Origin of the sequence: Bacillus sp. M13(2017) (assembly GCF_002218325.1) — a bacterium.
In the GTDB taxonomy this organism is placed as follows: domain Bacteria; phylum Bacillota; class Bacilli; order Bacillales; family Bacillaceae_G; genus Bacillus_A; species Bacillus_A thuringiensis_K.
In genome coordinates this window covers 1-48,405 of record NZ_KZ268523.1, presented here as the reverse complement: position 1 = coordinate 48,405, position 48,405 = coordinate 1, and the positions used below count along the sequence as shown (strand labels likewise).

Sequence of the window (48,405 nt, the reverse complement as noted above, 5' to 3'; positions counted from 1 at the left end):
CCGCCAGCGTTCATCCTGAGCCAGGATCAAACTCTCCAATAAAGTTAGTTTGTCTAGCATCTAAAATAAAAATTGACGTTTCACGTTGTTTGTTTCGTTCAGTTTTCAAAGAACTACTTCGTCGCTCGGAAGCGACTTTATCAATATAACATTTCGTTATATTTTCGTCAACAACTTTTTTCAATAAGTTGTTTTTCGTTTGTTTTGTTTGTTACCTTTCGTGGCAACGAATATAAATATACCAGTTTGATTATTAAAATGCAATAGTTTTTCTAATAAAATTTTTAACTTAGTAAAAAAGTATAAAAACAGCACATTTCTTCTATATAAATATAATTTCTCGCACTATCAAGATTTACTATACCCACGCAACTCATGCTCAAATAAAAAAAGCTTTGGAGAAATCTCCAAAGCTTAGTCTTGTTTATGGCGCATAGCAGGGAATAATAATACATCACGAATAGATGGTGCATTTGTTAATAACATAACTAGACGATCAATACCAATTCCTAATCCACCCGTAGGAGGCATACCGTACTCAAGAGCTTCAATATAATCATCATCCATCATATGAGCTTCGTCATTACCTTGTTCGCGCTCTTTTAATTGCGCTTCAAAACGTTCTTTTTGATCGATTGGATCATTTAATTCAGTGAATGCATTTGCATGTTCACGTGCAACGATAAATAATTCGAAACGATCTGTGAATCGTGGATCTTCATCATTCTTTTTCGCAAGCGGCGAGATTTCTACCGGATGACCGTAAATAAATGTTGGTTGGATTAATTTATCTTCTACTTTTTGTTCGAAGAATTCATTTATAATATGACCAACTTCCATTGTATCTTTAATTTCTACATTATGTTCTTTTGCAAGTTCACGCGCTTCTTCTACACTCATCGGATTCCAGAAATCAGCTCCAGAGTATTGCTTAATCGCATCTACCATATGAAGACGTGTCCATTCTGGTTCTAGATTAATTTCATAATCACCATACTGGATTGTTGTTGTACCCAGTACCTTTTTCGCGATATGAGCAACCATATCTTCTGTTAACTTCATAATATCTTTATAATCAGCGTATGCTTCATATAATTCAATCATCGTAAACTCAGGGTTATGACGAGTTGATACACCCTCATTACGGAATACACGGCCGATCTCATATACTTTTTCTAAACCACCCACAATAAGACGCTTTAAATGTAGCTCAATTGCGATACGCATATATAATTCCATATCTAACGCATTATGGTGTGTAGTGAAAGGACGCGCAGAAGCTCCACCTGCAATTGCATGCATCATAGGTGTTTCCACTTCAAGATAACCGTTGTCATCTAGGTATCTTCTCATCTCACGAATGATTTTACTACGAGTAACGAACGTTTCACGACTTTCCATACTTGTAATCAAGTCTAAGTAACGTTGACGGTAGCGTTGTTCAACATCTTTTAATCCATGGTATTTATCTGGTAATGGACGAAGAGATTTCGTTAATAGCGTAAAGCCTGTTGCTTTTACTGAAAGTTCTCCAACGTTTGTTTTGAACACTTTACCTTCAATACCTACTAAATCACCTAAATCTGCTGTTTTAAATAATTCGTACTCGTCATCTCCAACAGCATCTTTACGAACATAAATTTGAACTTGTCCATGTAAATCTTGAACGTGTGCAAATCCAGCTTTCCCTTTTCCGCGTTTTGTCATAATACGACCAGCGATAGAAACAGCGATTTCCTTCTCCTCTAATTCTTCCTTAGAGAACTCTCCATATAGACTCACTAAGTCAGTTGTTGAATTTGTGCGTTCAAATCTTTTACCGAACGGGTCAATTCCTTGTTCACGTAAATTATGTAGCTTTTCACGACGAACAATCAATTGGTCGTTTAATTCTTCGTGGTTCATGTTATCCATGATATTGATATCACTCCAGCTCTATTTAATTTTACAATATATACAGTATAGCATTTTCTACTCAACTAGAAAAACTGCCAGCAACTAACTGGCAGCTCTTCTTTCTTTCACGTAATTATAGGAAGTGTATAGAAGAATGTCAATCTCCTATGTCCATTATTAACCAACGTAAATTGTTTGTTGTTTCGCTTCCACTTCTTCTACAAATGTACCTAACACATTCGCAAGGTCTTCCCGTGTGTTACAAGCATTAATACCATTACGTACACTCGCATTACCACGAACACCTTTTAAATACCAAGCTGCATGTTTTCTCATCTCTCTTACAGCGACACTTTCATTCTTTAAGTCGATAAGACGATCTAGATGCAACATACATACATCAATTTTCTCGCGCACTGTTGGTTCCGGCATTAATTCACCCGTCTCCAAATACTTTACCGTACGATAAATCATCCACGGATCTCCAAGAGCAGCACGACCAATCATAACACCATCTACACCAATTTCATCAAGCATACGCTTTGCATCTTGCGGCGTTGCGACATCACCATTTCCGATAACCGGGATATTTACAGATTGTTTTACTTGTTTAATAATATCCCAATCCGCTTTTCCTTCATACATTTGCACTCGTGTACGTCCGTGAACCGCCACAGCTTGGCCACCAGCACGCTCAACAGCCCTAGCATTTTCTATTGCGAAAATATGTTCTTCATCCCAACCGATACGCATTTTAACTGTAACCGGCTTTTCAACAGCATCTACAACCGCTGCTACCATTTCATATATTTTATTCGGGTCTAAAAGCCACCTTGCCCCCGCATCACATTTAACGATTTTCGGCACTGGACAACCCATATTAATATCAATTATGTCTGCTGTCGTATATTTATCTACATATTTCGCAGCATCTACAAGAGTTTCTTTCTCTCCACCAAAAATTTGTAAACTTAATGGCTTTTCTCTCTCGTCGATATATAACATATCTAATGTTCTTTTATTATTAAGCAATATTGCCTTATCACTTACCATTTCAGCACAAACTAAGCCGGCACCAAATTCTTTTACTGTTAAACGGAATGCAGAGTTACACACTCCCGCCATCGGTGCTAGTACAACCGGATTTTTCATCTCGATATTTGCAATCTTTAACAATCAATCTACTCCTTCCTGTACAATCACTTTGGCATTAATTCCTCTATTGAAACATTTAATGCCTTGGCAACTTCTACTACAAAATCTTGAGAAGGCGATCTATTCCCTCTCTCAACCTCACCTAAAACAGATACAGATACCCCTAGTTCTTTAGCAAAACCTTCTTGTGTATAGCCTTTTAGCTTTCGAAAAGCACGAATGCGTCTTCCCCATTTTTCTGCTTCCATACCGTTACTCCCTCTCGCCTTTTCATTTCTTCTACTTGTGAACGTGAAATGTTTTGTTTTATGTCTTGATTAATCTCTAACAACGGAACGATAACAAAAGCTCTTTCAAACATCCGCGGATGCGGAACAATAAGATTCTCTGCTTCAATATTCTCTTGATTATAAAGTAAAATGTCAAGGTCGATAGTCCTCGGCCCCCACCTAATTTCCCTTTTTCTTCCTAGGTCATTTTCTACTTTTTGTGTTACTTTCAATAATTCTTGTGGTGATAAATTGGTAGAAATTTTTATAACTAAATTTAAAAAGCAACTTTGGTCAGTATAGCCAACTGGCTCAGTTTCATATACAGATGAAATATCATCAACCTGAATATAAGGATTTTTATTTAAAAACTGAATCGCTTCAGTTAGATACGTATAACGCTCTCCAATATTTGACCCTAATGCAATGTAAGCTATATTGTTCATGGACGTCCTCTCGTAATTTCTACTGCTACAGCACGATAATGACCCGGTATCGGTGGATCCGGCTTAATTACCTTAATTGTACAGCGCGAAATACTTTCATATTGTTTTAATATATCTGCAGCAATATTTTCAGCGATACTCTCCACAAGCTTATACTTTCTATCCTCAACAACTTTTCTACATAATTCGAAAAGCTCTCCATAATTGACCGAATGCTCTAAGTCATCATTTTCCCCTGCACACTTTAAATCCAACTCCACCGTTAAGTCAACTTTAAATCTCTGACCTAATTTATTCTCCTCTGGGAACACACCATGATAACCATAAAACTCCATATCATGGATATAAATTTTATCCAATTACCTTACCCCCTTACCAATCATCGCATCCATCATTTTAGCCATACGCGCCATTTCTTTCACATCATGGACACGAACAAACTCACAGCCCTTTTCAATACCAAGACAAACAGTAGCTCCCGTTCCCTCAAGGCGTTCCTCTACTGGCAAATCTAATACGTGCCCAATAAAGGACTTTCTCGAAGTACCTAAGAGAACCGGATAACCTAGCACATTTAACTGTTCTAAATTACGCATCGCCTCTAAGTTCTGCTCAGGTGTTTTAGCAAAACCGATACCTGGATCTAAAATAATATTCTCATCTCGCACACCAGCATTTTTAACAATTTTAATACTGTCATACAAATCAGCAATCATATCCGCCATTAAATTACGATAATTCATATTATCGCGGTTATGCATTAAAATGATGGGTACATCATAATGAGCTGCGACTTCAGCAATTTTTGGCTCCGCCTTCGCTCCCCAAATATCATTAATAATATGAGCACCAGCCTCAATTGCTTGCTTTGCAACTTCAGCTTTATATGTATCGATAGATATAGGCAATTTTACTTCTTTTGAAACTGCTTGAATCATCGGGACAACTCGCTTTATTTCTTCTTCTACTGATACTTTAGCAAAACCTGGGCGAGTAGATTCGCCACCAATATCAATAATATGAGCACCTTCACCTTGCATTTCTTTTGCGTGACGTACCGCAGCATCTACCTCGTTGTAACTCCCACCATCAGAAAACGAATCTGGTGTTACATTTAAAATTCCCATGATTAATGTTTTTTCATTTAAATTCAATGTATATTCGCCGCAGCGTAAATCATAATCCCACTTCAAACTACGCATCTCCTCTTCGTAATTCATTTCTGCTCCATAATTTCTCTCTTTGCATTCCATAAAGGTACATTAAACTTTTTGTAACCACTCCTACTTTACCCGGGAAATCCTGCGCTTCTATACGATAAAGCGGAACAATTTCTTGAATGGAGTTTGTTACGAAGACTTCATCCGCTGAAAGTAGCTCATCTTTTGTAAAGAAACCTTCCTTTACTTCTATATTTAATTGTTCAGCACTCTTTATAATAAACGCACGAGTGATACCATTTAAAATCCCTGTCTCTAACGAAGGCGTATATAAAACATCACCTTTCACAAAAAATAGATTCGAAACAATACCCTCTGCAACATAACCTGCTTCAGTAAGGAAAATACCTTCCTTACTCACAACATTTCCAATTTCACGCTTCCCTAAAATATTATTTAAATAGTGATGAGACTTCAGGCGAAATGTTCCTTCCGGTGTATTTCGCACTTGTTTTAGAATAACACCTTCTTTTTCCGCTACATCCCCCGGCGCTGTTAAAGGTTTTATAAAAACAATAACCGAAGGCTCTTCATACATTTCCGTTTGTAATCCTATTTCATCTATACCCGCTGATACATTAAAACGTACATATGCATGCTCCAATTCATTCTTAGCGAGTAAATTTTTTAAAATAAGCATCACATCATTTTTTGTCATTGTCCATTTAATTTGCAATGTATCCAGCGCTTCTATTAAACGATCATAATGATCATCCAATAAGAAAGGATGACCATTATAAATACGAAACGTTTCAAAAACTCCAAGACCATATAAATAACCATGATCATAAGGAGAAATTTTCGCTTCACTTGCTTCTACATACTGACCATTTACGTAAATTAACATAATGTTGCACTTGGCCTGTATTTACAAATGAAATTCTGTAACAACTCTTTCCCATGAGAAGTCATAATAGATTCCGGATGGAATTGCACACCCTCTATCGGCAATGTCTTATGACGAAGTGCCATAATTTCTCCTTCCTCTGTCCAAGATGTTATCTCTAAGCAATCGGGTAACGTTTCTTTCTTAACAATAAGGGAATGATAGCGCGTCGCAGTAAACGGATTAGGAATATCCGAAAAAATCGTCTTTCCATCATGATGCATAAGCGACGTTTTCCCATGCATTAATCGTTCTGCACGGACAACCTCTCCACCAAACACTTGTGCAATGGATTGATGCCCAAGACAAACTCCAAAAATCGGAATCTTTCCAGCAAAGTATTTAATAACTTCCATACTAATCCCCGCTTCATTAGGACTACATGGACCTGGAGAAATCATTAGAAAATCTGGTTTCATATTCTCAATATCTGAAATGGTCACTTCATCGTTACGTTTAACAACGAGCTCTTGTCCAAGTTCTCCAAGAAACTGCACTAAATTAAATGTAAAAGAATCATAATTATCAATCATTAATATCATTTCTCTCACCTAACCGTTTCTTCGCTACGTTCTTTTGCACGCCATAAAGCAATCGCCTTTTTTAACGACTCTTTATATTCATTTTCTGGATTTGAATCAATTACAATTCCCGCCCCTGCTTGTACATGAGCTTTTCCATCTTTAGCAAGAAGTGTTCTAATTACAATATTCAATTCTGTATCTCCAGAATAACCAATCCAACCGATTGAACCTGTATAAATCCCTCTTCGAACAGGTTCTAATTCCTCAATAATTTCCATCGTACGTATTTTCGGGGCACCAGTAATTGTTCCCCCAGGGAATACAGCCTTCACTAAATCAAAAGCATCTTTATCTTCTTCCACCTCACCACGCACATTAGAAACAATATGCATAACATGTGAGTATTTCTCAATTACCATAAATTCATCTACTTCTACAGTGCCATATTTACAAACACGTCCTAAATCATTTCTTTCTAAATCCACAAGCATTACATGCTCTGCTCTTTCTTTTTCGTTCTCAATTAATTCTCTTGCTAATTCTTCATCCTCTTGCTCATCCGCGCCTCTAGATCTCGTTCCAGCAATTGGTCTTGTACTTACTTCAGTTCCTTGTTTCTTAATTAACAACTCTGGCGATCCACTAACAATTTGAAAATCCCCAAGCTCCAGGTAACCCATATATGGAGATGGATTAATTTCACGAAGACTTGTATAAATTTCTAGTGGGTGTGTCTGTAACGTTCTTTCTTGTCTCGTCGACAAGTTTACTTGGAACACATCACCCGCCCCAATATATTCTTGAATACATTCAACTGCCTTCATAAAGCTGGCTTCAGTAAAAGCAACCGCTTCACTTTTCTTTTCAGGACTTTCAAAGGGCACTGTCACTTCAGGCGCTTCCGTCATCCAAAGACCCTTCCACTCATTTAGCCGTTCTTTTGCCTCTTCATATTTATCTACATAATGCGTAATAATCCATAACACTTGTTCTTTTTGATCATAGACAAATACGTCATCAAATAATAAAAAGAAGATGTCAGGTATATTAATATCATCTTCCGCAAGAGAAGGCAGCTTTTCAATATAACGGATACAGTCATAACTGAAATAGCCAATTGCACCACCTTGAAAAGGCGGATACTCTGGGTTATAGTCCGTCTTCCATTGTTCCATATATTCTTGCATTAAATCTAACGGATTCCCTCGTTTTATTGTTTCCTTACCACTTTCACTTATATGTAACGTTTCATCCTTCCCTTGGATTACCGCTACTGGGTTCAGCCCTACAATGTTATAACGACCGCCACGGCCACTTTCTAACAAAATATGTTGCGATTTACCCTGAGAAAGAAATTTATATTGCTTAAAGAAATCTAACTGATATGGAATAGAAAGCGCTAAAGATTTTCTTCGTTGCATATCAACACCCCGTCTTCTTTTATCCCACCCTCTTAGATAAACCAGCTCAAACTACATAAGTTATTTATATAGAGATTGATTATACTCGAAGGCTAGTGAAAATAATTTAATTATACTACCTCTTATTTTACATGAAGTTTTCTAGTCATTCACTCTTTTCCTATTTCCAATCCCAAAAGAAAAAGCACCCTTTTTCAAGGATGCTTTTTCAATCGCATTTAATTATGATTCAAATTGATAAAGTGGTGTACTTAAATAACGTTCACCATTACTCGGGATAATAACAAGTACCTTTTTCCCTTTACCTAACTTTTTCGCAACTTCTGTTGCTGCATAAATAACCGCGCCTGAAGAGATACCAACTAAAATACCTTCCTCTTTAGCCACTCTTCTCGCATATTCAAATGCTTGCTCTGTTTTCACTTGAATAATTTCATCATATACTTCTACATCCAACGTCTCCGGAACAAATCCCGCCCCAATTCCTTGGATTTTATGTGGACCTGGTTTCCCACCAGATAATACTGGTGAATCTGCAGGTTCTACCGCATAAATTTTAATATCCTTATACGCTTCCTTCAGTACTTCACCAGCACCAGTGATCGTTCCACCTGTACCAATACCTGCAATAAATGCATCTAATTGGTCGCCCATTTGTTCAATAATTTCTGGACCCGTTGTTAAACGGTGAATTTCTGGATTCGATTGGTTTTTGAACTGTTGTGGTATAAAGTAGCCATGCTCTTTTGCTAATTCAGTCGCTTTACGAATTGCTCCACCCATTCCTTCAGGCCCTGGAGTCAATACTAATTCCGCACCGTAAGCACGTAATAAATTACGACGCTCAATACTCATTGTTTCTGGCATTACTAAGATTGCATTATATCCTTTAGCAGCCGCTACCATCGCTAAACCAATTCCTGTGTTACCACTTGTCGGCTCAATGATTGTATCGCCTTCTTTTAATAATCCCTTTTTTTCAGCATCTTCAATCATAGCTAATGCAATACGATCTTTAACGCTACTCCCCGGATTCATAAATTCTAATTTTAAGTATATATCTGCGCTGTCTGATTCTACGATGCGGTTCAACTTAACGATCGGCGTTTTCCCGATTAATTCTGAAACTGATTGTGCCACTCGCATTCCTGTCACTCCTAACACCGAGTATTTTTATTGGTTTTATTTATATTTAGATTTTGTCAGAAAATTCCCTGTTTGTCAATTCATTTGGAGGATTGCTCCTCTTAATTCCCTTATTACAAATTCTCGATTAAATTTGTAATATCTTCTTTAGAGAACTTGTATCGTTCATTACAGAAATGACAGTGAACTTCCGTCTCTTCCTCTTCTTCACGAACTTGCTCTAACTCTGTTTTACCTAAACTAATTAATACACTCTCAATACGCTCGCGTGAGCATGTGCAATTAAATTGAACATCCATTGTTTCTAATACTTTTACTTTATCTTCTCCAAGAACTGCATATAGTAGCTCTTCCGGAGAAAGGCCTTGTTCAATCAACGTTGATACAGGCGGAATCTTTTGTAAACGGTCTTCAATAAATGAAATCGTTTCATCTTGCGCACCCGGCATAATTTGAAGGATAAATCCACCTGCCGCTAATATGCTATCATCTCCATTTACAAGAACACCAACACCTACAGAAGAAGGCGTTTGTTCAGAAACTGCAAAATAATACGTAAAGTCTTCTCCTAATTCTCCTGAAACGATTGGAGATTGACCAATAAACGGCTCACGCATTCCAATATCTTTAATTACAGTTACAAACCCCTCTGTACCTACCGCTTGATATACACGTAACTTCCCTTGTTCTGTTCCTTCAAAATCAACATGCGGATTCGTTACATAACCACGTACATCTCCATTTGCATGAGCATCTACTAAGATAGGGCCAATTGGACCGTTACCTTCTACCTTAATTGTTAACTTTTGCTCACCTTTTAACATTGCACCCATCATTGTACCCGCAGTTAAAGAACGCCCTAGTGCCGCTGAAGCTGTTCTCCATGTATCATGACGTCTTTGCGCCTCACTTACTGTATTTGTTGTACGCACACTATACGCACGCACTTCTCCATCAAACGCTAACGCTTTTACTAAATAATCTTTCATACGTATTTATTCACCTTTCTCATGCTGTAAATTTGCATTACGTTCATATAACATATACAAACCTTTTAACGTTAAAAACGGATCTACAATATCAATTACATTCGATTCTTCGGAAATTAATTTTGCCAATCCACCTGTTGCAATAACTTTAGGTTCTTGTCTAGCTTCTTCTTTCATACGCTTAACAATACCTTCCACTTGTCCAACATAACCATAAAGAATACCAGATTGCATCGCACTTACTGTATTTTTCCCAACAACACTGCTTGGTTTTGTAATTTCGATACGAGGAAGTTTTGCCGCTCTGCTATATAAAGCCTCTGCTGAAATCATAATTCCTGGTGTAATAACTCCACCCATATAATGCTTTTCTTCGTTAATATAACAATATGTAGTAGCCGTACCAAAATCAACGATAATAAGCGGACTTCCATATAAGTGGATTCCTGCTACTGCATTTACAATTCGGTCTGCGCCTACTTCACGCGGATTTTCATATTTAATATTTAGTCCTGTTTTTATCCCAGGCCCTACTACAAGCGGTTTAATTTTAAAATATTTTTCACACATGCGCTCTAAAGCAAACATAATTGGTGGTACAACTGAAGACACAATAATACCTTTCACATCTTCAAACGAAAGACCCTCATGCTCAAGCAATTGCTTTACAAGCATTCCATATTCATCTTCTGTCTTATGACGATCTGTTTCCATGCGCCAATGCTGACGAAGTTCCCCCTCTTCAAACACACCTAGTACAGCATTTGTGTTCCCTACATCCAATACAAAAATCATATTCTCACCACTTATCTTATTTAATCTATATTTGTGCAGTATGTATAAAACTTATAAAAACATCATATCACACATACTTATATAATCAGCTTTCCTATCCTCATCATTTTACAAAAAGATTGCTCTCTATTTCAATTTTTAATACTAGTTTTACTTAAATTACTTTATCCACTAAGTTCTCAATAGTAATTAACAAAGGTTTTAACAAACAAAAAAGGAGTGACGATAGTCACTCCTTCTTTTCTTACTTATCTTCTTTATCTTCATCGTCTTTCTTCATGTTGATGTTTACTTTCACATCATCTGAAGATGTTGGACGTTCTGGCAATCTGCCGTAATCACATAAATGATTGATTTGCTCTGCATCTAACGTTTCTACTTCAAGTAACGTTTGCGCGATAATATCTAGTTTATCACGGTTTTCAGTAAGAATTTGTTTTGCACGAGCATAACATTCTTTCATAATTGATTGCATTTCCATATCGATTTCATGTGCAATCGCATCACTATAGTTTTGTTCTGAGTGGAAGTCTCTTCCTAAGAACACTTGACCACCTTGCGAGCTACCAAATTGCATCGGTCCAAGTTTGTCACTCATACCAAATTCCGTAACCATGCGTCTTGCAATACCAGTCGCACGTTGGAAGTCATTATGAGCACCTGTACTCACTTCACCAAATACAATCTCCTCAGCTACTCGGCCACCAAGTAAACCAGTGATTTTATCAAGTAACTCTGGCTTTGTCATGAAGTAACGATCTTCTTTCGGAAGCATTACCGCATATCCACCAGCCTGACCACGAGGGACAATTGTTACTTTATGAACGACATCAGCTTCATCGAGAACAACACCAATTACAGTATGACCTGCTTCATGGAAAGCAACGATATTACGTTCTTTTTCAGAGATAACACGACTTTTCTTAGCTGGACCTGCAATAACACGATCCGTCGCTTCATCGATATCACTCATATCAATTTTCTTCTTATCTTGACGTGCAGCTACTAAAGCAGCTTCGTTTAATAAGTTTTCAAGATCCGCACCAGAGAATCCTGGTGTACGAGTCGCAATCGCTCTTAAATTAATATGCTCATCAAGTGGTTTATTACGCGCATGTACTTTCAATACAGCTTCACGGCCATTTACATCTGGACGATCTACTGTAATTTGACGGTCAAAACGACCTGGACGTAATAACGCTGGGTCAAGAATGTCTGGACGGTTTGTCGCAGCAACGATAATAATACCTTCGTTTGCACCGAATCCATCCATTTCAACAAGTAATTGGTTCAATGTTTGCTCACGCTCATCATGACCACCACCAAGACCTGCGCCACGTTGACGACCTACTGCATCAATTTCATCAATGAAAATGATACAAGGAGCATTTTTCTTTGCATTTTCAAATAAATCACGTACACGTGATGCACCGACACCGACAAACATCTCTACGAAGTCAGAACCACTGATAGAGAAGAATGGAACGCCAGCCTCACCTGCAACAGCACGCGCTAATAAAGTTTTACCTGTACCTGGAGGTCCAACTAATAGGACACCCTTTGGAATACGAGCACCAACTTCAGAGAACTTACGAGGGTCTTTCAAGAATTCAACTACCTCAACAAGTTCTTGTTTCTCTTCATCCGCTCCAGCAACATCTCTGAAACGAACTTTTTTCTTTTCATCATTATATAACTTCGCCTTACTTTTCCCGAAGTTCATAACACGGCTACCGCCGCCTTGAGCTTGGTTTAATAAGAAGAAGAATAAAATGAAGATGATGACAAATGGAATGATTGAAGTAAAGAATGTTACCCAAGCACTTGTTTCTTCTGCTGGTTGATACTTAACTTCGGCACCTTTCGCTTTATCATTAATTTTCTTTTGTAATTCCTCAGTATTTGGTGCATAAGTAACAAATTGTTCTCCTTGGCTAGAGTTATTAAATTGTCCTTTTACCTCAAATACACCATTTTTCGGTTGAAGTTGCACATTACGCACTTCACCGCTTTCTAGTTTAGTAATGAATTTGTCGTAGCTAACTGATGTCGTTTTTTGTGTCGAACCATTAAAATAGCTCACGATTCCAATTACTACTAAGAATATCAGTAAATAAAAGATGGTATTACGGAAGATACGATTCATTCCTAACCTCCTCTCACGGCATAAACACTATAGTAAATCGTAACATAGAAAAACTTTCCTATACAATTGTGAAGCCTATATTTAATTAATTTGAGTAAACGCTTGGTTTTAATACGCCTACATAAGGAAGATTACGGTACTGCTCTTTATAATCTAATCCATATCCTACTACAAATTCATGTGGAACAGTAAATCCAACATAATCCGCTTTCAGATCAACCTTACGGCCTGTTGGCTTATCTAATAATGTAACAATTTTTACAGACTTCGCTTTACGATATTTGAATAAGTCTACTAAGTAGCTTAGTGTAAGACCACTATCAATAATATCTTCGACGATTAAAATATCGCGACCTTCTACAGAAGTGTCAAGATCTTTTAAAATTTTCACTTCGCCTGTTGAAACTGTAGAGTGACCGTAACTAGATACAGCCATAAAATCCATTTCAAGATATGTATCTGTTCTCTTTAATAAATCTGCCATGAATGGCATTGCGCCTTTTAATACACCAATTGCAAGAGGTACTGTGTTTTTATAATCCTCTGCAACAATTGCACCTAGTTCGCGCACCTTTTCTTGTATTTGCTCTTCAGAAATTAATACTTTTTCGATATCTTGATTCATCATTTCATTATCCTCCCGGAAGACTCCTTGCTTTTGTAGTGAATAATCATATATTTATCCTTCTTTGCCATCTCTTTCGAAATTGCAAATGCAGATCGCTTCAACAAGGGTACCCAAATAATGGTCCCACTTGCATCACAAACGACCGGCCATTCTTCTCTTTTTTCTTTCGGTACTTTTGCTTCGATAAAAATAGCTTTTATCTTTTTCGTGCCATTCATACCTTGTATTGACATGCGATCTCCATTTTCCCTAGAACGAATACGAAGTGGATATGATATATCATTATACTTAGCAACAAATACTGTTTCATTCATGTTACTTGGTATATCTTCGCTCACCTCTGTTACAAATTCATCCCCGTTCAATAGCGTAATGGTCCCGGGTACTGATAAATCTTGTAAAAAAGGAGAAACAATTTCTTGTTTAAATCTAAAGCTACACTCCTCGTATGTACGAACAATTTTCAAATCACCCGGAAAATCAAGTGAACCTGAAGGTTGTGTCCGCTTAAAAAACTCAATCACCTTGTCAATATGTATGGAAGAAAGAGAAGATGGAATCTTATATTCATAAAGATAGTTTAATATTAGTTGAATCCCTCTTCTTTGTAAAGGCATAGACATGGATTCAAAGGCAGGAATTGATAAGCTAATTTGTTTATCACTTTTTTTTGTAATTACTTTATTCATTTTCTCAAAAGCTAATTCCTGCAAATAAGCCTCATCCTCTTGCATCTGCACGCTAAATTTTTGGAATTTCTCATGCACTTGCGGATTTTCTTCTTTCAAATGAGGAAGGACATATTTACGTAATCGATTCCTTGTATATACTTCCTTTTTATTACTCGGATCTATACGTGGCATTAAATTTAGCTTATTACAGTAATCAACAATTTCTTCCTTTGTTACGCCAAGTAACGGCCTAATTAAATATCCATTATGAAAAGGACGCTTCACTGCAATTCCTGCATATCCTTTCGGAGTACTCCCTCTTACGAGACGCATTAAAATTGTCTCGACTTGATCATCTCCATGATGTCCAAGAGCAACATATCTTGCATCATATTTCTTCATTATTCTTTCCAAAAATGCATATCTGCATTCTCTAGCAGCAACCTGTGCATTCATTCCGTATTGCTGTTGATATTGTGATACATTAATCCTTATCGTTTCACAAATAATTCCCAGTTCTTCACAAAGGCCCTGCACAAATTGTAAATCCTCATAAGATTCATCACCTCTAAACATATGATCCACATGAGCAACTACAATTTTCAACTGTTTTTCCGCTCTTTTTTCTAATAAATAATATAAAAGCGCTAACGAGTCAGGACCACCAGAAACTCCCACAACAATTGTTGAATCATTCTTTAATACATCATGCTGCTTTACAAAGTCATCTACTTTTTCAACAAATGTATCTTTCAACTTCGCAATCACCTTTCATTAAACAAGAACAGCAACCTTAGTAGCCTTGTCTACAATGGTACAACTTTTACAAACATTGTGCAAAAAAAAGATATACAAAAATTACATTTTTATCTTACATCCTCCGTGTATATTCACAAAATTAATAACATTACCTTTTTCCACAAAAAAACCTAGGTATACACCTAGGTTTTTAAAATCAAATTATAGATAAACATTCCACTTACATTTTACTGCGCCTGCATTCCTACAATCGGAATCGTAGCCCACTTGGGCATATTTTTCTTCACTTTTGCCACTACAATAGTCATATCATCATTTATATAACCGTCACAAGAGCGAATCACTTCTTCCATAATGATATCAGCAATTTCTTGCGGGTCTTCGGTTTGCAATTCTTTAATTTTTCGTTTCATCCACAATTCATGATTCTCCACATGCTGCGCTCCTTCAAAAATCCCATCGCTCATCATAATAAGAATATCGCCCGTTTTTAATTGTTCACCCACCACATCAACTTCAACATCTTCGATGATTCCCATCGGTAAATTACTTGCTTCAATTTTCAAAATATTATTTGCACGTTTAACAAAACTCGGCGTCGATCCAATCTTTAAAAACCTTGCACTCGCATCCCGCAAATCTACCATAGCTAAATCTAATGTCGTAAACATTTCTTCTGTCGTTCTCAAAGAAAGAATTGAATTGATAGACTTAATTGCTATTTCTTCATCAATGCCTGATTGGAGTATTTTTTGTAATAATTTCACCGTTTCCTTACTTTCCATATGAGCTCTTTGCCCATTACCCATACCATCACTAATTGCAAGTGCATATTTACCAACACTTAAATCCATCATCGCATAAGAATCACCCGAAACAAACCCACCACCCTTTGCAGCTGTGGCTAAGCCCGTATCAAGAGAATACGTTTTCGCTGAACCAAATGATATTAAGCTATGACCATTCGGATAAGAAGATTTTTCTTCATGTTTAACAACAATATTTTCCTTTAGAATATCAGAAAGCATCGGTGCGACTAACTTTTCACACTCTCCATGTTCATTAGATGCAACTGGAATTAACATTTCAATATCAATACTTCCTCTATCTAAACAATAAATATCAACATGCTCTACTTCGACACCAAAATCACGGAACGCTTGCATAATCTGTTCTTCCTGCACTTGATGATTTTCACGCTCTCGTTGTATCTCCTTAGCAAAATCCTCCATAACCTTTGATACACCTAATAGTTGCTCGGCTACTATTCTACGATTTTCCTTCATTTGTTTTCGTAATTTTTGACCCTCATAGAAGTGATCTAATTCACCTGCTACTAAATCCGTCACTTTTTTCCCTCTCACACAATGCTTGTCCCACTCACGAACTAATTTACGATTATGTTGCAGGGTTCCTTCTTCCGTTTCATTCATTATTTGTTTCATATAATCGTACGTTTTATCAAAATTCACTACCCAGCATTGATCCTTTTTAAAGCATGTTTGACATGTTTTCGCAGTAATTGTACTCAAAAACAAATCTGCTTCTGTCTCTTTATCTTCTTCCTCTACATACCCATATACAGAAAAGCTATTAGATAAAGCAGCAAATACATTTGCAAATTGTTTGATTTTATTTGCTGTAACATCACGCATCCTTCTTAAATATTGTTGTTGATCTTGCGAATGCTCTTGTGTACCTGGCATAAATTTAGCAATACGATCCAAAACAAGCTGCGGTGTTAATAAGAAGATAACAATCGCTACACCTGACTCAATTAAAGTTGTTACAATATTTGTCTGTTTGTCTACATATAATGTAATTAAGCTTGTCCCAATTAATAAACCTAAACTAACACCTAAACGCTTCCCTTCTTTTAACAATCCACCAAGCAATCCAGAAAAAGCAAGAAGGCTAAGCTGAGACAAGCTAGACACATTTGCTAAACTTAATATTAGTCCTGTTACAACCCCCACTGTAGATCCTGTGGCAGCACCCGCAATAAATGCAAATACTAGCACTAAATACCTTGTAAAAATATGTTGAATAGAAGCATCATATACAAACCAATCTGTTGTACCTGTTAAAACAGATGCTAGTAATATAATCAAACAAACAATTTCTTCCGTCTCTAATGCCTGTTGTTTTCCTTTCCTTTCCACTAAAAGCGGGACACTTTGTAAAAATATCATAGTTAATACGAAACTAAGTCCAGCCTCGATAGTACTAACGAGTAAATCGTACATGGTGACAGTTTGTTGCGCAAAATATACAACAACTAAGTGTGCTGTTAATGCGGAGATAAATACTTGAAATGGAACAAGTCCAACAGTTTTACGTGTAAATCGACTAAAGAAGATATTATAAATGAAGAAGGTAAAGATGGATGCAAAGGTAAAAAACAAATTATCTATCGATACTGAAAGAGCTCCTCCCATTAGAGCTAAAAATGCTAGCGGCATCTTATCCCGCTTCATAACATAAACAGCAGCAAAAAATGGCAGTGCAAACGGTAAAATATTTGTTAATATATATGCTCGTCCCAAAAGAAAACCAATAACAACAATAATAAATCCCCATCTAAAGAAAACTTGCTCAAATTTCATTCGCAACTTACTCGTCCACTTTATTCCTCCAAGCTGACTCTCATTCATTGCCAATGCACTTGTATTCATAGTATTCCTTCCTGCTTTAGGCATATTTTTAACACCACCTGCATAGTTTAATTACTGTCATTATAAAAGACGATTGTTGGTTTTTTTGTCAAAACAACAGTTTTCACTTTTATAATCGTTCGACTTTTTATTCGAAATAACTCTACAGATATACACGGTATGTAAGTTATTTTTGATATTTTAATTAAATATTCAGAAAATATAGGGTGATTTTGTAGAAGTGTTGTATATCTTAATTTATTTAACAAAAAAAGATCATGCAAATTTGCATGATCTTTTTTTGATGACCCGTACGGGATTCGAACCCGTGTTACCGCCGTGAAAGGGCGGTGTCTTAACCACTTGACCAACGGGCCGTTAAATTAAATATAGCGGCGGAGGGGATCGAACCCCCGACCTCACGGGTATGAACCGTACGCTCTAGCCAGCTGAGCTACACCGCCATGTCGTCTTATTTAACGGACAATTAGTATCTTACATCAGATACTAATTAAAGTCAACACATCTCAAAAACTTTTTTAAAAATATATTTTTACATATAAAAAAGCACCCTGAGCCATCACCCTGGGTACCTCTCTATATGTTAAAAACTAAACGTTCTTATTATCCGCGACGCGCGCCACGGCCACCACGTTTAGACTCTGTGTTACGCTTTAAAGAAGTTAAGCGATCTTCGCTATCTTTTAAGAAGCGTGCCATCTTTTGCTCAAATGTTTCTTTCGGAGCTCGGTCGTTACCGCCACCGCGATTATCTCTGTTGAAAGAGCGATTATTACGTTGTGGACGTCCAGAACGTTGTTGATCACCACCGCGTTGGTATTCACCGCGTGGACGATCTCCTTCTGTTTTTTCACGTTCTTTCGCTTTTTTGATAGATAAACCAATCTTTCCATCTTTTTCAACATTAATAACTTTTACTTCTACTTGGTCGCCCACTTTTAAGTGATCGTTAATATCTTTTACATAGTTATCAGCAACTTCACTAATATGAACAAGACCCGTTAAGCCCTCTGGCAGCTCCACAAAAGCCCCAAAATTTGTAATACCTGTTACTTTACCCTGTAACTTGCTGCCTACCTCGATTGACATAAAAAAAATGCTCCTCCTTAGTGGTTAAAAAGTCAAATTTTACTTTATTATATATAATCCTAAAATATAGTGTCAATAAGACATACTCTACTTAGAAACAGGAAAAATTATCTCCCCTTTACCAGAGAAGAAATAATCCCTTCTAGCAATCTTTAATACGTACTCTTCATCATTTAACTTTTGAACTTCGTCTTTTAGACTTTTTTCTTTATTCGTTAATGAATCCAGTTCTTTTTTCATGTCCTTAACTTTTGCTTCTTTTGCTTTAATGGAACTGTTTTGTTGATAAAACGTTACACTAATACTCGCAATAATTGTAAAAGTAAAGACAAGAAAAACCGCTAAACGGCGATAAAGTCGCTTCCTGTTCTCATCCGTTTGTATTATATGCTCTTTAACAGGATTTGGACTCTGTTTTTCGATTGTTCTTTGTCTCAGTTCCCTCATTTCCGAGGTCCCCCTAACTTCTTTTTTATACGCTCCCATAATTGGAAGATATGTCCCTTCAATTTTGCTATATATTGCAGGAACCCTATATGTTTCACTATAAAAAGTTTAACACGATTAGGGAGAAGTTTCCATATGAGCGAAGCAATAAATCGAACAGGCCAGAAAAAAACTTTCCATATGAAAAGTAATATCCAAATCACCATTTTCCATAACACATGTCCAATTGAAAGCAGTATACGAAATAAGAATAATATAAATGCAATAAATAGCTGCGCTATAATAATAACAGGTTTTATCATGAGTAGCTGTATAATTCGAACAAAAAAATATGTTGTTTGCATAAAAATATAGATGAGAAAATTTAACAGCTTCATGTATAGTGCCTTCAGTAAGCTTTGATATGCCGCAAAACCACATAATAATGCCAAAAACACATATATACGTAGCTCAGCTTCATTTACGAGAAGCAATACATAAAAGACGAATAATGCTTGGACAATCCAAAATAATATATCATGTATAAATACAAGCCAACGTTTACGTTCTTGGCGCTTTAAAAAACGTTGATATGTATCTAAAGACGCTCCAATCCAAGCACCCATTCCAATCATTGAAAGCATTGTATACAACTGAATTGTTAAGCTCATTTAAACAACTTACTAAAGAAACCTTTAGTTTTTTCCCCTTGATTTTCATCAATATACAGCATCTCATTAACTTTCCCTTTAATCGACACAATACCTTTTTCCACATCTAAATTTTTCATTTGTAAATTTTGACCACGAATCGTTAAAAAACCCATTACGGTCTCTAGTAAAAACTCTTCGCTATCAAAACTCTCTACCTGCTTTACACCGGTAATATCAATTATACGCCTGCCACGCATAATAATGTCATGCTCTACAGAAACATTTTGTTGATTAGAAGACGTAGGTGAGTAACCATTATTCACGTAAATCCCCCCATAGGTTTTTACTAGCTAATAGTAATGTATGAGGGGATAAATGATTTTAGAACAAGCCTTCTTCCGCTTTTACTTTTTCTTCACGAACTAAGCTATACATATTTGCTGCATCTTCTTTTTTAGTTGTTTCTTTTAATTCATTTATTTTCACAGTCACTATTTTTTGACCAAAACGAATTGTTAATTCGTCAGCTACTTTCACATCAGAACTCGCTTTTGCCACCTGACCATTAATAGATATTCTTCCTTGATCAGCTACTTCTTTCGCTAATGTTCTTCTTTTAATTAAACGTGATACTTTTAAAAACTTATCTAGACGCATATCAAATCCCCCTATTAACGCTCTGTCTGTTTCGCTTCTTCCCATAAAACATCTAACTGTTCTAATGATAAATCTTTCATCTCTTTATTCATTTCAGCTACTTTTGCCTCCATGTATAAAAAACGACCAGTAAATTTCTCATTAGTTGAACGTAACGCCTCTTCTGGATCTATTTTGTAATGACGAGCTATATTAACAAATGCAAAGAGTAAATCACCAAACTCACCTAGCATCTTTTCCTCATCCATATTTGTAACTTCTTGTTGGAACTCTTGCCATTCTTCCAAGGCTTTCTCTATCATCGGTTGCACATCAACCCAATCAAATCCAACCTTACCAGCTTTCTTCTGAATTTCATAGGCGCGTAGTAACTGCGGCAAACTTTTTGGAACGCCATTTAAAACAGATTCTTTCACGAATCCTTTTTCTTGTTTTTTAATCTCTTCCCAATTTGCAATCACTTCATCAGCGCTGTTTACATCCGTATTTCCAAACACATGCGGATGGCGACGAACCATTTTCTCAGATAGAGTTCGAATGATATCATCTATAGAGAACCAACCTTCATCTTCTCCGATTTGAGCATGAAGCATAACTTGTAATAATATATCACCTAATTCTTCTACTAAGTGATCATCATCCTCTTCATCGATTGCTTCCAACACTTCATAAGCTTCCTCAATTAAATATTTCTTTAATGATTGATGTGTTTGCTTTTTATCCCACGGACAACCATTTGGACCACGAAGTTCCGCAATAATTTCTCTAAGAACATCAAACTGTTGATACAAGGACGCACGCTCCTGAACTGGCGGCACGTACACACTCGTTAAATTATTCAATTCCGTTTCATGATCTAACATGTACAACGGTACCTTCTTTACTTGTTCAAATGAAGTTCCTGCAGCTGTTACGATATACAATTCATAATCATCTGGTAACATCTCCATTAATGTTAATTTCACATCAGATGCAACGAATGCATCATATACTTGGCAAAAGATTAAATGTTGACGCAGTTCTAATTGCCCTCTTTCAAATGATGTAGCATCAAGTAATTGGAATCCTTCAATCGGATCAATCTTTAGACTTGCAAACATAGGATCAAGGAAACTTTGTCCACCCTCAATTCGCACTTCAACATTTGAAACTTCTCCTTTTTCCAACAGTAGCTGAACTGTTCTTTCTGCTACAAGTGGATGCCCGGGAACAGCATAGATAATTTCTGTACCTTCAGCTTGTTCTAGCAATTTATTCGCAATTGTTTCATATACAATTTCAAACGTATCATGTGCTTCATATACAGCATCAAAAGACGTATATTGTACGCCTTCTTTCTCCAATTCTTCTATAACTGGATGTTCTTTCGTTCTAACAAACAGATGGTCTGCTTCTTTTATTTTTCGATATACACCCATCGTTAGCTGATCTAATTCACCAGCTCCTAAACCTAAAATAGTAATGATTCCACTCACAACCAGTCACCTCTATCCACTCTTCTTCAATGAACCTTCTTTTTCCTCTTGTTTCATAACGGTTCCTAATTCTTTTTTTGTAAATACACGTAATTTCAAAATAAAAAACATATATGTCAATCCGCCGATGGCTACACCTAACAACGCTTCAAGCGTCGCGCTTCCTCTATGTTCCGTATTAATTACTAATCCAGACATATGTAACACATGTGTGAACATCATTAATACAAATCCCATACAAATACCACTAATTACTATCCCTAACATATTTCGCTTATTGATAAGTGCCCCTGATACAGCTCTCGTAAGCAACAAACTATTTAGTCCAGAGATTATAATTAACGCACATAAAGTCGCAAAGGCTGCACCTTTCACACCAAAATAAGGCATGAATATATAATTTAACGCTAACTTTAAGCAACCTCCAAATACAACAAATAATGCTGGCTTAAACGTTTGCCCTAATCCTTGTAAAATAGAAGCTGTCGTAATTGACAATGAACTAAATAAAATAGATAACGATAAAATAGATAAAACATCTGATCCATCACTGTTTTCAAACAACATAATATTGGTAGGTTGAATAATACAAGTTAGTCCAATAGTTGCTGCAAGTCCAATAACAAATGTTATTTTCATTGCTAACTTTACCTTTTCTTGAATAAAGGAAAGATCTCCTCTTTCCTTCGCCGCTGTAATAATCGGAATAAGTGACAACGAGAAAGAAGTCGTCACAACAGTACCTAATTGCATTAGCGGAATACTTCTATCATAAACACCCTTTAATACCTTTGCATTTTCAGCCTGTTCTCCAGCACCAATAAGTAAGCTGTAAAAGGACACTGAATCAGCCATCTGTATAAAAATAAGCACTAAATTACTAACACAAATCGCTAACCCCTGCCAAAAAAGGATTTTAACTATCTTCCTTTTACCCTTAATTCTCGCTGCACTTTTGAAAAATATAGAACGAAAATCTTGACGCATATACAATATAAGTACAATAATCCCAATAAGTCCACCCGCAATTGAGCCTAACATAGCCCCTGCACCAACTGTATATAAATCAAGTCCGTGAGCAATTAGGAATAGCGATAAAAATACAATAATAGAAACTCGAATTGTTTGTTCTATTACTTGCGAAACAGCCGTTGGCATCATATTATTAAATCCTTGAAAATACCCTCTTGCTACAGACAAAAATGGCATCAATAAGAATGAAAATGAAATAACACGTAGTAACTTATCTAAGTGTATATCGCCCATAGCTACCGCAATTGTTTCAGCCCCAAAAAACAATGTAAAGAAGCCTATAAAACCAATTCCTAATAAGAACCAAAAAGATACACAAATAATTTCTTCTGCTTCTTTTTGTTTTCCCCGCTCTAGTCGTTCTGCAACCATTTTCGAAATGATAACAGGAAATCCATAAGTAGCTAAAATTAAACAAAATCCATAAAACGGGTAAATTTGTTGGTAAATATAAAACCCAATATCCCCCGCTATATTTTGATATGGAATACGGTAAAAAGCGCTTAATACTTTTGTAACAAAACTTGCAATCGTTAATATAATAGCCCCACGCCAAAAGGCTTGATACTTCTTCGCTTCCATACAAGAAAACTCCTTTTTCTATTCTCACCTCTCGTATTATATCATAAAGAAAAGAACAAACTCCCTTACCAACACGGGTAATAATGAGTTCCTACACGTTAAAAATATTCAACGAAAAAAGGTAGCAAAGTGCTACCTTCATTCAATATACATATATCTCCAAATAATTGATTTCTCAAAAAGAAAGATCATAATTAGGAAAGATTGCTACTTCTAAAATCAATATACCCTTACTGTTCCATTTGTTTCGCTAAGAAACTGGCAGCAGTATTAACCGCTTTATGCTCGATCTCGCTTATAATAGCTTCTTTTGAAAAAATAATGACGGCTCCAATCGGATCTCCGTTTGCAACAATTGGTCCAACTGTATAAGAATGAACCTTTTCTGTTACACCATCAATAATGGAAATATCACTTTCATCCGTCATAATAACAGACTTTCGTTCTTCCATCGTTTTTTCAATTAAATCGCCAACACTTTTATTTAAGTATTCTTTTTTCGATACGCCTGATACTGCGATGATAGAATCTCGATCACACACAAGCACATTATGTCCTAAGCTGTCATATAAAGCATCAGCATATTCTTTTGCAAAATCACCTAGCTCACTAATTGGAGAATACTTCTTTAAAATTACCTCTCCATCGCGATCAACAAATATTTCTAGTGGGTCTCCTTCTCGAATACGTAAAGTTCTACGAATTTCCTTCGGGATTACGACCCTGCCTAAATCATCAATTCGACGTACGATTCCAGTTGCTTTCATTCTAATGCTGCCTCACTTTCTACTGATGATCAAAGTGGTGAATTTACCTGTTCATGTAAAAATCACCAACTGTTAGATATAGTATTTTACACATTAGTTCTTCTATGCACGTCGAATTGTATTTTTTTATCTTATTTTAGGCATTTATTACTTCTTTTTTTACATCTGGTAAGCCTTTTAATAAATTTTCAGCAATTGTTAACCACTTCGATGTCTCTAAGCCATTTGTTTTCATAACAATTTTCAATTGTGATCCTTCCATTCCTAAACCGATCATACGTCCAAAACTATTTCCGAGCATGAATAATTTTCCACCATCAATATTTTGACTTGCTTGTTCAGAAAACAGAAATGTTACTTCAAATTTATTCTGCTTAATTAATTCAATTTGTTCTTTCATTGCCAACACTTTAATATTTGCAATTTGTAATAAATAACCAACTTCTTGTGGATAATCGCCAAATCTGTCGATCATTTCTTCCTGCAATTCTTCAATATCCTCAATTGCAGAAACACCTCTAAATTGTTTATACATCATAATTTTTTGCTTACTATCTGAAATATAAGCATCTGGTAAGTATGCATCTACCTCTAAGTCAATTTCAACATTAACTATATTTTCAGCCCCATCTGTTCCTCTACGCTGTTCAATTGCATCTTTTAACATTTGAGAATATAGATCAAATCCGACAGAATCAATAAATCCATGCTGTTCTGCCCCTAACAAATTACCTGCTCCACGAATAGATAAATCTCTCATCGCAATTTTGAAACCAGATCCAAGTTCCGTGAACTCTTTAATTGCTTGTAGACGCTTCTCTGCAACCTCTGACAGCACTTTGTCACGTTTATATGCAAAGTATGCATATGCAACACGATTAGAACGTCCAACACGCCCACGAAGCTGATACAACTGTGATAATCCCATACGATCTGCATCAAATACAATTAACGTATTTACATTCGGAATATCTACACCCGTCTCAATAATTGTTGTACTTACAAGAACATCATGCTGTCCTTCTAAAAATGATAGCATAACAGACTCTAATTCGCTTTCGTTCATTTTCCCATGTGCGTACGTTACGCGGGCATCTGGAACTAACATCGAAATTTCATCTGCTTTTCTTTCAATATCCTCTACACGGTTATATAGGAAGTAAACTTGACCACCTCTTGCAAGCTCTCGCTCTATCGCCTCTCTCATTAACGCTGGATTATACTCGACTACATACGTTTGGACTGGGAAACGATTTTCTGGTGGTGTCTCAATAACAGATAAGTCGCGCACACCAAGCATAGACATATGAAGCGTCCGCGGAATCGGAGTTGCCGTTAATGTTAATACGTCAACATTCGCCTTCAATTGTTTAATTTTTTCTTTATGTGTTACACCAAATCTTTGTTCTTCATCAATAATAAGAAGCCCTAAATCTTTATACGTAACATCTTTAGATAAAATACGATGTGTTCCGATTACAATATCTACTGTTCCATCCTTTAAGCCCTTAATTGTTTCATTTTGTTGTTTTCTCGTACGGAATCTACTTAATAAGCCTATATTGATCGGATAATCTTGAAAACGCTCTCGAATTGTTTCATAGTGTTGCTGCGCAAGAATCGTTGTCGGTACTAAAATTGCAACTTGTTTTTCATCCATAATTGCTTTAAATGCCGCACGAATAGCCACTTCAGTCTTTCCATACCCTACGTCACCACAAAGGAGCCTATCCATCGGGCGTCCGCGTTCCATATCTTTTTTAATCTCGTCAATAGAACGTAACTGATCCTCTGTCTCTTGATACGGGAAAGATGATTCGAACTCTTGTTGTTCTGCCGTATCTGGCGTATATGCATAGCCTTTTGAAGCTTCGCGCTCAGCATATAGTTTAATTAGGTCATCCGCAATGTCTTGTACAGATTTTTCAACTTTCGTTTTAACCTTCTTCCAATCATTACCACCTAATTTATAAACTTTCGGATCCTTACCTTCAGATCCTACATATTTTTGAACTTGATCAATTTGTTCAATTGGAACGTATAGCTTATCATTACCTTGATATTTAATATTTAAATAATCTTTATGAACACCATTAATCTCTAATGTCTCAATACCTAAAAATTTACCTATACCATGATTTACGTGAACTACATAATCTCCAACTTTTAATTCTGAATAACTTTTAATACGTTCAGCATTCGATAACTTTTGTTTACGTTGTGATTTTTTAACTTTCTTATGAAAAAGCTCCTTTTCAGTAATGACAACAAGCTTTTGCATCGGCATTTCAAATCCTGCATGTAAATCACCTACAGCAATCTGTAACCTTCCAGGCAATAAAATATCTGTACCTTCTACAATATCTGCCTCAATATCATAATCACTTAAAATATGTTGTAATTTTTTCACACGTTCATCATCTGTTCCAAGTACAACAGTCGTAAAATGCCCTTCATTCCATCTATCAATTTCTGTTTTTAACAAATTCATCTGTCCATGGAAATCTTGCATTGTTTTACATGTTACATTAACAATATTTTGCGGATGTGTGTGTGCGATATGACGCAAGAATAACGTTAAATATACAAAACTTCTTTTTTTATGATGAAGAAACCCCTCGAATGGGTGAGAGAAAGATAAATCTTGAATAATTGTTCCTTCACCAAGAAGTGATATATACCATTCCGCCTCTTCTGTTTCAAGATGTGATGCTGTCTCTTGAATACGGGAAATCTCATCTAAAATTACAACACCATCTTCTGGTAAATAATCTATCAGACTAGCAGGTTCTTTATAGAAAATAGATAAGTATTTAAACATCTGTTCTATACTTTGCCCGTTTTTCAACATCTCAATTTCATGACTTACCGTCTCAAGCACTTTAGTCTTTAGTTTATCATCAGAAAGTTTTTGCATCGTCTTAGTCAAGCCTTCTTCAAGATGCTGAATTCCTGATTTTAATTCTTCCTGTGAAAATAAAAACTCTGTTGCCGGACCAAACCTAACGCTTTCTTTTTTACCTTGAGAACGCTGTTCATCCACATCAAATAATCGAATAGAATCGACTTCTGTATCAAAGAATTCAATACGAAATGGTAGTTCTTCAGTTAAAGGATAAATATCTAATATTCCCCCACGCAAACTGAACTCCCCTGGAGCTTCTACCATCGACTTACGTTCATAGCCAATATGATGTAAAGTATGCAAGAGCGCATCTAAATCAATCTCTTGCCCTAGATTGATTTCAACTTGCTTTTGCTTCCACAATTCTTTTATTGGTAAAAATCTACGCAATCCTGCCACTGGCGCTACAATGATTCCATTCTCTCCCGCAGCCAAGCGATTTAACACTTCTATACGTTGCGCCTTCAATTCTGGACTTGCAACTCCAATTTCCGATGCTATCAGTTCATTCACTGGATATAACCACACATCTTTTTCACCAAGTAACGCCACTAAATCTTCATGTACTTTTTGTGCTTGGTATAAGTTATGTGTCACGATTAATTGTGATTTTTTTGTTTTTTTATATAAAGCCGCCATTAATAATGAACGAGAAGACGTTGCCATCCCTGATATAAGTTGTTCTTTTAACCCATCTTCTAACCCATTAATAACCGATTGTATCTCTTCATTTTTATAAAATTGCTCTAATAAACCTATCATTTTTAAAACTCCTCTCAACATAAAGAGCAAGTCATTCTATTTTATGCAAATATTTTGGAAAAGGAAAACAGAAAAATGCTTTGGACATGCCAAAGCGACAACATTTTATTGCAGAAATTTTTCATACTCATAATACTCAGGATAAGATGCGAGCGTTTCCTGACACGATTCACAAATCGTTTTTATATATATATTTCCATTCTCATGAAAATGAATCATTTCTACTACTTCTTGCTCCGTTAGTTGAAATAAAACGTCGCTATATACTTTTTCTGCGTTAATGGAGCCTACATTACCTCCGCAGTGTCTGCAATAATAATACCCTTCCATACTAGCCTCCTAAAAATTCAATTACTACTAGTATGGGTAAAACAAAAGAGAAATATTCCCAATCTCATTTTTAACTATTGAAAGTATTCATGATTTGAAGAAAAGGCTTATTTAGCCACTCTTCACATGCATCCGCTGCTTTTTCAATAGAATGGTTAACATCCGGAATCTCTTCAGATGTAAAGCGTCCCAATACATAATCGACTACCTTCATTCCATTTTTCGGGCGATCAATTCCCATACGGATACGTTGAAATTCTTGTGTTCCTAAGTGCGAAATCGTTGACTTTACACCATTATGTCCACCGGCACTACCTTTCATGCGAAGACGCAATTTACCTACAGGAATGTCTAAATCGTCGTACATAACAACGAAGTCCTCAACATCAATTTTATAATAATCCATGAGTGGACGAATACTTTCCCCAGATAAATTCATGTATGTTAGCGGCTTTAATAAGATTACCTTTTCTCCATTAACAAACCCTGCACCAAATACACCTTTAAATTTTTGTTCATTCAAAGAAATGTTCCAACGCTTCGCAAGTTCATCAATGGCCATAAATCCAATATTATGCCTTGTTAATTCATATTCTCTACCTGGGTTCCCAAGTCCTACTATCAATTTCATTCTTGTACCACTACTTTCTTTTTTCGATACGAAAAGACGTAACCAATTTTGGTTACGTCTCATTCTATCCAATTAATTGAATAATACACTCACAGATTCTTCTTCGTATACACGAATGATTGCTTCTCCGATTAATGGAGCAACTGAAAGTTCATGTACTTTGTCGATTTTCTTCTCTTCTGGTAATACAATAGAGTTCGTTACAACTAACTCTTTAATGTTTGAATTTTGAATACGCTCAATTGCTGGACCAGATAATACTGGGTGTGTACAGCAAGCATATACTTCAGAAGCACCGTTCTCAACAAGAGCGTTTGCTGCTAATGTAATTGTACCAGCTGTATCAATGATGTCATCAATTAAAATCGCTGTTTTGCCTTCAATATTACCGATAATGTTCATTACCTCTGAAACGTTCGGGCGAGGACGACGCTTATCAATAATAGCGATTGGCGCTTTTAGACGATCTGCCATTTTTCTTGCACGAGTTACACCACCATGATCAGGAGACACGATTACGATATCTTTAAGACCTTTTGTTTCAAAGTAATCAGAAAGAATCGGTACACCCATTAAGTGGTCGATTGGGATATCAAAGAACCCTTGAATTTGTGGAGCATGTAAATCTAGAGTGATTACACGAGTTGCACCTGCTGTTTCAAGCAAGTTTGCTACAAGTTTCGATGTAATTGGTTCACGAGAACGCGCTTTACGGTCTTGACGCGCATAACCATAGTAAGGAATAACAATATTAATTGTTTTCGCAGATGCACGTTTTAATGCATCGATCATAATAAGTAATTCCATGATATGTTCGTTTACTGGGAAGCTTGTAGATTGAATAATGAATACATCGCAACCACGGATACTTTCTTCAATGTTAATTTGAACTTCTCCATCACTAAAACGATCAACAGAACATTTTCCTAGTCCTACTCCAATATGCTTTGCAATCTGCTCAGCAAGTTCCTTATTAGAGTTTAAAGAGAATACTTTCAAATTAGAATTTAGATATTGAGTCGACATCTAGATTAACCCTCCACATTATTATGATTTTTTCTTATTCAGCAATTGATCAACATAGTCTTCTTTGTTAACTTGACGTGCACGTGCTACCGATAATGCTTTTGATGGAACATTCTCTGTAATTGTAGAGCCTGCCGCCACATAAGCACCATCTTCAACTGTTACTGGAGCAACAAGGTTTGAATTACATCCAATAAATACCCCATTACCAATCACAGTTTTGAATTTATTCTTACCGTCATAGTTCACCGTAATTGAACCACAACCAAGATTCACGTCTTCTCCAACTTGTGCATCCCCGATATAACTCAAGTGCGAAGCTTTACTTCTATTACCAAAGACAGTTTTTTTGATTTCCACGAAGTTTCCAACGCGTACTTCGTCTCCAATAACTGAATCTGGGCGAATATGTGCAAATGGACCAACCGATACTTCCGTACCAAGCTTACTATCATGTACAGTAGATTGTCGAATTGTCGTACGATCTCCAATTTCACTATCGCGAATTACTGTATGCGGTCCAATTTCACAATCAGAACCAATTACAGTGTTCCCCTCAATAATTGTTCCTGGATGAAGAACTGTATCGCTACCGATAATTGCATCAGCAGAAATATAAGTGTTACTTGGATCAATAATTGTAACACCATTTACCATGTTCTTTCGGTTGATACGGTTTTTCATAATAATTTCCGCTTGCGATAGAGCGACTCTGTCGTTAACACCTAACGTTTCATCGAACTGCTCTGTTTGATAAGCTGATACGATATGACCTTCATTTTTTAAAATCTCAATAACATCTGGAAGGTAATATTCACCTTGCACGTTATCATTTGAAACTTTAGAAAGTGAAGCAAATAAAGCCTTATTATCAAAACAATACGTACCTGTATTGATTTCTTTAATAGCTAATTCTTTCTCATTTGCATCTTTATGCTCAACAATCTTTTCAACATGACCATTCTCATTACGAACAATACGGCCATATCCAGCAGGCTCTTCTATGTATGCTGTTAGCACCGTCGCCATTGCTCCTGCTTCTTTATGTTGCTGAAGTAATGCTTCCATTGTTTCAGCAGTTATTAGAGGCGTATCACCACAAATAACTAAAGTTGTTCCTTCTTCATTTGCAAGTACACTTGCAGCTTGATCTACAGCATGTGCTGTACCAAGTTGTTCTGCTTGTAATGCAAATTCACTTACGTTCCCTAGCTGTTCTTGTACCATTTCAGCACCATGTCCAACAACCGTTACAAGTTTCTGCAATCCTAATTGAGATACTTGATCGACTACGTGTTGTACCATAGGTTTTCCACATACAGGATGCAGCACTTTGTATAGCTTTGACTTCATACGTGTGCCTTTACCTGCAGCTAGAATCACTGCAAATCTGTTTGACATATAGACCCTCCATCGCAACCTATTTATCCATTAAAGATATTATCCTAAATCATCATATATTTCAAGAAACACATTTTAACTATTAAATTTTACCATAATTCTTATAAGATGTTTTACTCTTTAGTATCTTTTTTAAGAAATAAGCTATACTATTTAAAATGATTTTGAAAAAATTAGTAGTTTCTTCTTTTTATGTTAATAAATTATGAAGTTTCCAAATATAAAACAAAAAAAAACAAACCCCTGTAAATGCTTACAGGAGTTTGCTACAAAATTATAAGGCTTTTTGTCAAAAGCCCTTTTCATTCGAATTTTACGAAGCACCTGCTTCTTCAAACTCAACCTCTTCTAACTCGCCTAAACGATGATACTCTGTTAAAACCGCATCTTGAATTTTAGAGCGTGTACCAGAATTAATTGGATGTGCAATGTCACGGAACTCTCCATCTGGAGTACGTTTACTTGGCATTGCTACAAATAATCCATTATTACCATCAATTACACGAATATCATGAACAACAAATTCATGGTCTAGAGTAATAGAGGCAATTGCTCTCATGCGGCCTTCTGTGTTTACGCGGCGTAATCTTACGTCAGTCACTTCCATCTTGTGTTCACCACCCTTTTCTAAATAAGCGATATATTTGTATAAATTCCACAAATTTTCTATTTTCCCTTTAATTTTTTAAAAATTTTTAAGATAAAAATTTTTAAAGTAGTTGAATATAGAGATTAGTGGAGGTTATCGCTTACAAAAGGTTACTTAACTAGGGCGATTACTTCAATTTCAACGGAAACATCTTTCGGTAATTTTGCTACTTGCACACAAGATCGAGCTGGTTTATGAGTAGAGAAATAAGAGCTATACACTTCATTCACAGCATTAAAATCATCCATGTCCTTTAAAAATACTGTTGTTTTTACGACTGTATCAAATGAAGCACCTGCTTCCTCTAATACCGCTTGTAAATTTTGAAATACTTGTTCTGTTTGTGCTGTTACATCTCCTGTTACAAGCTCCCCATTTGCCGTCAATGGAATTTGTCCTGAGCTATAGAACATGTTATTTACAATAATCCCCTGTGAATAAGGTCCAATTGCTTGTGGTGCCTTGCTTGTTTGAACAACTTTCATACTTTTCACCCTTTTATTATTTATTTTACTCTTTAAAAATAGTGTACGAAAGGCAGTTTGTCCATCTATTTTATAATCTATAAATAAAATAAAAAAAGATAGAGCTATCTGCTCTATCTTTTATTCCGCCTCTACAAGCCCTTCATCAAATGGTGCAAGAGAATAATTCCCTTTTTCCACTTGAATCGTTTTTTCTTTCACATCAACTTCCGATAGACGAATTAATGATACAAAATTATTAATTAGTCGTTCTTCAATATCTGTGGATTCTACTAATACACCAATACCAACAACATTAGCCTTGAACTCTTCTAACATACTCATCATACCTTGAATTGTTCCGCCAGCTTTCATGAAGTCATCAATAATTAAAACATTCGACCCTTCTGGAAGACTGCGTTTTGCTAACGTCATTGTTTGAATTCGTTTAGAAGAACCCGACACATAGTTAATACTAACAGTCGGACCTTCTGTTACCTTATTATCTTTTCTTGCAATTACAACTGGTACATCTAAGTAATTTGCCACTGCATAAGCAAGTGGAATCCCCTTCGTTGCCACCGTCATAACTGCATCAATTGGTTGCCTAGCAAAAACAGAAGCAAACAAACGACCTGCGCCATTAATATGGCGAGGATTACTCAATAAATCTGTCATGTATAAGTAACCACCAGGCAAAATACGATCTGGGTTTTCAAATAAGCCACAAAGCTCATCAATAATTAGATCTGCCTCTTCTTCACTTATATACGGTATATATTTCACTCCTCCTGCTGCTCCTGGTATCGTTTGCAATGTGCCGACCCCTTGTTGTTCAAACGTTTGCTTAATAATAACTAAATCTTCACTAATGGAAGACTTAGCCGATTGATACCTTTCAGCAAAAAAAGTGAGAGATACTAGCTGACGAGGGTTTTGTAGCAAGTAATAAGTCATATCGACTAATCTTGTACTTCTTCTAATTTTCATACTCTCACCTCAAATCACGAATATTCTAAACAAATCATAACGTATTATACGTCTTTATTCAAGCGTTTCTCGCTCTCCTAATAAACGTACCGCATAGACTTGTTCACAAAATCCTTTTAATCCGTTATAAATGCGATGCATTCGTGAATCATGGTGTACAAGTCCAAATACAGTTGGACCACTTCCACTCATTAATACAGCATCCGCTCCAAATCGCTTCATCTGTGATTTAATACGGGCAACTTCAGGATGCATTCCAAATGTTACATCTTCTAAAACGTTACCAACAGTATCACAAATTCCTTTATAATCACCAGAATTTATGACATCAACCATTTTATCTACATTTGGATGTGTAACTCGATTTAACTTTAAATTTCCATACACATCAGCAGTAGATACACCTATATGTGGTTTCGCTAAAATAACCCAACAAGAAGGCGGAGTCTTTATATGCTCAATTTTCTCTCCTCTTCCAGTGGCAATTGCTGTGCCGCCGTATACACAGAACGATACATCTGATCCAATTTCTGCGCCAAGCTCTGCTAACTCATCAATTGTAAGCCCTAAATTCCATAATTTATTAAGACCACGTAATGTCGCTGCTGCATCACTACTTCCACCTGCTAATCCAGCTGCTACTGGAATCGTTTTTTCAATAGTAATAGATACACCTTTTTTTACATTAAACTTCTCTTTTAATAATTTCGCTGCCTGATAAGCTAAATTTCGTTGGTCGTCTGGGACATACCTATTATGGGATAAAATTTCAATACGGTCTTCTGCTAATTCCGTTAGTTCTAGACGATCTGCTAAATCAATGGTTGTCATAATCATTTTCACTTCATGATATCCGTCTTGTCTTTTTCCCAGTACATCTAACGACAGATTAATCTTTGCTGGTGCTTTCACTAGTAGCTTCAATCTATTCACCCACTCTATGTACTCAATCTTTTATCGTTTATTTTACCATAAATTTATAGTAAGACGATGACACTTCCCTAATTATAACGAAAAGCATTCAGAATGAAACTACTTATGTAAAATGATGGCACCTTTTAGAGTACAAAAAGCCGAGGAATGTCTCCTCGGCTACCGTAGCATAGAAAGTATCTTACAACTACTGGTTTCGTTTCATTAATTGCTGTTCTGCAATTTCTATAGCACGTTTCACCATGTTACCAGCATCTTTCGCACGAATTCCGCCCCATCCTTCTTTCTGAACAACATCATAAAAGCCAAGCTCTTTTGCTAGCTCTTCTTTAAATTGGTTTGACATGACACCTCTTCGTCTACTACTCAATGCAGAGTCCCTCCTTATTTTGCTACGGTATAGTTAGTATGCAAAATAATATAGCTTTTCATTTCTGGGAATATATGTAATGATATACGGATTATAAAATGACCTCATTATGAGGGTCTCCATAAAATGTTAACTCTACTGTCTCTGTTAAAACATCTGCATAACTATAAGATACACGTTGCAACGCATCTTCTTGTTGATCCAATTGTACAACAAAAACGGAACGGTATGTTTCTGCTAGTACACCTGATTGCTCCACAGTTTTTCTTCTTCCACTATTTGCTTTTAACATAAGTCGCTGTCCAAGATGGTGATCTAATTCGCTTTTAATTTCATCTAAACGTTTTGACATATACTTCGCTACACCTCGCTGTAATTTAGATTGAACACTTAAAGCACGATATATCTATCCTAATTATTAACCGCGATTCACAGCTAATATCATCCTGCGTTTGAATAGATAGAAGAAATACTATATTGTAAAAGTATCATTACGTAGTCTGTACGTTCTTGCCTCTTTTTATCCAAATTCATTTAAATCCTTCCATACAAAAAAGCAAGATACATATGTACCCTGCTTACTCTTCATAATGTTGAAAAGGTAATCCCGTTCGTAAAATCCCTCTCGTTTCAATTCCACCTAGTCCCTTTTCACCAGTAATTGTATTACGTACGACATCCCATACATTGACTCTCTCCATAAATGAAGTAAAACTAATTTTACCAACTACATATACAGGATCTAGTGCATGAATATTAATTCTAGATGGTGAACTAGCGAAATTGGCCCCTGCACGAATTAGTGCCTCAAAATGTGATTGACATGCCCCAGCAAAAATAACAAGTTGATCCAATGATGGATATTTTTTTCGCACTTCACGAACAGCCTGTACAAAATGCCTTGAATGCCTATATGCCGCTAAATCTCCCTTCACTCCTTTTGATTTTGTATATGCATCATGCCCTGTAATAACGAGAATGTCTGGGCGAAAGTGATCTATTAAGTCTACTACTTTTTCATGCATCTCCGTTTCTTTACAATGAATACCTTGAACAGGAACGCCAATTTTATTATATAAATCTAAGCACTTGCGCAAATATAAAGGGTCTCCATCTATATGCAATACACGTCCCGGCATTTGAAAATAATTCACCTCACTTGTATATCCACCAGTTGAAGTATGTTCATGCCTTTGTTTCATCAGCACATAATCTTGTTGAAACAAACGGTACGTGCGCTCCATTGTTTCTTTCTCACGCTTCACCCTTTTTTTATGTTCTCTTTGATCTATACTAATTAAATCTTCAAGTGGCGCATCCGCCACCAGTCTAATTTCCTCTCCAAACAATATAGCTATCTCGCCTTTTATTTCTATAATACGAAAAAGAATATCCCTCTTATGAGAATATCGTTCCACTAATTCTCCAACATGTAAAACCATTCTCCTACCTCCAAACTCATTAGGCCATCTTACCTGTTTTTAAAGTATGAATTTAGAGAGAGAAAGGTGACAAAAGGGACAGTTCAACTTGAACTGCCCCTTTCATATTCTTATGATAATTTATGAAGAACTAATGCATTACTTAATGTTGCAAACTCTTCAATAGATAGCGTTTCGCCTCTTCGCTTTGGATCAATTCCTACTTCTGTTAAAATTCGATCCAATAACTCCTTATCTTTCGGGAAACCATTTAAATTATTTGATAAATTATTCATTAAAGTTTTACGGCGCTGTGCGAAACTTGCTCGTACTACTTCAAAGAAGAACGTTTCATCTTTCACCTCTACAACCGGTTTAGGACGCTTTAGAAGGCGGATAATTGCAGAATCAACATTTGGCTGTGGTACAAACACTGTACGCGGTACAGTCATAACTGTTTCAACCTCTGTATAATACTGAATGGCAATCGATAAAGAACCATACTCTTTCGTTCCAGGTTTAGCAGCTAAACGATCTCCAACTTCTTTTTGCATCATAACAACAAATCCACGAACTGGTAACTTTTCTTCAAGCAATTTAAATAAAATTGGCGTTGTAATATAGTATGGTAAGTTAGCTACTACCATTACATCTTGTCCTTCTTCAAATTGCTCATTAAATACTTCATGTACATCTGCTTTTAGTACGTCTTTATTAATAACTGTAACGTTACCATATGGCGCTAACGTCTCATCTAAAATTGGTAATAGTCTTTGATCAATTTCAAAAGCCACTACTTTTTTAGCACGCTTCGCTAATTGCTCTGTTAATGCACCGATACCTGGTCCAATTTCAATTGCACCACTTTCTGAACCAATTTCTGCATGATCGACAATACGATTTAATACATTTGTATCAATTAAAAAGTTTTGTCCTAAACTTTTTTTGAATGAAAATCCATACTTTTCAACAATGTCTTTTGTACGATTTGGCGTTGCGATATCCTTCATTTTTTTTCCTCCTGTATTACTTGCTTATAAGCTTCTGCAAATGATTCCTTTGAAACTTGAAACATCTGTAATCGTTTATGTAACTGTTTTGCATTTGTATAACCAATCTTTAATAGCTTACCCATTCTTTCTCTGCGGCTCTTTGCCATTTCTCCGCCCACTAAGCCTGCATCGACTAAATCGCTCCAACTAATTTCACTTGTGTAAGCTTCCATTTCTTCATGTATATTCTCTAGAGCACGGCGAATCGACTCATTAGAAGCATGTTCAATCCCGACACCCTTTTTCCTTTTAGCAAGCGCTTCTTCCTTCGGTAAAAAGGCATGCTTACAGCCAGGAACCTTGTCAGAAATAATTTTTCGAATACGTTCTCCAGGATAATCCGGATCTGTAAAAATAATAACGCCCCTTTTTTGTTGCGCTAATTTAACTTGCTCAATAACATGATCACCGATTGCTGAACCGTTCGTTTCAATTGTATCCGCATCAACAGCATGCTTAATCGCAACTGTATCATCTTTACCTTCTACAACGATAATCTCTTTTATTTTCATGCTTGCCTCCACACTCATTTCGTCTCTACTTAGTAAAACAAAAAAATGACGACTTTTCCATTATTATTTTCCCCATTCTTATATTTTAAAAAATAGAATAGAAAAATCTTTGTTCTCTGTCCTTATTGTAACACTTCATCATTCACATTTATTTTCTTCATCACTTCTACTAGTTTTTCTCAAAATAAAAAAGAACAGGTTCCCCCGTTCTTTTTATTCAACACCAAATAAAACTTTTGCATTTTTAGTTGTCATTTCTGCTACTTCCTCATAAGAAATTCCTTTTAAATTCGCAATTTCTTCTGCTACGAGTTTTACATAACTCGGTTCATTTCGTTTCCCTCGAAATGGGTGCGGCGTTAAATACGGACAATCCGTCTCTATTAACAATTTCTCTAATGGAATCTCCGTAGCAACCTCTTTCGGCTTCTTAGCATTTTTAAATGTAACTGGTCCACCTAACGAAATTAAAAAGTTCATATCAACACATCGCTCTGCTACCTCTACACTGCCGCTAAAGCAATGCATAATGCCTCCTACTTCAGCTGCATTCTCTTCTTCTAGAATATCAACAATATCTTGAGTTGCATCGCGGTTATGTATAATAATCGGCAATTTTACTTTTTTCGCTAATGCAATTTGTTTACGGAATACTTCTTTCTGTATTTCTTTTGGAGACTTATCCCAGTGATAATCTAAGCCCATTTCTCCAAGTGCAACGACTTTAGGATGAGAAGCAAGTTCTTCTAACCAAGCTAAATGTTCTTCTGTCATGTCGATTGCATCAACTGGGTGCCACCCAACCGCAGCGTAAATAAAATCATAGGCTTCAGCTAATTCCATCGCCTTTTTTATCGTTACTTCATCAAAACCAACAACAACTGTATAAGTAACTCCCGCTTCTTTCATTCGGGCAATAACCTCTTGCAAATCTCCTTCGAATTGCTCTGCATTCAAATGTGAATGTGTATCAAACAACATAATACATAACTCCTTTTATATTGAAATCAAGTTTATTCTACAAAAATAAGTTCTTTAATAACTTAACGATAACAATACTACAATCTTAATGCAAAAATAGAGAGTGTAAAAAGAAAAAAGACGCTTCACACATGTTACACGTGAAACATCTCTTTTCTTGTCTTAATTACTTGATTTTTGTACCATTTGGTAGATTTTGGTCAATTGATGCTAATGACAATACGCCATTCTCTTCACCCGCTAAAATCATACCTTGCGATAATTCACCGCGTAATTTTACAGGTTTTAAGTTTGTTACACAAATAACCTTTTTACCTTTTAAGTCTTCCGGTGAATAGAATTTTGCAATTCCAGAAACAACTTGACGCTTTTCTGTGCCTAAGTCTAGTTGAATTTTTAACAACTTGTCTGCTTTTTTCACAGGTTCAGCAGATAGTACTTCAGCTACGCGTAATTCTACTTTAAAGAAATCATCAATTGTAATTTCTTCTGCCTTCGGTTCTTCTTCTTTTTTCTCTTCTACTTTAGGAGCAGAGCTTTTCATTTGTTCTTTAATGTACTCTACTTCCACTTCCATTTCTAAACGAGGGAAAATTGGGTTTCCTTTTTCTACTTTTGTTCCAGCTGGAATGCAGCCAATTGTAGATAGACTTTCCCAAGATTTATGAGCTTCATCAGTAAGGCCAAGCTGAGCAAACATCTTGCTTGGTGCTACTGTTAAGAATGGCATAAGCATAATACCTGTTTGACGAAGTACTTCTGCTAAGTGAGCCATTACAGAAGCTAACTTTTCACGATCATTCTCATCTTTTGCTAATACCCATGGTTGTGTTTCATCAATATATTTATTCGTACGACTAACCAATTGCCAAATAGATCCTAACGCTACAGAGAACTCCATATTCTCCATTGCTTCTTCTACTTTTTTCAAAGTATCTTGCGCAAACGCTACTAACGTTTCATCAAATTCCGTTACATTTGCTTTAAATGCAGGGATTTCTCCGTTAAAGTACTTATCAATCATAGCTACTGTACGATTTAATAAATTACCTAAGTCATTTGCTAAGTCGAAATTAATACGCTCCACAAATCCTTCTGGTGTGAATACGCCATCAGATCCAAATGGAACTTCACGAAGTAAGTAATAACGTAATGCATCTAATCCGTAACGATCGATTAATGTAACTGGATCTACTACGTTTCCTTTTGACTTACTCATCTTTCCATCCTTCATTAAAATCCAGCCATGAGCAAAGACTTTCTTCGGAAGAGGTAAATCTAATGCCATTAAAATTATCGGCCAATAAATTGTATGGAAACGAACAATTTCTTTCCCAACTAAATGCACATCTGCAGGCCAGAATTTTTTATATTTCTCTTCATTTGCTGTTCCATAACCTAACGCCGTAATATAGTTAGATAATGCGTCAACCCATACGTAAATAACGTGTTTTGGGTTACCAGGAACACGAACTCCCCAGTCAAATGAAGTACGAGAAACTGCTAAATCTTCTAATCCTGGTTTAATAAAATTATTAATCATTTCATTTTTACGAGACTCCGGCTGAATGAAATGTGGATTATCTTCATAGAATTTTAATAGTCTGTCGACATATTTACCCATTCTAAAGAAATAAGATTCTTCACGAACAAGTTCTACATCATGACCACTATCTGGGCTTTTTCCTCCAACTACTTTGTCGCCTTCCATAATTGGATCTACTAATTGATGCTCTGTATAGAACGTCTCATCTTGTACAGAATACCAACCTTCATATTCATCAAGATAAATGTCACCTTGATCTACTAATTGCTTAAAGATTTTTTCGACAACATCTTTATGACGATCTTCAGTTGTACGAATAAAATCATCATAAGAAATATCCATCTTCTCCCAAAGCTCTTTAATTCCTGAAACAATGTTATCAACATATGCCTGTGGCGTAATATTTAACTCTTCTGCTTTCTTTTGGATCTTCTGTCCATGCTCATCAGTTCCTGTTAAATAATGCACATTATAACCTTGCATACGCTTATATCGTGCCATCGCATCTCCTGCTACTGTCGTATAAGCATGTCCAATGTGTAATTTTCCACTTGGATAATAAATTGGGGTAGTAATATAAAAGGACTTATTTTCCTCTGTCATTGTTTTGGACCTCCCGAATAACCTCATATGTATTTATAAACAGTATATCAAAAACTCATATATAAAGTGAAACTTTAATCAGTAGGGTTTTTGTTCCTCCCCACTAATTATTAGCCCACATTAATTAGGCTTTTACGAGCAGCCCAAATCTAATTTATCTTCTTTACGCCAACCTAATTTTAAATTTAGGTCTTAATGCTCAATATCTTTATCATCTATTGCTCATATTTCAAAAAAATATACAATCTCCACTTTAAATTTATTTTTTTCAGAAAATATCGTAAATAATTGTGGAATTTCCTCTCAATCTATTATATATAAGAAATAAGAAATCTATAAATCTTTTTAAAAAATATAGAATTTAAGAATTGACGGAAATGTAAATGATTGGTATCATATGTCCATAGGGTATTTTGTCGAAAAATGACGAATCTAAAAATAGACTCGAAACTTATAAACTATTTATTTAGGAGGAAAAAAATTATGAAATCTACTGGTATTGTTCGTAAAGTTGATGAATTAGGTCGTGTAGTAATTCCAATCGAATTACGCCGTACTTTAGGTATTGCAGAAAAGGACGCTCTTGAAATCTATGTTGATGACGAAAAAATCATCTTAAAGAAATATAAACCAAACATGACTTGCCAAGTAACTGGTGAAGTATCTGACGGTAACCTTTCTTTAGCTGAAGGTAAAATCATCTTAAGCAAAGAAGGCGCTGAGCAAATCTTAAACGAACTTCAAGATTATATCGAAACAGCAAAATAAGCTTCTCAATTATGAGAAGCTTATTTTTTATCGACATGATAGATTTGATATACATCTCTTTTCGACAAATCTCGATCTTTAGCGACTGTTTTAATCGCTTCTTTTGAATTCATACTTTTTTCATTTATATAGTGTTCAATATGATCATATACCGAAAGAGATTCCCACCATTGTTCTTCTGGAGCTGGTTCTTCTGTTGAACCTGCTACTAAAATACAAAACTCACCACGTACTTCATTTTGCTTCGTCCACTCAATTGCTTCTTCGATTGTTCCTCGAATAAATTCCTCAAATTTTTTCGTTAACTCTCGACATAATACAATCTCTCTATTTCCCAACACTTCCTGCATCGAAATTAAAGTATCATCTAAACGATGAGGCGCTTCATAAAACATCATTGTAGTTTGTACATAACGAAGCTTTTCTAACTCCATCTTCCGTTCCTTTTTGTTTCTCTGCAAGAAACCATAGAAATAAAACTGCTGTGTTTCAAGGCCGGATGCAATTAATGCTGTAAGGGCTGCATTTGCTCCAGGAAGTGGAATTACATGGTATTGCTCAGCTACTGCCTCAACAACAATATCGTAACCTGGATCAGAAATACACGGCATACCAGCGTCACTAACAAGTGCTATATTCTTTCCATCCTCTAATTTCTCTAATAGTTTCTTCCCACTTACTTCTTTATTGTGCTCATGATAACTCGTGACAGGTGTTTCAATTTCAAAATAATTACAAAGTTTTTTCGTTTGTCTCGTATCTTCAGCAGCAATTAAATCAACTTCTTTTAAAATTCGGATTGCACGAAATGTCATATCTTCTAGATTTCCAATAGGAGTTGGTACTAAATATAAAACTCCCTTTTCATTTTGTTGAAAGCTTTTTTGTTGCCACATAGCGTTCTCCTTTTTGCATATATGCCTCTTTTTGTTTTCTCGTTAATTGCTTAAAGTAATACTCCGCTTGCATAGCTGTACGCTTATCATTGTGGGTCTCTACATATTTTAAAACGACAGGAAGCCTGGCGCGTGTATACCTAGCTCCTTTGCCGCTATTATGAGTCTGAATTCTCTTCTCTATATGGTTTGTATATCCAGCATAATAACTTCCATCAGAGCACTCTACCACATAAAAAAAATGCTTATTCTTCTCCATATAAAATTGAACGTAGCTCCTTTGTATATTCGTTATTGTTCTCATATACAACGAGAGGTGGTAAAATTTTTAAATCTGCATTTCCATCCTTAATTCCTTCAATTAACAATGTATTTGCTTCTTTTCCAACCTTAGGATAAACAAATTGCACACGCTTTGGTTCAATTTTATATTTACGCATTAATGTGACAATGTCTAGTAATCGCCCTGGACGATGTACAAACGCTACTTTCCCACCTTGTTTTACTAACTGACTACTTGCAGATACAACATCTTCTAATGTACACATAATTTCATGACGAGCTATCGCTAAATGTTCATTCATATTTTTCTCTGAAGTTTGAGGTGTTTGAAAATATGGTGGATTACATGTAACAACATCATATTGATGACGCCCAAGTTTCTCTGGCATATCTTTCAAATCTCCATGTATGAGGTGAATTCTTTCTTCCAACCCATTGTATTGAACACTTCTTACTCCCATATCATATAAGCGTTCTTGAATTTCCACACCAGTAATATTTCCTTTTGTTCTTGTACTTAATAGAAGGGGAACAACCGCGTTACCTGTACACAAATCAAGTAAATTCCCTTTTTGAATTGGTATCCATGCAAAATCTGCAAGTAAAACGGCATCTAAAGAAAAATTAAATACTGATGGGCTTTGTATAATCTTCATGTCTTGTGCTAATAAGTAATCTAAACGTTCATCTTCATATAAATTCATATACTGCTCCTTTTCTTACCCTTAACCTACCCTATTTCATGTATAAAAAATTACCTTTCCAATTATAATTGGAAAGGTAATTTCACTTTTTATTTAAGAATGACAGACAGAATAAACAATCTCCCTCTTTACGTACACTTCCATAATGTAGATTGCAAATATGAAAACCTTCTTGATACAGTCTCGCTAAATTGTCATAGCCTTCACCAATATCTGTTTTCGGCTTCACTTCTTTACGTTTTTGAGTTTTTTGTTTTTCTTTATTCTGCACTTCTTCAAAACGGTGTCGCAAATTGTTATTTTCCATTTTTATATGCTGGTTTTCTTCCAACAACTCTGCAAGATGCTGTTTTAACTCTCCCAACTGTTTGTATAAATGTCCAATTTGCTCTTCCATACTAGAAACCGATTCAAAAATATCTTTTTTCTCCACAAGCACCCACCTCATTAATCTGTGGTTTGACTCGAAACGACCCCTTTATTTACTAACTCATCTAACGTATATTCTACTATCCGTTCCTTGTCTACTAGTTCCACTTGAATTAATCTTTCTAAAATATTTAATCCGATAACACGGCCAGTACCATGCGGGGTTTGTATACGTTGATCTAAATCAGGAAGTTGTTCCTTTGCTGCCTCATATTCATCATTCTCATATTTTAAGCAACACATTAAGCGACCACATAAACCAGAGATTTTTGCAGGATTTAATGATAAATTTTGATCCTTTGCCATTTTAATGGATACAGGTTCAAAATCTCCTAAAAAAGTAGAACAACAAAGCATACGACCACATGGACCAATACCACCTAGCATCTTCGCTTCATCACGAACACCAATTTGTCTTAGTTCAATTCTTGTTCTAAAAATTGCGGCTAAGTCCTTCACTAGTTCGCGGAAATCGATCCGACCATCCGCAGTAAAATAGAAAATAATCTTATTACGATCGAATGTATACTCTACATCTACAAGTTTCATATCAAGATTATGCTCTACTACCTTTTGTTGACAGACTTGATATGCTTCTTTGGCAGCATGTTTGTTCTCTTCAACAATGGTACGATCATTTTCATTTGCAATACGAATAACCTTTTTTAGCGGTAATACAACGTCGTTTTCATCAACTTGTTTTTTGGTAATAACTACTTTTCCGTATTCAATACCTCTTACCGTTTCTACAATGACAAACTCATTTTCAGAGATATCGAACTGATTTGGATCAAAGTAATATACCTTCCCGGCCTTCTTAAAGCGAACACCTACTACATCATACAAAACGGTCATCCCTCCTGCAACCGCAACACTAACTGTTCGAACACAAGCTGCGCATTTACATTAGCGTTGATTCTATTTTTTGCCTCTAATATATTAAAGAGAGCTGATACAATGCGCTTCTGAGCATAGGAAAACGATTCAAACATCTCTTTCTGCTCATGAAAAACAAGACGATCTTCTTCTCCAAGTTGAACATATAATAAATCCTTATAAATAAGGAGTAACATATCTAAACCTTGCTGTAATTGTTCTTTCTCTCCAAAGTGTTTTCCCCATTTTTCTTGTACAAAAAAAATAGAGGTTTTATCTTTTTCGAGCGCTTCACATAATTTTATCACTAAAGCTCGTGCTTGTGCAAACCATTCATCACTACATAAAGCTAAAGCTTCATCAAAACTATTTGTAAGTTGAGCAGCAAGTGTCGATAAAGATGCTGTAATCCCTTCATCCTGTAATCTTCTAATTAAAGATTCCGTAGGTAACGGTCTAAACGTAACAACTTGGCAACGAGATAAAATCGTATTTAAAATTTGATGACTTTGTTCAGTAAGTAAAATAGCAGTTGTATCACTACTTGGTTCTTCTAAAAATTTCAAAAGTGTATTTGCCGCATTTGCTGTCATACGATCTGCATGCTCAATAATATATAATTTTTTATTTGCTTCTAATCCTGTTTTTGAAAACTCTTCTTGTAAATCATGAATTTGCTGCTTCTTAATAGATAATCCGTCTGGTTTTACAATATGTAAGTTAGGGTGGTTACCTGAATCAATTCGCTTACAGTTTGTACATACATGGCAGGGCTCTACCCCATTTCGCTCAGAACAGAGGAAACTCTTTGCCATTTGAATTGCTGTCGCAAACTTTCCTGTCCCTTTCCCTCCCTCTAACAAGTAAGCGTGGGATATACGCTCTTTTGCAATGCTATTCATCAACATTTTTACACCGATGGGTTGTATAGCAGAAAGCTGCTCCCACGTCTTCGTCATAATGCATACCTCACTTATTTCATTCTTTCCTTCTATTATAACAATTTATCTTCTATAAGCTGAACAACTTCTTCTATAAGTTTTTCCATCGGCTGATCAGCATTTACCAATACAATACGATCCGAGAAACGTTCTACAACTTGTAAATACCCTTCGCGCACACGTTTATGGAAAGAGATATCTTCCATATCTAGTCGATTTACTTCACGTCCTGCATCTTTTTCAATCCGAGCCAAACCAACCTCAGGCTCAATGTCTAGATAAATTGTTAAACTAGGCATACAGTCCTCTGTTGCGAAACGATTTATTTCAAATACCTTATCCATACCCAATCCTCTTGCATAGCCTTGGTATGCTAAAGAGCTATCTATAAAACGATCACATAACACGAGGTAGTTCTCATTAAGTGCTGGCATAACTTTTTCTACTAAATGTTGTCTGCGCGCAGCAGCATAAAGAAGCGCTTCTGTACGTGCTTCCATCATCGTATATTCTTGTTTATGTAAAATCGTCCTAATGTCCTCAGAAATTGCAATACCGCCTGGTTCCCTTGTCGCCATTACCTTTTGTGCTTTTTGTTCAAAATATGGCAATAAGCTTTTAATTAACGTTGTTTTACCTGAACCTTCTGGGCCCTCAATTGTTACAAATAATCCCTTCATCCTAAAACCTACTTTCTATATCATACACTTTCATATATTTCGTATTCCCTTGAAAACGAGCTCCTGCTCTCTCTAAATACATAATTTGCTCTTTATGCTCTGAAGTAATTCTCTCTCCATACATAATCAATGGAATTCCAGGTGGATACGGAATCACCATTTCCGCCGCTATCATTCCAACAGCCTCTTCTATAGATACTATCTTTGTTTCATATACGTCTAGTTGTTTATACGTATACGGTAAAAGAGAGAATTCACCTTTATAAGTATAACGAATAGATTCCCTCTTGTCTTTCACCTCATAATGTTGCAATGCTACTCGGATCATCTCTATAACCTTCATATATCCCTCATTTACTTGTAAGGGTAAAATAAATAGGACATTGTACGGATCAGCCATCTCTGTATATATACCGACCTTTTCAAATACAGACTGTAATTCGTACCCTGATAACTGACAACGAGTTTGTACGGTGACCTTTAACTCATCTTGCAACGGATATTCTAAAATGGCGATTTGGGGAATAGAACGTAATTGTTCCTTAAATCTTCGTAAAAACTCAACAATTTCACTGTGACCTTCTTCTTTTATACGCGCCATTGTAAAGCGTGCTATATCCAAGGAAGCCATAATTGGATACGATGGACTACTAGATTGTAGCATACTTAAATAAGTAGTAACCTTCTCTTCGTCTACTAAGTGACTATTTATATGTAAATAGGAACCCATTGTCATTGCGGGTAATGTTTTATGTGCAGAATGAACTACAATATCTGCACCATATGTTAATGCTGACTTCGGGAATGGTTCTCCCAAGCACAAATGTGCCCCATGTGCCTCATCTACCAAAACAGGGATTTTATGTGCATGTGCAAAAGCGATGCTTGCCTCTAGATCCATACCCATACCATAATAATTAGGATGCGTTAAAATGAGTGCTTTCGCATTTGGATACTTTTCAATTGCTTTCTTAATAATTTCGTTACGAACTCCCACCGGTACGTTATAAGCTTCATCAATCCATGGATCTAAAAAAATGGGATTTGCTCCCGCAAGTTTTAAAGCATTAATAATTGATTTATGGCAATTTCTTTGTACAAGAACAATATCATGTTCCCCGCAACAAGACAAAATCATTGCTAAGTTCCCGACTGTTGAACCATTAATTAAAAAATAGCTCCTCTTTGTATTATAAACTTCAGCCAATAATTGTTGTGCCTCATCTATACATTCAAACGGACTATGCAAATCATCTAGTCCTGCTAACTCAGTTACATCAATAGATAGAATATCTTTAAACTCTCTTATTGCCTCCTGAGGGAAGTTTAAACCATTCTTATGACCTGGAACATGAAAGGATAACGGCCCTCTTTCTTTAAACTCTATTAACGCCTCATATAAAGGCATACGATTTTGATTCATCTACATCTCTTCCTTATGATTCATTCTCTATCTATTATACAGAACAAAAAAAATAATAGGCATATGCCTATTTAAAAATATGATACTTCTAATTTTCGAAGCTGCTTTAAATAATGTATATATTTCGGATCATCTGTCTCTGTATTCACCATATCCTTTTCACATTCATAGCATATTAAATTATTATAAACATATATACCTTCTTTTCTTTTTGTCTCACAAACAATACAAACTTCACTTTGTAATTTCATAACCTTCCCTCCCTATTTAAGTGAACCTATTTTATACTTCTAATCCTTAACAATTTACAGAAAAATATACACCCATCTTTTATATAATATGATTAACTCTTGGGCAACGTGTTTGTATTACCATTACTTCTTTCCTATTCTTTTTAACAATACAAAAAAACACAAGTCAAATGACTTGTGTTTTTAGTTGCTTGGCGACGTCCTACTCTCACAGGGACAAGGTCCCAACTACCATCGGCGCTAGAGAGCTTAACTTCCGTGTTCGGTATGGG

At 36.0% G+C, this 48,405-nt stretch carries 50 protein-coding genes, 2 tRNA genes and 1 rRNA gene; 1 reads left to right on the top strand and 52 read right to left on the bottom strand.

Annotated features, from left to right (window positions below):
- Positions 1–414: 414 nt before the first annotated feature.
- The 42 genes from lysS to metG all read right to left on the bottom strand — a co-directional run bounded on the left by lysS (position 415) and on the right by metG (position 40,883).
- The gene (gene lysS, locus CGQ22_RS29600; RefSeq protein WP_000369668.1) at positions 415–1,914 is read right to left on the bottom strand and encodes a lysine--tRNA ligase; all 1,500 of its coding nucleotides are present in this window, start codon (positions 1,912–1,914) and stop codon (positions 415–417) included.
- A 159-nt stretch (positions 1,915–2,073) separates the two neighbouring features.
- Positions 2,074–3,072, bottom strand: a complete 999-nt coding sequence (gene dusB / locus CGQ22_RS29595; RefSeq protein WP_000912251.1) for a tRNA dihydrouridine synthase DusB — start codon at positions 3,070–3,072, stop codon at positions 2,074–2,076.
- A 23-nt stretch (positions 3,073–3,095) separates the two neighbouring features.
- The gene (locus CGQ22_RS29590) at positions 3,096–3,299 is read right to left on the bottom strand and encodes a helix-turn-helix domain-containing protein (RefSeq protein ID WP_000387031.1); all 204 of its coding nucleotides are present in this window, start codon (positions 3,297–3,299) and stop codon (positions 3,096–3,098) included.
- Complete coding sequence (gene folK / locus CGQ22_RS29585) at positions 3,251–3,766, bottom strand: 2-amino-4-hydroxy-6-hydroxymethyldihydropteridine diphosphokinase (RefSeq protein WP_001059450.1); 516 nt, start codon at positions 3,764–3,766, stop codon at positions 3,251–3,253. Before folK ends, CGQ22_RS29590 begins: the two co-directional genes overlap by 49 nt.
- Complete coding sequence (folB, locus tag CGQ22_RS29580) at positions 3,763–4,125, bottom strand: dihydroneopterin aldolase (RefSeq protein ID WP_089149712.1); 363 nt, start codon at positions 4,123–4,125, stop codon at positions 3,763–3,765. The genes folK and folB overlap by 4 nt, the downstream gene beginning before the upstream one ends.
- Entirely contained in the window at positions 4,126–4,986 is an 861-nt protein-coding gene (gene folP, locus CGQ22_RS29575; RefSeq protein ID WP_002164271.1) for a dihydropteroate synthase, read from the bottom strand. It lies immediately after the preceding gene.
- Entirely contained in the window at positions 4,961–5,833 is an 873-nt protein-coding gene (gene pabC, locus CGQ22_RS29570) for an aminodeoxychorismate lyase (protein WP_000909875.1), read from the bottom strand. Before pabC ends, folP begins: the two co-directional genes overlap by 26 nt.
- Positions 5,827–6,414, bottom strand: a complete 588-nt coding sequence (gene pabA, locus CGQ22_RS29565; protein ID WP_000602295.1) for an aminodeoxychorismate/anthranilate synthase component II — start codon at positions 6,412–6,414, stop codon at positions 5,827–5,829. Before pabA ends, pabC begins: the two co-directional genes overlap by 7 nt.
- Before the next feature lie 5 nt (positions 6,415–6,419).
- Positions 6,420–7,817, bottom strand: coding sequence for an aminodeoxychorismate synthase component I (gene pabB / locus CGQ22_RS29560; RefSeq protein ID WP_001189714.1), 1,398 nt, complete (start codon positions 7,815–7,817; stop codon positions 6,420–6,422).
- 222 nt (positions 7,818–8,039) lie between these two features.
- A complete protein-coding gene (gene cysK, locus CGQ22_RS29555) occupies positions 8,040–8,963 on the bottom strand; it encodes a cysteine synthase A (protein ID WP_001261712.1) in 924 nt (307 codons plus the stop codon).
- A 113-nt stretch (positions 8,964–9,076) separates the two neighbouring features.
- Positions 9,077–9,952, bottom strand: a complete 876-nt coding sequence (gene hslO / locus CGQ22_RS29550) for a redox-regulated molecular chaperone HslO (protein ID WP_000656372.1) — start codon at positions 9,950–9,952, stop codon at positions 9,077–9,079.
- 6 nt (positions 9,953–9,958) lie between these two features.
- Positions 9,959–10,747: a type III pantothenate kinase gene (locus CGQ22_RS29545; RefSeq protein ID WP_000578368.1), complete on the bottom strand. Its 789-nt coding sequence runs from the start codon at positions 10,745–10,747 to the stop codon at positions 9,959–9,961.
- Between the two features lie 244 nt (positions 10,748–10,991).
- Positions 10,992–12,893, bottom strand: a complete 1,902-nt coding sequence (ftsH, locus tag CGQ22_RS29540) for an ATP-dependent zinc metalloprotease FtsH (RefSeq protein WP_001079674.1) — start codon at positions 12,891–12,893, stop codon at positions 10,992–10,994.
- Between the two features lie 85 nt (positions 12,894–12,978).
- Positions 12,979–13,521 (bottom strand): hypoxanthine phosphoribosyltransferase, encoded by a 543-nt coding sequence (gene hpt / locus CGQ22_RS29535; RefSeq protein ID WP_000981844.1) that lies wholly within the window; start codon positions 13,519–13,521, stop codon positions 12,979–12,981.
- Positions 13,518–14,948 carry a tRNA lysidine(34) synthetase TilS gene (gene tilS / locus CGQ22_RS29530; protein WP_000655468.1) on the bottom strand — a complete coding sequence of 477 codons (1,431 nt, stop codon included), beginning with the start codon at positions 14,946–14,948 and terminating at the stop codon, positions 13,518–13,520. Before tilS ends, hpt begins: the two co-directional genes overlap by 4 nt.
- Positions 14,949–15,178: 230 nt before the next feature.
- Complete coding sequence (gene spoIIE, locus CGQ22_RS29525) at positions 15,179–17,650, bottom strand: stage II sporulation protein E (RefSeq protein WP_139032695.1); 2,472 nt, start codon at positions 17,648–17,650, stop codon at positions 15,179–15,181.
- Between the two features lie 260 nt (positions 17,651–17,910).
- Positions 17,911–17,982: transfer RNA gene (locus CGQ22_RS29520), tRNA-Glu, on the bottom strand.
- Positions 17,983–17,995: 13 nt separating this feature from the next.
- Positions 17,996–18,069, bottom strand: a tRNA-Met gene (locus CGQ22_RS29515).
- 160 nt (positions 18,070–18,229) lie between these two features.
- Positions 18,230–18,715, bottom strand: a complete 486-nt coding sequence (locus CGQ22_RS29510; protein WP_000021451.1) for a S1 domain-containing RNA-binding protein — start codon at positions 18,713–18,715, stop codon at positions 18,230–18,232.
- An 87-nt stretch (positions 18,716–18,802) separates the two neighbouring features.
- The gene (gene divIC / locus CGQ22_RS29505; protein WP_001208739.1) at positions 18,803–19,162 is read right to left on the bottom strand and encodes a cell division protein DivIC; all 360 of its coding nucleotides are present in this window, start codon (positions 19,160–19,162) and stop codon (positions 18,803–18,805) included.
- Entirely contained in the window at positions 19,159–19,812 is a 654-nt protein-coding gene (gene yabQ, locus CGQ22_RS29500) for a spore cortex biosynthesis protein YabQ (RefSeq protein WP_000059773.1), read from the bottom strand. The genes divIC and yabQ overlap by 4 nt, the downstream gene beginning before the upstream one ends.
- Positions 19,809–20,117: a sporulation protein YabP gene (yabP, locus tag CGQ22_RS29495; protein ID WP_001059104.1), complete on the bottom strand. Its 309-nt coding sequence runs from the start codon at positions 20,115–20,117 to the stop codon at positions 19,809–19,811. Before yabP ends, yabQ begins: the two co-directional genes overlap by 4 nt.
- Positions 20,118–20,175: 58 nt before the next feature.
- On the bottom strand, positions 20,176–20,451 hold the full coding sequence (locus CGQ22_RS29490; RefSeq protein ID WP_001234876.1) for an RNA-binding S4 domain-containing protein: 276 nt from the start codon (positions 20,449–20,451) through the stop codon (positions 20,176–20,178).
- Between the two features lie 14 nt (positions 20,452–20,465).
- Positions 20,466–21,926 (bottom strand): bifunctional methyltransferase/pyrophosphohydrolase YabN, encoded by a 1,461-nt coding sequence (gene yabN / locus CGQ22_RS29485; RefSeq protein WP_000014236.1) that lies wholly within the window; start codon positions 21,924–21,926, stop codon positions 20,466–20,468.
- Positions 21,927–21,938: 12 nt separating this feature from the next.
- Complete coding sequence (locus tag CGQ22_RS29480) at positions 21,939–23,540, bottom strand: putative polysaccharide biosynthesis protein (protein WP_089149711.1); 1,602 nt, start codon at positions 23,538–23,540, stop codon at positions 21,939–21,941.
- A 230-nt stretch (positions 23,541–23,770) separates the two neighbouring features.
- Complete coding sequence (spoVT, locus tag CGQ22_RS29475; protein WP_000648302.1) at positions 23,771–24,307, bottom strand: stage V sporulation protein T; 537 nt, start codon at positions 24,305–24,307, stop codon at positions 23,771–23,773.
- Positions 24,308–24,443: 136 nt separating this feature from the next.
- Positions 24,444–27,974: a transcription-repair coupling factor gene (gene mfd / locus CGQ22_RS29470; RefSeq protein ID WP_000579681.1), complete on the bottom strand. Its 3,531-nt coding sequence runs from the start codon at positions 27,972–27,974 to the stop codon at positions 24,444–24,446.
- Between the two features lie 105 nt (positions 27,975–28,079).
- A complete protein-coding gene (locus tag CGQ22_RS29465; protein ID WP_000399438.1) occupies positions 28,080–28,304 on the bottom strand; it encodes an anti-sigma-F factor Fin family protein in 225 nt (74 codons plus the stop codon).
- A 70-nt stretch (positions 28,305–28,374) separates the two neighbouring features.
- A complete protein-coding gene (pth, locus tag CGQ22_RS29460) occupies positions 28,375–28,935 on the bottom strand; it encodes an aminoacyl-tRNA hydrolase (RefSeq protein WP_000767702.1) in 561 nt (186 codons plus the stop codon).
- 72 nt (positions 28,936–29,007) lie between these two features.
- Positions 29,008–29,961 carry a ribose-phosphate diphosphokinase gene (locus tag CGQ22_RS29455; RefSeq protein ID WP_000107420.1) on the bottom strand — a complete coding sequence of 318 codons (954 nt, stop codon included), beginning with the start codon at positions 29,959–29,961 and terminating at the stop codon, positions 29,008–29,010.
- Between the two features lie 21 nt (positions 29,962–29,982).
- Entirely contained in the window at positions 29,983–31,362 is a 1,380-nt protein-coding gene (gene glmU, locus CGQ22_RS29450; RefSeq protein ID WP_000071039.1) for a bifunctional UDP-N-acetylglucosamine diphosphorylase/glucosamine-1-phosphate N-acetyltransferase GlmU, read from the bottom strand.
- Positions 31,363–31,675: 313 nt separating this feature from the next.
- Positions 31,676–31,969 (bottom strand): septation regulator SpoVG, encoded by a 294-nt coding sequence (spoVG, locus tag CGQ22_RS29445; protein ID WP_000454041.1) that lies wholly within the window; start codon positions 31,967–31,969, stop codon positions 31,676–31,678.
- A gap of 152 nt (positions 31,970–32,121) precedes the next feature.
- On the bottom strand, positions 32,122–32,496 hold the full coding sequence (locus tag CGQ22_RS29440; RefSeq protein ID WP_000869814.1) for a RidA family protein: 375 nt from the start codon (positions 32,494–32,496) through the stop codon (positions 32,122–32,124).
- Positions 32,497–32,616: 120 nt separating this feature from the next.
- The gene (purR, locus tag CGQ22_RS29435) at positions 32,617–33,465 is read right to left on the bottom strand and encodes a pur operon repressor (protein WP_000702466.1); all 849 of its coding nucleotides are present in this window, start codon (positions 33,463–33,465) and stop codon (positions 32,617–32,619) included.
- Between the two features lie 54 nt (positions 33,466–33,519).
- The gene (ispE, locus tag CGQ22_RS29430) at positions 33,520–34,389 is read right to left on the bottom strand and encodes a 4-(cytidine 5'-diphospho)-2-C-methyl-D-erythritol kinase (RefSeq protein ID WP_000772104.1); all 870 of its coding nucleotides are present in this window, start codon (positions 34,387–34,389) and stop codon (positions 33,520–33,522) included.
- A 196-nt stretch (positions 34,390–34,585) separates the two neighbouring features.
- A complete protein-coding gene (locus tag CGQ22_RS29425) occupies positions 34,586–34,744 on the bottom strand; it encodes a small, acid-soluble spore protein, alpha/beta type (RefSeq protein WP_000070633.1) in 159 nt (52 codons plus the stop codon).
- 115 nt (positions 34,745–34,859) lie between these two features.
- The gene (gene veg / locus CGQ22_RS29420) at positions 34,860–35,120 is read right to left on the bottom strand and encodes a biofilm formation stimulator Veg (protein WP_000044347.1); all 261 of its coding nucleotides are present in this window, start codon (positions 35,118–35,120) and stop codon (positions 34,860–34,862) included.
- A gap of 226 nt (positions 35,121–35,346) precedes the next feature.
- On the bottom strand, positions 35,347–36,210 hold the full coding sequence (gene yabG / locus CGQ22_RS29415) for a sporulation peptidase YabG (protein ID WP_000242868.1): 864 nt from the start codon (positions 36,208–36,210) through the stop codon (positions 35,347–35,349).
- A gap of 110 nt (positions 36,211–36,320) precedes the next feature.
- A complete protein-coding gene (gene rsmA / locus CGQ22_RS29410) occupies positions 36,321–37,199 on the bottom strand; it encodes a 16S rRNA (adenine(1518)-N(6)/adenine(1519)-N(6))-dimethyltransferase RsmA (protein ID WP_000651547.1) in 879 nt (292 codons plus the stop codon).
- Positions 37,196–37,753, bottom strand: a complete 558-nt coding sequence (gene rnmV, locus CGQ22_RS29405; protein WP_089149710.1) for a ribonuclease M5 — start codon at positions 37,751–37,753, stop codon at positions 37,196–37,198. The genes rsmA and rnmV overlap by 4 nt, the downstream gene beginning before the upstream one ends.
- A gap of 213 nt (positions 37,754–37,966) precedes the next feature.
- Entirely contained in the window at positions 37,967–38,734 is a 768-nt protein-coding gene (locus tag CGQ22_RS29400) for a TatD family hydrolase (RefSeq protein WP_000895851.1), read from the bottom strand.
- A 166-nt stretch (positions 38,735–38,900) separates the two neighbouring features.
- Entirely contained in the window at positions 38,901–40,883 is a 1,983-nt protein-coding gene (gene metG / locus CGQ22_RS29395; protein ID WP_000134143.1) for a methionine--tRNA ligase, read from the bottom strand.
- Positions 40,884–41,366: 483 nt separating this feature from the next.
- Here metG and CGQ22_RS29390 point away from each other — a divergent pair, with 483 nt between their 5' ends.
- Positions 41,367–41,651 (top strand): AbrB/MazE/SpoVT family DNA-binding domain-containing protein, encoded by a 285-nt coding sequence (locus CGQ22_RS29390; RefSeq protein ID WP_000843036.1) that lies wholly within the window; start codon positions 41,367–41,369, stop codon positions 41,649–41,651.
- A gap of 20 nt (positions 41,652–41,671) precedes the next feature.
- Here CGQ22_RS29390 and rsmI read toward each other — a convergent pair whose 3' ends face one another.
- The 10 genes from rsmI to rrf form a co-directional block, all read right to left on the bottom strand.
- Entirely contained in the window at positions 41,672–42,547 is an 876-nt protein-coding gene (gene rsmI / locus CGQ22_RS29385) for a 16S rRNA (cytidine(1402)-2'-O)-methyltransferase (RefSeq protein ID WP_000267817.1), read from the bottom strand.
- On the bottom strand, positions 42,516–42,806 hold the full coding sequence (locus tag CGQ22_RS29380) for a GIY-YIG nuclease family protein (protein ID WP_000414352.1): 291 nt from the start codon (positions 42,804–42,806) through the stop codon (positions 42,516–42,518). Before CGQ22_RS29380 ends, rsmI begins: the two co-directional genes overlap by 32 nt.
- A complete protein-coding gene (locus CGQ22_RS29375) occupies positions 42,793–43,533 on the bottom strand; it encodes a tRNA1(Val) (adenine(37)-N6)-methyltransferase (RefSeq protein WP_001055353.1) in 741 nt (246 codons plus the stop codon). Before CGQ22_RS29375 ends, CGQ22_RS29380 begins: the two co-directional genes overlap by 14 nt.
- An 82-nt stretch (positions 43,534–43,615) precedes the next feature.
- Positions 43,616–43,966, bottom strand: a complete 351-nt coding sequence (gene yabA, locus CGQ22_RS29370) for a DNA replication initiation control protein YabA (RefSeq protein ID WP_000412063.1) — start codon at positions 43,964–43,966, stop codon at positions 43,616–43,618.
- Between the two features lie 14 nt (positions 43,967–43,980).
- Positions 43,981–44,808, bottom strand: a complete 828-nt coding sequence (locus CGQ22_RS29365) for a PSP1 domain-containing protein (RefSeq protein WP_000272429.1) — start codon at positions 44,806–44,808, stop codon at positions 43,981–43,983.
- A 5-nt stretch (positions 44,809–44,813) separates the two neighbouring features.
- Positions 44,814–45,797, bottom strand: a complete 984-nt coding sequence (gene holB, locus CGQ22_RS29360; protein WP_000169564.1) for a DNA polymerase III subunit delta' — start codon at positions 45,795–45,797, stop codon at positions 44,814–44,816.
- Between the two features lie 35 nt (positions 45,798–45,832).
- On the bottom strand, positions 45,833–46,459 hold the full coding sequence (gene tmk, locus CGQ22_RS29355) for a dTMP kinase (RefSeq protein ID WP_000677219.1): 627 nt from the start codon (positions 46,457–46,459) through the stop codon (positions 45,833–45,835).
- Between the two features lies 1 nt (position 46,460).
- Positions 46,461–47,882 (bottom strand): aminotransferase class I/II-fold pyridoxal phosphate-dependent enzyme, encoded by a 1,422-nt coding sequence (locus CGQ22_RS29350; RefSeq protein WP_074594811.1) that lies wholly within the window; start codon positions 47,880–47,882, stop codon positions 46,461–46,463.
- A 71-nt stretch (positions 47,883–47,953) separates the two neighbouring features.
- A complete protein-coding gene (locus CGQ22_RS29345; protein WP_000776279.1) occupies positions 47,954–48,133 on the bottom strand; it encodes a sigma factor G inhibitor Gin in 180 nt (59 codons plus the stop codon).
- A 189-nt stretch (positions 48,134–48,322) separates the two neighbouring features.
- Positions 48,323–48,405: ribosomal RNA gene (gene rrf, locus CGQ22_RS33065) — 5S ribosomal RNA — on the bottom strand; the annotation flags it as partial.

Excerpts from the sequence above, each read along its gene's own strand:
- lysS (WP_000369668.1), bottom strand. The coding sequence starts at position 1,914 with ATGGATAACATGAACCACGAAGAATTAAACGACCAATTGATTGTTCGT.
- CGQ22_RS29590 (WP_000387031.1), bottom strand. The coding sequence starts at position 3,299 with ATGGAAGCAGAAAAATGGGGAAGACGCATTCGTGCTTTTCGAAAGCTA.
- folK (WP_001059450.1), bottom strand. The coding sequence starts at position 3,766 with ATGAACAATATAGCTTACATTGCATTAGGGTCAAATATTGGAGAGCGT.
- folP (WP_002164271.1), bottom strand. The coding sequence starts at position 4,986 with ATGAATTACGAAGAGGAGATGCGTAGTTTGAAGTGGGATTATGATTTA.
- pabC (WP_000909875.1), bottom strand. The coding sequence starts at position 5,833 with ATGTTAATTTACGTAAATGGTCAGTATGTAGAAGCAAGTGAAGCGAAA.
- pabA (WP_000602295.1), bottom strand. The coding sequence starts at position 6,414 with ATGATATTAATGATTGATAATTATGATTCTTTTACATTTAATTTAGTG.
- pabB (WP_001189714.1), bottom strand. The coding sequence starts at position 7,817 with ATGCAACGAAGAAAATCTTTAGCGCTTTCTATTCCATATCAGTTAGAT.
- cysK (WP_001261712.1), bottom strand. The coding sequence starts at position 8,963 with ATGCGAGTGGCACAATCAGTTTCAGAATTAATCGGGAAAACGCCGATC.
- hslO (WP_000656372.1), bottom strand. The coding sequence starts at position 9,952 with ATGAAAGATTATTTAGTAAAAGCGTTAGCGTTTGATGGAGAAGTGCGT.
- CGQ22_RS29545 (WP_000578368.1), bottom strand. The coding sequence starts at position 10,747 with ATGATTTTTGTATTGGATGTAGGGAACACAAATGCTGTACTAGGTGTG.
- ftsH (WP_001079674.1), bottom strand. The coding sequence starts at position 12,893 with ATGAATCGTATCTTCCGTAATACCATCTTTTATTTACTGATATTCTTA.
- hpt (WP_000981844.1), bottom strand. The coding sequence starts at position 13,521 with ATGATGAATCAAGATATCGAAAAAGTATTAATTTCTGAAGAGCAAATA.
- spoIIE (WP_139032695.1), bottom strand. The coding sequence starts at position 17,650 with ATGCCTAAAGCAGGAAGGAATACTATGAATACAAGTGCATTGGCAATG.
- CGQ22_RS29510 (WP_000021451.1), bottom strand. The coding sequence starts at position 18,715 with ATGTCAATCGAGGTAGGCAGCAAGTTACAGGGTAAAGTAACAGGTATT.
- divIC (WP_001208739.1), bottom strand. The coding sequence starts at position 19,162 with ATGAGGGAACTGAGACAAAGAACAATCGAAAAACAGAGTCCAAATCCT.
- yabQ (WP_000059773.1), bottom strand. The coding sequence starts at position 19,812 with ATGAGCTTAACAATTCAGTTGTATACAATGCTTTCAATGATTGGAATG.
- CGQ22_RS29490 (WP_001234876.1), bottom strand. The coding sequence starts at position 20,451 with ATGCGTCTAGATAAGTTTTTAAAAGTATCACGTTTAATTAAAAGAAGA.
- CGQ22_RS29480 (WP_089149711.1), bottom strand. The coding sequence starts at position 23,540 with ATGGAAGCGAAGAAGTATCAAGCCTTTTGGCGTGGGGCTATTATATTA.
- spoVT (WP_000648302.1), bottom strand. The coding sequence starts at position 24,307 with ATGAAAGCAACTGGAATCGTACGTCGAATTGATGATTTAGGCAGGGTC.
- mfd (WP_000579681.1), bottom strand. The coding sequence starts at position 27,974 with ATGATAGGTTTATTAGAGCAATTTTATAAAAATGAAGAGATACAATCG.
- CGQ22_RS29465 (WP_000399438.1), bottom strand. The coding sequence starts at position 28,304 with ATGGAAGGGTATTATTATTGCAGACACTGCGGAGGTAATGTAGGCTCC.
- pth (WP_000767702.1), bottom strand. The coding sequence starts at position 28,935 with ATGAAATTGATAGTAGGACTTGGGAACCCAGGTAGAGAATATGAATTA.
- CGQ22_RS29455 (WP_000107420.1), bottom strand. The coding sequence starts at position 29,961 with ATGTCGACTCAATATCTAAATTCTAATTTGAAAGTATTCTCTTTAAAC.
- glmU (WP_000071039.1), bottom strand. The coding sequence starts at position 31,362 with ATGTCAAACAGATTTGCAGTGATTCTAGCTGCAGGTAAAGGCACACGT.
- spoVG (WP_000454041.1), bottom strand. The coding sequence starts at position 31,969 with ATGGAAGTGACTGACGTAAGATTACGCCGCGTAAACACAGAAGGCCGC.
- CGQ22_RS29440 (WP_000869814.1), bottom strand. The coding sequence starts at position 32,496 with ATGAAAGTTGTTCAAACAAGCAAGGCACCACAAGCAATTGGACCTTAT.
- purR (WP_000702466.1), bottom strand. The coding sequence starts at position 33,465 with ATGAAAATTAGAAGAAGTACAAGATTAGTCGATATGACTTATTACTTG.
- CGQ22_RS29425 (WP_000070633.1), bottom strand. The coding sequence starts at position 34,744 with ATGTCAAACCAATTTAAAGAAGAGCTAGCAAAAGAGCTTGGCTTTTAT.
- veg (WP_000044347.1), bottom strand. The coding sequence starts at position 35,120 with ATGTCAAAACGTTTAGATGAAATTAAAAGCGAATTAGATCACCATCTT.
- yabG (WP_000242868.1), bottom strand. The coding sequence starts at position 36,210 with ATGGTTTTACATGTTGGAGAATTAGTGGAACGATATTCTCATAAGAGG.
- rsmA (WP_000651547.1), bottom strand. The coding sequence starts at position 37,199 with ATGAAGGATATCGCAACGCCAAATCGTACAAAAGACATTGTTGAAAAG.
- rnmV (WP_089149710.1), bottom strand. The coding sequence starts at position 37,753 with ATGAAAATAAAAGAGATTATCGTTGTAGAAGGTAAAGATGATACAGTT.
- CGQ22_RS29400 (WP_000895851.1), bottom strand. The coding sequence starts at position 38,734 with ATGTTGTTTGATACACATTCACATTTGAATGCAGAGCAATTCGAAGGA.
- metG (WP_000134143.1), bottom strand. The coding sequence starts at position 40,883 with ATGACAGAGGAAAATAAGTCCTTTTATATTACTACCCCAATTTATTAT.
- CGQ22_RS29390 (WP_000843036.1), top strand. The coding sequence starts at position 41,367 with ATGAAATCTACTGGTATTGTTCGTAAAGTTGATGAATTAGGTCGTGTA.
- rsmI (WP_000267817.1), bottom strand. The coding sequence starts at position 42,547 with ATGTGGCAACAAAAAAGCTTTCAACAAAATGAAAAGGGAGTTTTATAT.
- CGQ22_RS29380 (WP_000414352.1), bottom strand. The coding sequence starts at position 42,806 with ATGGAGAAGAATAAGCATTTTTTTTATGTGGTAGAGTGCTCTGATGGA.
- CGQ22_RS29375 (WP_001055353.1), bottom strand. The coding sequence starts at position 43,533 with ATGAATTTATATGAAGATGAACGTTTAGATTACTTATTAGCACAAGAC.
- holB (WP_000169564.1), bottom strand. The coding sequence starts at position 45,797 with ATGACGAAGACGTGGGAGCAGCTTTCTGCTATACAACCCATCGGTGTA.
- tmk (WP_000677219.1), bottom strand. The coding sequence starts at position 46,459 with ATGAAGGGATTATTTGTAACAATTGAGGGCCCAGAAGGTTCAGGTAAA.
- CGQ22_RS29350 (WP_074594811.1), bottom strand. The coding sequence starts at position 47,882 with ATGAATCAAAATCGTATGCCTTTATATGAGGCGTTAATAGAGTTTAAA.
- CGQ22_RS29345 (WP_000776279.1), bottom strand. The coding sequence starts at position 48,133 with ATGAAATTACAAAGTGAAGTTTGTATTGTTTGTGAGACAAAAAGAAAA.